The sequence below is a fragment of the Skermanella aerolata KACC 11604 genome (assembly GCF_000936425.1).
GTDB lineage: Bacteria > Pseudomonadota > Alphaproteobacteria > Azospirillales > Azospirillaceae > Skermanella > Skermanella aerolata.
Genome location: NZ_AVFK01000030.1, coordinates 1 through 55,941, shown reverse-complemented (window position 1 = coordinate 55,941; position 55,941 = coordinate 1). Strand labels below are relative to the sequence as shown.

The window sequence follows — 55,941 nt, the reverse complement described above, 5'->3', positions numbered from 1 at the left end:
CAGTCCTCGGGTGTCACCCGCTGGGTGATGATCCGTCCGCGCAGGATATCCTGTCCGACCAGCGTCACCATGATCGTGTGGTGGACGTCATGATAGAGCGCATCGCTGTTGGCGATCCGCTCCACCGCCAGCCGGGCGGAGGCCGCCAGGAAGTCGGCGCGCTGCGGTTCCCTGCCGCCGAATGTGTTGTAATAAGCGGCGGAGATCTCCTGCCCGAAAGCCTCCGCCGTCAGAGTGGTCAGGTCGAACATTGGCCAAATTCCCACGCGGTGAGATGCTTCAGGTTGTCATTCCAGGGAATGATATACCTTGAAACACTGGTCCGGGGATGGGAAGTCCGGCTGTCGTCCTTAAAATACCAGCGTCAAGCGGCTACCCAATTCTTATGGACTCGCGCGGTCTCATCCTTGACGAAGCTTTCCTCGTCGTCGTAGGGCGCCAGCAGGCCCATGTCGTCGACCAGCGCGAAGAACGCGGGGGGAGGGCGCTTGCCCGCTTTCCGCAGCACTAACGTCGTCAGTATCGGTGTCGCTTCCTCGAAATCGTATGTCGTCAGCGCCGCCAGGATCGTCGCGACCGCCTTGGCGTTGGCGGCCTGGGCGGTGCCCGACAGCGGCAGCTTCACGGCAGCCGCCACGTCGGCGACGGTCACCGACCCGCCCTCTCGCGCCACGCCGGAAAGATAGTCGTAGGCGTCGATCGTCCTGCGGATGGTCTTGTCTTCCCGAAGCTCCGCCAGCAGGCTCGCATTGTCGGGAAAGCGCCGGGCGAGACGCAGGGCCAGTGTCAGCTTTGGGACCATGATTGCTCCTCTGGGTAGGGATCCGGCTCGATCGAGCCAGGATTCGGGACGATCCCCGCAGGGGAGCAAGAGGCATGCCGGTATCGAACCGGCGCTTTTCGGATCAGCGTCCGTACGGATAGCAGCGGGTGTTGAACGAAACCTTCAGGTGCCGGGCCAGGATCTCGAAGTCCTCGGTGAACTCGGGAAACGGCGAACGGTTGCCGCGCGCGACACCGATGTCGATCCGTCTGGGCTGGGTCATGGCGGTGGATACCGGCTCGGCATTCCGGTCCCTGAGCGAGAAGAAGCGAGCTTCGGCAAAGTCCCCTTTCGGCACCGACCGCCGGTCGGTGATGTGCTTGGCAAAGTACTTGGACACGGCGTGGTCCATGCGGAAGCTTTCCCAATCCGCGGTCGGCTGGTCGATCAACTCGACCCAATATCGACCGCCTACGGTCGAAAGAAACATCCCTCACCTTCCTGGTTCTGACATTCCCGCTTTAGTCGCCTGCGGCAATCGCCCGCAGTATACGGGTTCACTGCGACATATCCCCCTCCTGAACGTTATTGGATCACAACGAGTTCAGGAACAGGAAATGCAGGAAATACGGCTCATTCGAGCGGCCAAGGCGCTTGGCGACATGCAACTTGGCACTAAGCACGAGATCGGTGAAATGGACCAGTTCACCTTGCGGACATACCTCGAGGAGATGCTCGTGGACGAAGCCAGTTCCGACGTCGATATCGATCAGGTGCTCCGGAAAATGGTCGAGATCGCAGTGACCACCTATAACAGCGACGATTGAGTTGTTTGGATTTCGACGATCATACCAGTCGAATTTAGTATTGGCCGGTCAGGAGCGTTAATGTCGGGCTGAAGAGGTCCGACACTAACGCTCCTGACATGGCGGAACTTTCCAGATCCTATATCATACCAGGAGCCGAAGAATTTGACCGGCGCTCCGGCAGTGTTGGGCCACGGCCCAACCTACGAAGCAGGAGTTTGTAGGTTGGGCCGTGGCCCAACAAAAACCGTCCGCACAGGTCAATGTCTTCAGCCCTCGGAATCACAGGCTGAGATAGGCGCTGCGGATTTCCTCGTCCTCCCGAAGGGCCGCCATCGCACCCTCGTAGCGGATGCGGCCCTTCTCGATGACATAGGCCCGGTCGCTTACCAGCGCCGCGAAGTGCAGGTTCTGTTCCGACAGCACCACTGTCTGGCCCTCGGCCTTCAGGCCGACGATGGCATGGGCCATCATCTCGGTGATCCGGGGGGCCAGACCTTCCGAAGGTTCGTCCAGCAGGATCGCCGAAGGATTGCCCATCAGGGTTCGGGCGATCGTCAGCATCTGCTGCTCGCCGCCGCTCATCCGGCCACCCGGGCGGTCCCGCATGTCGCCCAGGTTGGGGAACAGCGTGAACAGCCGCTCTGGCGTCCAATGCGGCGCTCCGGTCCGTGCAGGCTGGCGGCCGACCTCCAGGTTCTCCATGACGGTCAGGTCGGTGAAGATCCTCCTGTCCTCCGGGACGTAGCCGAGGCCCAGGCGGGCGATCTCGTGCGGCTGCCTGCGCGAGATGTCATGGCCCGCGAAGCGGACACTCCCGCTCCGGTTCGCGATCAGCCCCATGATCGACCGCATTGTAGTCGATTTGCCGGCGCCGTTGCGGCCCAGCAGGGCCACCACCTCGCCGCGCCGCGCCTCTAGCGTGACGTCGAACAGGATGTGAGCCCGACCGTAGAAGCTGTTCAACGCCTCGACGCTGAGGATGACGTCGCTCATCAGGGTGACCCTTCCGGTCCGTGTCCGAACATGGCGCCGCTGCCCAGATAGACCTCCTGGACTTGGGCGTCCGCGCGTACCTCGGCGGGCGTGCCGGATGCGATCAGCTCACCCCGGTTTAGCACGATGATCCGGTCCGCATGGGCGAAGACGACATCCATGTCGTGCTCGGTGAACAGGACGGCGATGTTCTTTTCCCGCACCAGTTCCGCCGTCAGGGCCATCAGCTCGATCCGTTCGCGCGGCGCCATCCCGGCGGTCGGTTCGTCCATCAGCAGCAGGCGCGGATCGCTCGCCAGCGCCATCGCCAGTTCGACCCGCTTCAAGTCGCCGTAAGCCAGCACGGCGCAGGGCCGGTCGGCCTGGGACGCCATGCCGACGCGTTCCAGCAGCGCCATGCCCTCGGCGATATGCCGCCGCGCCGCCCGTCCCCAGAAATCGAACAGCCGGCGGTGATGCGACAGCAGCACGGTCTGGATGTTCTCCAGCACCGTCATCGAGCCGAAGGTCGCCGTGATCTGGAAGGTCCGCCCGACGCCAAGGCGCCAGACATGGCGCGGCGATTTCCCGCGCAGGCTGGCCCCGTTCAAAGTGATGTCTCCCGCATCGGGCGGGATCTGGCCGTTCAGCATGTTGAAGCAGGTGGTCTTGCCGGCGCCGTTCGGGCCGACCAGCGCCAGCAACTCACCCGCCGCGACCGAGAAGCTGACGCCGTTGACGGCGTGGACGCCGCCGAAGGCCTTCGTCAGGCCCTTCACCTCGAGCACGGTCATGCGGCGCGCTCCCGCCGCCGGAAAGCCCCGGCGATGCCCATCGGGAATACCAGGACCAGCACGATGATCGAGACGCCGAGCAGCAGTCTCCAGTACTCCGTATGCCGGACCATTTCGGTGTTGAGCGTGTGGAAAACAGCAGCGCCCACGACCGGCCCGGTCAAGGTCTGCACACCTCCCAGCAGCACCATCACCAGCGCATCGACCGAGCGCGGTATCGCCATCAGGTTGGGGAACACGCTGCCCTTGGCATAGGCGTAGAGCCCGCCGCCCAGCCCCGCGAAGGTCCCCGCCAGGGTGAAGGCGAGCCACTGGATTCGGCGGACGTCGATGCCCACCGCATCGGCCCGCAAGGGCGAGTCCCGCCCCGCCCGCAGCGCGTAGCCGAACGGTGAAAAGATGATCCGGCGGAGCATCAGGACGCCGCCGGCGCAGCAGGCAAGCGTCAGGTAGTAGAAGACCCAGCGGGGCGATGCCCAGCCGTCGGGCCAGACGCCCAGAATACCGTTGTCGCCCCCCGTCACGGCCTGCCACTGGAACGCCACCGACCAGGTAATCTGCGCGAAGGCCAGCGTCAGCATGGCAAGGTAGACGCCGGACAGGCGCACGCAGAACCAGCCGAACAGCAATGCGCCGCCGGCGGCCAGCAGCGGCGCCGCCACAAGCCCCGGCAGCATGCCGGCCGCGAAGTGCTTCACCAGCAGCCCCGCGCCATAGGCTCCCAGCCCGAAATACGCGGCATGGCCGAACGAGATCATGCCGCCAGGACCCATGATGAAATGAAGGCTGGCGGCGAACAGCGTCAGGATCAGGATTTCGGTCAGGACCGTCAGCGCATAGTCGCCGGCCAATGCGGGAAGCAGCGCCAGGACCGCCAGCAGGGCCGCACCGACCAGCCGTCCCGCCGGAGTGGCCGGCCTCAGCAGCGGCTCTTGCTGGTTCCCCGCCGCGCGCGCCAGCGCCTGCGGGCGGCCCAGCAGCCCATGGGGCCGTACCACCAGGACCACGGCCATGAACAGGAACACGATCACCAGCGTGATCTGCGGGAAGATCAGGATGCCGAAGGCCTGAAGCTGCCCGATCAGCACCGCCGCCAGGAACGCGCCACCGACGCTGCCCATGCCGCCAACCACGACGACGACGAAGGCCTCCACGACGATGTTGATGTCCATGTGCAGGTTGACCGCCTCGCGCGGGATCTGCAAGGCGCCGCCCAGCCCCGCCAGCAGGGAGCCCAGGAACAGGACCGAGGTGAACAGCCAGGTCTGGTTGATGCCCAGGGCGGCCGTCATCTCCCTGTCCTGCGTCGCGGCCCGCACCAGCGTCCCCCAGCGAGTCCGGTTGAACAGCAGCCAGAGCAGTCCGAGCACCAGCGGCCCAAGCGCTATCAGCAGCAGTTCGTATTTGGGAAAGGGACGTCCCAGGATGCGGACGACGCCTTCAAGGCCGGGCGCCCGTGGTCCTAGCAGGTCTTCCGGTCCCCAGATCGCAAGCGCCGCGTCCTGCACGATCAGCACGACGCCGAAGGTGGCGAGCAACTGGAACAACTCCGGGCTTCGGTACAGCCGGCGCAGCACCAGCATTTCCAAAACAACGCCGAGCAACCCTGTCCCGAAGGCGGCGATCGCGACGGCTCCCCAGAAGCCGAAACCTCCGGCCCAGCGCTCTGCCAGCGTCACCGCGATATAGGCCCCGACCATGTAGAACGAGCCATGGGCGAAGTTGACGATACGGGTGACGCCGAAGATGATCGACAGGCCGGCGGCGACCAGGAACAGGGAAGATGCCTGGGCCAGACCGCTCAGGCACTGCACGACATAGAAGCCCATCAGCCAGATGACCCGCTGGAAAGCCGCCGCACGGAAATGGTCACTGCGGACGGCGCTTCAGGACGACTTCGTCGGACGGCAGGTAGTCGGCGCCGTCGGAATAGGCCCAGTCGGTCATGGCGCCCTTGCCGTCCTTCACCGCGATGCTGCCGACATAGGCGCCCATCGTCGCCTGATGGTCGATGGCGCGGAACTCGATCCCGCCGAACGGGCTCTCGACCTTCAGCCCCTTGAACGCATCGGCGACCTTCTCGGAGTCTGTCGAACCGGCCTTGTCCACGGCGGCGGCGATGGCCTTGAAGGTGGTATAGCCGACGATGGAACCCAGCCGGGGATAGTCTTTGAAACGCGCCTGATAGGCATCCAGGAAAGCCTTGTGCGCGGGGGTGTCGATCTGGTCCCACGGATAGCCCGTCACGATCCAGCCGTCCGGCGCCTCGCCCTTGAGCGGGTCCAAGTATTCCGGCTCGCCCGTCAGCAGGCTGACGACCGACACGCCGTCGAAGACCCCGCGCGTCGTGCCCTCGCGGACGAACTTGGCGAGATCGGGGCCGAAGGTCACGTTGAAGATGGCTTCCGGCTGGGATGCCGCCAGCGCCTGGACGGTCGATCCGGCGTCGATCTTGCCCTGGGCGGGCCACTGCTCGCCGACGAACTCGACATCGGGCCGCTTCGCCTTCAGCAACTGCTTGAACACCGCGACCGCCGACTGGCCGTATTCGTAGTTCGGCGCCACCGTAGCCCAGCGCTTGGCGGGCAGGGCCGCCGCCCGGTCCACCAGCATGGCGGCCTGCATATAGGTCGAGGGGCGCAGGCGGAAGGTGTAACGGTTGCCCTTGTCCCAGGTGATGGCGTCGGTCAGCGGTTCGGCCGCGACGAAAACCTTCTTGCTGCGCAGCGCATAGTCGCTGACCGCGAGCCCGATATGGCTGAAATAAGTCCCGGCCAGGATATCGACCTTCTCGTTCGACACCAGTTCGTTGGCGACGCGGACGGCATCGTCCGGTTTGCCGGCGTCGTCGCGCGAGATCACCTCGAGCATTCGCCCGCCCAGCACGCCGCCCTTGTCGTTGATTTCCTCGACCGCCAGTTCCCACCCCTGACGATAGGGGATTGTGAAGGCGGGCAGGCCGGTATAGCTGTTGATCTCGCCGATCCGGACCGGTTCGGCGGCACCCGCGGACAGGGCGGTCAGGGACAGTGCCGCCGAGGCGACGGCGGCGCGGAAGGTGCGTTTCAAACCCTGCATTATCAAGTCCCTGTTCGTGTTGCCCGCAGGCGCTTCTCAGGTGGATCCCATGCCGTTGTTTATCGTCGCTCGTACCGGCGTAATCCACCCCATTCTTGTTCGAAGCGGCGATGAACGATGCTGTCAGCGTGCCTTCGGACGGCCGCCCGCCCGCCGTCGGCATTCAAACAAGTACAGACTATGCATCTTCAAAAACTGTATTGCCGATGTAAGAATATGCCAATCAGCGATGGTATATTACCGAAATTTAATTTCATCTTTCATTCCACAGACAATAAATGAATCGTCATACTCTTTGCTCTTCTGCACCAACGGCATAGGGACCGAAGGGTGGACGAGATATGACGTACGTTTTATCGTGAACCATAAGCATGATTGCCATGTAAGCTCATGACAGTCGCATTCGAAACCGCCATATTAGCTGTCGTGGTCTAAAGAACCATCCAATTTCAGCTATTTTCATTCGAGGCCGGCAAAGACATTCATTTGATCCGGAAGTCTGGAAGCGAACCCGCAGAGGTATAACCGTGTTGAACAAAGAGCAGGTCGATGCATTCGAATCCGATGGGTTTTTGGTGCTTCCTGACTTCGTGCCACGGGCGGAATGTGCGGCGCTCCTGAACTATTCAAGAGGATTGGCAGCTCAGCTCTCGTGGGAGGTTCAGCGCATGGACTTCCTGCCTACCCTCGATTCTCCGAAGCACGAGGACTACTTCCTGACATCGGGCGATAAGATCCGGGTGTTCTTCGAAAAGGCGGGCATCGCGGCGATGGGGCCGGCGGAGCCGGGATGGCAGGGCGTCGATAAGATCGGCCATGCGCTGCATGACCTCGATCCCATGTTCGACGAGTTTTCCCGCGATTCCAGGCTCGATGCGATCTGCCGGCAGACTGGGATGGTCGACCCCCTGCTGCTTCAATCGATGGTGATCTTCAAACAGGCCCATCGGGGCGGAGAAATCGATATCCATCAGGACGCGGCTTGGCTCTATACCGAACCCGGCAGCGTCCTCGGTTTCTGGTTCGCGCTGGAAGACGCAACGATCGAGAACAACTGCATGTGGGCACAGCCCGGAGGCCACCGCACGGGTCTTCGGTCACGTTTCCGCCGCCGGCCGGACGGCAGTGCCGGCATGGATTGGTCCGATGCCGATGGATGCCAGGTACGAGAAGAACATTTCGTCCCGTTGGAAGCATCGGCCGGCACCCTGATTGTTCTTCATGGCTTCTGCCCGCACCGCAGCGGCCCCAACAGGTCCCGTCACGCGCGCGGTTCCTACAGCCTGCACGTGATCGACGGCGCCTGCCGGTATCCGGAAGATAACTGGCTTCAACGGTCCCCGGCTATGCCGCTGCGCGGCTTCGACCTCAAGCTCAAGACGATCGAAGAACTTCCGGCGCCGATCCCCGCCTTTCAGTTCTGACGGGCGATCCGGCGCGCCGTCGCCTGATGGCTGCGGCTCAACTCCGCGATATCCAGGCCGGGAATGTCGCCGTCGACCACGGTCCATCGGCCGCCGATCATGACCCAGTCGGCCTTGTGCGCGCCGCACAGGACCAGGGCCGCCAAGGGATCACCGTGCCCGGCGAAGCGTAGCTCGTCCAGGCTGAACAGCGCCAGATCGGCCTGATATCCCGGTGCGATCACTCCCAGGTCCGCCGAGCGCCCGATGCACCCCGCCGAACCAGTGGTGGCCCAGCGAAGCGCGTCGCGATGGCTGACCGCCGATACCCCGTACTGGAGCCGTTGCAGCAGGAAGGCGGCGCGCACTTCCTGCATCAGGTTGCTGCTGTCGGCCGAGGCCGAACCATCCACGCCCAGCCCGACCTTCACCCCGGCGCTTTCCATCCCGTGGACCGGACACATGCCCGAAGCCAGCACCTGGTTGCTGCACGCGCAATGGGTCACGGACGCACCGGCGGCGGCCAGCCTGCCGATCTCGGCCTCGTTGAAGTGGACGCCGTGGGCTAGCCAGACGCGGTCGTTCAGCCAGCCGCATTCCTCCAGGTAGTCCAGCGGACGGCAGCCCATCGTCTCCAGGCAGAAGGCGTTCTCGTCCTCCGTCTCAGCCAGATGGGTATGCAGGCGGACATCATGACGGGCGGCCAGCTCCGCCGTCCGGGTCATCAGCGAGCGGGTGACGGAAAAGGGCGAGCAGGGGGCCAGCGCCATCTGGATCATCGCGCCGTCGTGGCACTGGTGATACTTGCCGATCAGCCGCTCGCTGTCCTCCAGGATAGTGTCCTCGTCCTGGACGACGCTGTCCGGCGGCAGACCGCCGTCGCGTTCCGACAGGTTCATCGACCCGCGCGTCAGCACGGCTCGCATGCCAAGCCGCTTCGCCACCTCGACCTCGACGTCGATCGCGTCTTCCAGCCCCTTGGGGAAGACGTAGTGGTGGTCGGTCGTCGTCGCGCAGCCCGACAGCATCAGCTCCGCCATAGCGACGGTGACGGCCGATTCAAGCGCTTGGCGGTCGAGCCGTGCCCATACCGGATACAGCGCCTTCAGCCAGGGAAACAGCTCCTTGTCCAAGGCTCCGGGAAGGGCACGCGTAAGCGTCTGGTAAAAATGATGATGGGTGTTGATCAGGCCGGGAACGACGGCAAGACCGCCCGCTTCGAAGACCTCCGCCACAGGGGCCGCCGGTTTACCTCCGGCGGGAACCAGTTCGGCGATTTGTCCGCCCTCGACGACGATCCCGCGTTCGGCTCCCTCGGCGAGGATGGCCAGCGGGTCCTTGATCCAAAGCCTCATGGGCGGAGTTCCTTCGAGTAGGCGCTATCGATCCAATACTACCGTAATCAACCTTCCGCCAAGCCTTCAATCCGGCCCAGGTCTCCTACCAGGAGCCGAAGAGTTTGACCTGCGGTCGGCAAGTGTTGGGCCACGGCCCAACCTACCCAGCAGGAACCTGTAGGTTGGGCCGTGGCCCAACAAACGCTTTCCACACAGCATTGGTTGTCGAGCCTCTTCAGCCCGACATCTTTGCCGGAACTCACCGGCCAATCTTCAATGCCGTTGGCATCAATCCGGCAGGACGGTGATGGTCGCGGTGAGCCCGGCCCTCGGCTGCCAATCCTCCGGCGGATGGTCCAGCGAGATCCGGACCGGAATCCGCTGGGCCAGCCGGACCCAGGTGAAGGTCGGGTTGATGTTCGCCAGCAGGTCCGGGCTCTGGCTGCGTTCCCGGTCCACGATGCCGCTGGCGATGCTGTGGACATGGCCTTCGAACCGCTCGCCCGATCCCATCAGCGCCACCGACACCGGCGCCCCGACCTTGATGCGCGGCAGCTTGGTCTCCTCGAAATACCCGACGACGTGGAACGACGTGATATCCACCAGCGCCAGGGCGGGAGAGCCCGCCTGGACATAGTCGCCGGCATGAAGCTCCAGGTTGGTGACATAGCCGTCGGTGACGGCGCGGACCTCCGTCCGCTCGAGGTTGAGGTTGGCGACCTCCATATCGGCCACCGCCTGCCGGTAGCCGGCCTGTGCTATGGCATAGGCAGACTCCGCCTGCTCTCGGTCCGATGCCGAGATCACGCCGTTGGCGAGCCTGTGCTGCCGGTCCATGTCGCGTTCCCGCTGCATCATCTCGGCGCGGCGGCTTTCGACCATCGCCTTGCTCTGATCGACCGCCAGCTGGTAGCGGTCCTGATCGATGGTGAACAGCAGTTCGCCGCGATGGACGCGCTGGTTGTCCGCAACGTTGACGCGGGACACGACGCCCGATACGTCGGGCGCCACCTGGATGACGTCGGCTCGGACCCGGCCGTCGCGGGTCCAGGGCCGTTCCATGTAGTAGTCCCACAGGTACCAGCCGACGACGACGGCAAGGGCGACCGTGACCAGGGTGACCGCAATACGGCCGAGCGAAAAGGAGAGTTTCATGATCCTATAATTCCGTAAGCCGGCCGGCCACCGCGACGACGCCGCCCAGGACGATGATGAACAGCGCCGCGTCGAAAAGTCCGCGATGCCAGATCCAGCGCGCCAGGCCCGCCTTGTCGATCAGGCGCCGCAGCACCGTCCAAACGACCAGGGCTACGATCGCCCAGCCGAGGATCGGCGTGATGTAAACGCCGGCTATGTCGAGTTCCTTCATCTCAGGACGTCCGTTGGATATGGAACAGCGCGTGGCGTATGCCGAACAACGACAGGAGTACTTCGGTCCCGGCAGGGCCGGTCTCGGGCGCTGAAAGCCGTGCGGTCGCGTCGTCCAGCACTCGCCGCAACTCGTCGATATCGCTGCCTCCGCCCGCACCGCCGAAATAGCGCCGGAGTGCCGCCAGCACCGTGTCTACCGTTTCGCGCTCCGATGCCGGCAGCATGTCGCGGTCGCGCCGGATCGCCAGGAGGTTCAGCCCGATCCGCAGTCCCGCCAACGCGTCGCGCAGCAGGTTCCGGCGTTCCGGCCGGTCCGAAGTCAGCGCAAGGCGGGGCACCAGACCGCCCAGGCGGTCGTACATCCGCCCTTCGAAGCGCCGGCGGTCCAGCCGGGAGTCCCCGGCGGCCAGTCTCGCCAGATCGCTCCGGATCGCGTCCATCAGCCGCTGGACCGTCCAGTCCGCTCCCAGCGACCGCATGAGCGTCAGAACCACCACGGCGGTTCCCAGCCCGATCACCTGGGCGATCCCGCCGTTGAGGAAGTCGGCGAAGTCGATCTGGTAGCTGTTCTGGAGCGCCAGCGTCGCGGCGGTTGTGATCAGGACGGGCAGGGCCACGGGGAAGTGAAGCGGCGACGCCATCGCGGCGGCCAGCGGAATGAAGACCGGCACCAGGGCCGCCACCAGCAGCGGAAAGCTGTTGACGCCCGGCAGCACGAACAGCAGGTAGCCGCTCGCGATCATCATGGCGACGATCGACAGGTTCAGGAACTTGGCCGTCGCTCGCGCCGGTTCGTCCAGGGTCGCGAACAGGCTGCATCCCACGGCGGCCATCATCGCGGCGAGATAGCCGTGCGACCACCCGCTGGCGATCCAGAACCCGGTGCACAGCAGGACCGCGACCGTGGCGGATGCACCCGACAATGCGGCCATGAAGTGGTCGCGGTGGAGCGACGGCGGCTCCTCCCGCACGCTGATCCGCTCGCCGCGTCCGATCGCGGCGTGAAGCCCGACGATCTCGTCCCAATACAGGACAAGGTCGCGCAGGCGGGCGCAGAGCGAACGCATCAGCAGGGCGTCGGGGTCGTTCCGGATGGCTTCGTCGGATGGCTCGGCCGCTGCCAGCCGTTCCAGCAGCGCCGCCTTGCCGTCCGCCGGCTCGTCGAACCAATCTGCGATGGCCGTCAGCAAGGGGTTTATCGCGTCATGAAGATCCGGCCGGTCGCGCCGCAGGGTCCCCAGCCTGTCCTGTACCGAAACGACGTTCGACAGCAGCATTTGCAGCAGCCGCTGAAGCCGGCGCACGCCCGCCTCCGCCGCGCGCAGTTCCGGCGTGTCGTAGCTGGCATGGACCCGCAAGCCGTCCAGTGCCGCGGCGTTGACGATCAGGCGGTGGCGGTCCGCTTCCCGTTCTGGCCCGGCGGTCCGTTCCGTCACCACGTCCCTGGTCCAGCGGCGCGCGTCTTCCAGCCATGCCGTCAGCCGCCCCATCAGCATGCCGCCGACCCGCTGTGGGAACACCACCTGACTGACCACCACCATGACCAGGATGCCCAGGATGATTTCCTGGCACCGCGCCACCGCCGTATCGAAGATGATGCCGGGAGTATCCACGACCGGAAACGCGATGATCCCCGCCGTGTAGCCCGCCAGCATGAAGGAATAGCTGCGCGGCGTCCGGTCCAGCACGGTCGCGTAGACGCAGACCCCGGCCCAGACCGCCAGGGCCAGCGTCAGGAGTTCCGGCGATCCGGCGAAAGTGGTCGTCGCGAACACCGCGAAGACCGAGCCGGCGATGGTGCCCATGACGCGGTAGGCCGCCTTCGACTGCACCATGCCCGCCAGCGGCTGCGCCACGATGAACACGGTCAGCATCGACCATGACGGGTGCGGCAGGTCGAGCGCGAAGGCGATGTACAGCGCGATCATCGATGCGCCGAACGCCTTGACCGCGAAGGTCAGGTTGCGGATATCGAACAGGAACATCAAGGCCGGCCGTTAGGCTTCGATCCGCTCTTCGGCGGGCTCGTCAATCTGGAAGCTCTGCTCGATGCGGTCGAAGGTGCGCAACGCCGACACCACCTCGTCGTCGAGCACGCCGAGCAGCAGGCGCCGCCGGATGGCGCTCGCCACCCCGTTGACGCCGTCCAGCACGTCCAGTCCCCGTTCCGTCAGCCGCACCACCTTCGAACGCCGGTCGGTCTCGTGGTCGAACCGCTCGACCAGACCGGAAGCTTCAAGGGCGTCGAGCAGCCGGACCAGCGACGATCCCTCGATGTCGAGCGATCGCGCCAGATCCTTTTGCCGCGCCTGTTTTCCCATATGCGACAGGTGGAGCAGGGGCATCCAGGTGGCCTCGGTAAGGCCGTAGGGCTTTAAGCCCTCGTCGATCTCGCGGCGCCAGCGGCGCGCGATCCGCGCCAGCCGGAAACCGAAAGCCGCCCTGAGGGCGGCGGAATTCGTGTCCATGACAGTGTACCAAGCAAGCTTATTATTAGGATGCTAATATGTCGCTGCCATCCCTGCGCGTTCAAGGTACAGTTAACGTTTCATGAACGCGCTTGTCGTAACACTGCCCTGCAAATTACGAATGAAACTAATGGCCGAGTGCCGCCGGGTCGAAGTGCCGGATAAAGTCCAGCAGCACCCGCATCGACAAGTCGGCATCCTCCACCGTGATCGATTCCGCCGGATTGTGGCTGATGCCTTCGCCGCAGCGGGTGAACAGCATGCCGACAGAGCACAGGGCCGCCACCGCCATGGCGTCGTGCCCAGCGCCGCTCGGCAGCTTCCGAGGCTGCACGCCGCAGCGGCCGACCGCCTCCGACAGTTGTGCTATCAAGCCGGGCGCGCACAGCGTCGCCGGAGCATCGTGGGACTGCTCGACCTCTATCGCCAGCCCGCGCCGCCCGGCGATGGCCTCGATATCGCCCAGTACAGCCGCCGAAGCGGCACGCCGCACGGTGTCGTCCGGTGAGCGAAGGTCTATTGTGAACACGGCGCCGCCAGGGATCACGTTGACAGCTCCGGGCAGCGCTTCGATCCTGCCGACGGTGGCGACCAAGTCGGTCCCCTCCAGCCCCCGGCGCTCGACCGCCAGCACCATTTCCGCAGCGCCCGCCAGCGCGTCGCGCCGGAGCTTCATCGGGACCGTGCCCGCATGGTTCGCGGTGCCGCCGACCCGCACGATGAAGCGCGACGCCCCGTTGATGCCGGTGACGACGCCGACACCCAGATCCTCCGCCTCCAGCACCGGCCCCTGCTCGATATGGACCTCGACATAGGCCAGCACCTCGTCGGGCCGCCGCGCGGCGGAGGCGATGGCGTCGGGGTCGCCGCCGAACGCACGCAAAGCCTCCACGTACCCGATCCCGTCGGCATCCGCCACGCCTAGCGCCGCGCCGTCGAAGGTGCCGGCGATGGCGCGGCTGCCGGTCAGCGTCACCGGAAAGCGCACGCCCTCCTCGTCGCCAAAGCCGATCACTTCGATGGCGAACGGCAGCCGCTCGGCGCGCCGGTTCAACTCGGCCACCGCCGCAACACCAGCCAGCACGCCGAAGTTGCCGTCGTATTTGCCCGCATTGCGGACAGTATCGATGTGGGAGCCGATCAGCAGGGCAGGCAGCCCCGGCTGGTCTCCCTCGTAGCGCCCGACCACGTTTCCGGCGGCGTCGATCCTGCCGGTCATGCCGGCCTCACCCATCCAGGCGATCAGCCGCTCCGCCGCCGCCTTGTGTTCCTTCGTCAGGAACAGCCGCGTCAGCATGCCGGGTTCGGCCGTGAAGGTGGCGAACTCCTCCAGCCGGTCCATCAGCGCTTGGCCCAGATCGTGCTGAGGCTGCCCTGTTATCTGATAAAGCCGAAGCAGCGCTATCCGCTCGACCTGCCCCAAGGCCGTCTGGAACTCCTGCTCCGGCGTATTGCCGACCCGCTTCTCGAAAGCGCGCAGGATGTCGTGCCGGTCCAGTCCGCGCACCGCGATGATGAAGGGGAAGCCGAACTTCGACTGGTAATGGTCGTTCAGTTCCTGGAAGCGGGCGAACTCCTCTGCCGTGCAGCGGTCGAGGCCCGCTCCCGCCTGCTCCGCCGAACTATCGGCGGTCAGCTCGCCCGCCAGCGCCAGCTTTCCGGCCAAGTCCGGATGGGCTCGCAGGACGACCAACTGTCGCTCCGGCCCAGCAGCCCTGAGCACTGATGCCATGGCGGCATGAAGTCTGCCGACGTCGGCATGCAGCAGACCGGGATCGGCGGCAAGTGCAGCCTCCGCGATCCAGGGCGAATGTTCGAAAACGCCTCCGAAACGGGCAATGAAGCCATCGGCGTTAAGATCGCGGGCCAGATTTTTCGAATTATCCGGAGACATTTGCACCCTTCCACCAATAGCATCCATGGGTAAAGCTACCGTCCCGGACGGAGTTTGGACCTTTGCGAAAGTTTTGAAAGTCTTTCCGGCCGTGCCGTATCGACGGCCTGGGCAGATTAGTGAAACATTTACTAAGAAAACTCCGCAAAGCGATAACAAGCGGAAACGAAGACAGGCAAGGAGAGACAGATGGGGACGACGGCCAATAGCACGGAATCCACGGGGCGGCTCACCACCCACGTCCTCGATACCATGCACGGCAAGCCTGCGGCAGGTCTTTCCGTAGCCCTGTTCCGAATCACCGGCGACGACCGAGAACTCGTCCTGACCACCAGGACCAACTCAGACGGCCGATGCGACGCGCCGCTGCTGTCCGGCGCCGCGATGGTCCCCGGTGTCTATGAACTGGTGTTCGACGTGGCCGCCTATTTCCGCGAAGCCGGCGTCTCCCTGGAAGAGCCGCCGTTCCTCGACCGCATCCCGCTCCGCTTTGGCCTGTCCAATGCAAGCCAGCACTACCATGTGCCGCTGCTGGTAAGCCCCTTCGCCTATTCGACTTATCGCGGTAGCTGAACGCTGAGGAGAACCGCACCCATGCGCGATTGCGTGAGATTCCTGCTGGGCGACGAGCTGAAGGAAATCCGGAACGTCGATCCGACGATGACGGTGCTCGACTGGCTGCGCCTGTCCGAACGCAAGACCGGCACCAAGGAAGGCTGCGCCGAGGGCGACTGCGGCGCCTGCACCGTCGTCGTCGGACGGCTGGACGGCGACGCCATACGGTACGAGGCCGTAAATGCCTGCATCCGCTTCGTGGCCACCCTGGACGGCTGCCAAGTCCTCACGGTCGAACACCTGAAGACGGCGGATGGCGAGTTGCATCCGGTACAGCAGGCGATGGTCGATTGCCACGGCTCCCAGTGCGGCTTCTGTACGCCGGGCTTCGTAATGTCGATGTTCGCCCTCTACCACAACGACCCCAGCCCCACGCCGGCCGGCATCGACGATGCCCTTGCCGGCAACCTGTGCCGCTGTACCGGCTACACCCCGATCGCGGCGGCCAGCCAGCGCATGTACGAGTTGGCCGATCCGGCAAGCGACCGTTTCGCCCACGCCCGCACCGCCATCGCCGAAGGGCTGAAGGCGCTTCGGGACGACGAAACCCTCCGCGTCGGCGAAGGCAACCGCGTCTTCTACGCACCCGCCACCCTGGAAGCCTTCGCCACTCTTCTGGTCGAGAACCCTGAAGCCCGCATCGTTTCCGGCGCCACCGATGTCGGCCTCTGGGTGACCAAGTTCCAGCGCGTCCTCGACACCGTCATCTACACCGGCCGCGTCCAGGGCTACCGCGACATCACCGACACCGGCGACACGCTGGAGATCGGGGCAGGCGCCACCTACACCGACATCCAGGCACCCATATCAGCCCTCTACCCCGACTTCGGCGAGCTGATCCGGCGCATCGGCGGCCTCCAGGTCCGCAACGTCGGGACCATCGGTGGAAACATCGCCAACGGCTCCCCGATCGGCGACTCGCCTCCCGCACTGATCGCGATTGGCGCCACGCTGGTCCTTCGTTCCGCATCCGGCCGGCGCAGCATGCCGATCGAGGAATTCTTCATCGACTACGGCAAGCAGGACCGCCGCCCGGACGAGTTCGTCGAGAAGGTCATCCTGCCTAAACCGGCACCCGATGCCCGTTTCCGTGCCTACAAGATCACCAAACGCTTCGACCAGGACATCTCCGCCGTCTGCGCCGCCTTCTCGATCCGGCTGGATAACGGCACCGTGACGGAAGCCCGCATCGCCTTCGGCGGCATGGCCGCAACCCCGAAACGGGCTCCCCTCGCCGAGCAGGCCCTGACCGGCCGCCCATGGACCGAAGCGACCGTTCGCGACGCCATGGCCGCTCTCCGCAGCGATTTCACGCCCCTGACGGACTGGCGCGCCAGTTCCGGCTACCGCATGACCGTGGCCGCGAATTTGCTGATGAAGATGTATGTCGAAACGACCGATCCCGACGCGGACACGCGTCTGGTCGGCGACCGGAGGCTGGTCCATGCCTGATTCGACCCCCATCGCGACGGCGGAGCGCATCACCGGCGGCGTCCATGTCGACCGGCGGCACGACAGCGCCCACAAGCATGTCACCGGCGAAGCCGTCTATATCGACGACATCCGCGAACCCGCGGGACTGCTCCACGTCTATCTCGGACTGAGCGACCGTCCGCACGCCAAGCTGCTGTCGCTCGACCTCTCCAAGGTCAAGTCGGCCCCCGGCGTCGTCCGTGTGCTGACATCGGCCGACATTCCCGGCACCAACGACGTGAGCTGCATGGGCCGCCACGACGAACCGCTGTTCGCGGACGACCTGATCGAATACGCCGGCCAGCCCTTGTTCGCCGTCGCCGCCGAGACCCGCGAGCAGGCTCGCCGGGCCGCCCGCCTCGCCGTTGCCGAATACGAAGATCTCGACCCCGTCCTGACCACGGCCAAGGCGCGGGAAACCGGCACGGTCGTCTTCCCGCCGATGACGCTTAAGCGCGGCGACGCCGCCGAAGCGATAGCCTCGGCACCCCGCCGCCTCGAAGGCCGTATTGCCATCGGCGGCCAGGACCACTTCTATCTCGAAGGCCAGATCGCCATGGCGGTCCCCGGCGAGGACGACGAAGTGCTCGTCCATTCCTCGACCCAGCATCCCAGCGAAGTCCAGCACATCGTAGCCCACGTGCTGAGCATCCCCGCCAACGCCGTCTCCATCGAAGTCCGGCGCATGGGCGGAGCCTTCGGCGGCAAGGAAACCCAGGCGAACCTGTTCGCCGCAACGGCGGCCTTGGTCGCCAAGAAGACAGGTCGCGCCGCCAAGCTGCGCCCCGACCGCGACGACGACATGGTCATCACCGGCAAGCGCCACGACTTCGAGGTCGATTACAGCGTCGGCTTCGATGACGAGGGCCGTATCAAGGGCGTCGATTTCCTGTTCGCCGCCCGCTGCGGCTTCGCCGCCGACCTTTCCGGCCCGGTCACCGACCGCGCTCTGTTCCACTGCGACAACACCTACTTCTACGAGGCGGTCCACGCGCAATCCCTGCCGTTGAAGACCAACACCGTATCCAACACCGCCTTCCGGGGCTTCGGCGGCCCGCAGGGCATGGTCGCGGCCGAACGCATCATCGAGGAAATCGCCTACGCCGTCGGCAAAGACCCGCTGGAGATCCGCAAGCTGAACTTCTACGGCGAAGCCGGCCGCGACGTGACGCCGTACCACCAGACGGTCGAGGACAACATCGCCCCCGAACTGGTGGCCGACCTTGAAGCCCGCAGCGACTACCAGGCCCGCCGCGCCGCGATCCGCGAGCACAACGCAAAAGGCGGCTACCTGCGGAAGGGCATCGCCCTGACGCCAGTCAAGTTCGGCATCTCCTTCACCGCCACCCAGTACAATCAGGCCGGCGCTCTCGTCCACGTCTACACCGACGGCAGCGTCCACCTGAACCACGGCGGGACGGAGATGGGGCAGGGGCTCTACGTCAAGGTCGCCCAGGTCGTCGCCGAGGAATTCCAGATCGACATCGACAAGGTCCGGATCACCGCGACCACGACCGGCAAGGTGCCCAACACCTCCGCCACGGCGGCATCCTCCGGCGCCGACCTCAACGGCAAGGCCGCCCAGGTCGCGGCCCACACCATCAAGGAACGCCTGATCGGCTTCGCGGTGGAGAACTGGGGAGTGCCGCGCGAGCAAGTCGTCTTCCTGCCCAACCGGGTCCGCATCGGCAATCAGGAGATCCCCTTCGCCGATCTGGTCCGCACCGCCTACATGGCCCGCATCCAGCTCTCCTCCACCGGCTTCTACAAGACGCCGGAGATTCATTGGGACCGGACTGCCGGCAGCGGCAAGCCGTTCTATTACTTCTCCTACGGTGCGGCGGCGGCGGAAGTCACCGTCGATACATTAACCGGCGAGTACCGCGTCGATCGTGTCGATATCCTCCACGACGTCGGCAAGTCGCTGAACCCAGCACTCGACCGGGGGCAGGTCGAAGGCGGCTTCGTCCAGGGGATGGGCTGGCTGACCATGGAAGAACTGTGGTGGGACCAGCGCGGCCACCTCCGCACCCATGCGCCCAGCACCTACAAGATCCCGGCATGCAGCGACCGCCCAAAGATCTTCAACGTCCATCTGCTGGAGAACTCGCCGAACCGCAAGGACACGATCTATCGCTCCAAGGCGGTCGGCGAGCCTCCCCTGATGCTCGGCATGTCGGTGCTCCATGCGATCTCCGACGCGGTCGCCAGCGTCGCCGGATACCAGCGGTGCCCCCGCATCGATCCCCCGGCCACGCCCGAAAAGGTGCTGGCCGCGATCGAGGCGATGCTGGAGCAGGTTTCGCCACCATGACCGATCTGGCGTCCGTACTCAAAGGCATGCTCCAGCGCGGCGAACCGGCCGCCCTGGTGACGGTGGCCGAAGCCCGCGGCTCGACGCCGCGCGAGCCGGGCGCCCGCATGCTCGTAGGGGCGGACGCTACGGTCGGCACTATCGGCGGCGGCCGGCTGGAATGGGACGCGATTTCCCGTGCCCGCATGCTGGCGTCCGATCCGGCACAGCCCACTGAAGCAACCATCGAAGTTCCGCTCGGTCCCGCCATCGGCCAATGCTGCGGCGGTCACGTCACCCTCAGGCTGGAGCGGGCCGACCCCGCCGTCCTCACCCGCATCGAAGCGGAGGAGCAAGCAGCCTCCTCCCGCCTGACCCGCGTCCTGCTGTTCGGCGCCGGACATGTCGGCAAGGCCATCGCCACGGCGCTGGCGCCCCTGCCGTTCGACATCCAGTGGATCGATGAACGGCCCGAAGAGTTCCCAACCCGGCCTCCCGGCGACAACGTCCACCCCATCGTCACCAGCGCACCACTGGACCTGATCGCCGAAGCCCCGACAGGCTCCTGCTACCTGATCCTGACCCACCTGCACGCGCTGGACTTCCAGATCGCCGAAGCCGTCCTCCGCCGGGCCGACTTCGCCTATGCCGGCCTGATCGGCTCGGCCACCAAGCGTCGCCGCTTCGAGCGCACCTTCACCGCCCATGGCGGCGACCCGCAAATCCTCAGCCGGTTGACCTGCCCGATCGGCTCGGCTTTACACCGCGACAAAAGACCCACCGTGATCGCGGCTCTGGTCGCGGCGGAACTGCTCATTACCGTTGCCATAGCATCGAAAGAGGCCGAAGAACCTGCCGATGCGAGGCTTGAAGTAAAACTCTGAGGGAACTGGGAGAGTGAAACATGACCAACGATGCCGCCGGGGCGCCTCCCCGGCTTGAGCTTCGCAGAATAACCAAACGCTTCCCTGGGGTAGTCGCCAACGATGGCGTCAGCTTCTCAGTCCAACCGGGTGAAATCCACGCATTGCTGGGAGAAAACGGCGCCGGCAAATCCACCCTGGTCAAGATCATCTACGGCGTTCTCCACGCCGACGAAGGCGAGGTCCTGTGGAACGGCCAAGCCGTCACCCTCGCCAATCCCCACGCGGCCCGCCGCATCGGGGTCGGCATGGTGTTCCAGCACTTCTCGCTGTTCGACGGCATGTCGGTGTTGGAGAACATAGCGCTCGGCCTCGAAGGCAAGTCCGACATGCGGAAGCTCAACGACCGCATCATCGAAGTCTCCAAAGCCTACGGCCTGCCGCTCGACCCCCGGCGTGAGATCCATACCCTGTCCGTCGGCGAGCGCCAGCGCGTCGAGATCGTCCGCTGCCTGCTCCAGGACCCCAAGCTGCTGATCATGGACGAGCCAACCTCCGTCCTTACCCCGCAGGAGGTCGAGCGCCTGTTCGGCACTCTCCGCCAGCTTTCGGCCGAGGGCTGCTCGATCCTCTACATCAGCCACAAGCTCCAGGAGATCAAGGACCTGTGCCACCACGCCACGATCCTGCGGGGAGGCAAGGTCGTCGGCGAATGCGATCCCGCGACGGAATCCACCCGTGGCATGGCGCAGATGATGATCGGGGCCGAACTGAAGACTCTGGCTCGCCGGGGCGCCCGCCCACGCACCGCCACCCGCTTCAACGTCGATAACCTCAGCCTTGCCACCGACCAGCCCTTCGGCATCAACCTGAAGAGCATCGGCTTCGAAGTGGCCGCCGGCGAGATCTTCGGCATCGCCGGCGTCGCCGGCAACGGCCAAAACGAATTGATGCGGGCGCTGTCCGGCGAGCTGACCGTAGCCCAGCCATCCTCGATCCGGCTCGACGGCAAGCCCGTCGGCAATCTCGGCGTCGAACCGCGCCGTGCGCTTGGATTGTGTTGCGTTCCGGAGGAGCGCAACGGCCACGCCGCGGTCCCCGACATGAGCCTCGCGTCCAACGCCCTGATCAGCGCCCGCAACCGGATGAAGCTGGCGGTAGGCGGTTGGATCAAGCACGACGCCACCCGCGAGTTCGCCGAGCGGATCATCCAGGAATTCGGCGTCAAGGCGCGCGGCCCGGAAAGCGCCGCCCGCAGCCTGTCCGGCGGCAATCTCCAGAAATACATCGTCGGCCGCGAGATCCTCCAGACTCCCGAAGTTCTCGTCATCGCCCAGCCGACCTGGGGCGTCGATGCCGGAGCGGCGGCTGCCATCCACCAAGCCCTGTTCAACCTTGCCCAGAACGGGGCGGGCATCGTCGTGGTTTCCCAGGACCTGGACGAGTTGCTGACCCTGTGCGACCGCCTCGCGGTCCTTAACGTGGGATCGCTGTCCAGGGCCATCGATACCGCCGATGCCTCGATGGAGGAAATCGGATTGCTGATGGGCGGCCTGCACGGCATGTCCGCCGAAGTCCCGGCTGTCCATGGGAGTGCCCAGAATGTCGCTTAAGTTCGAAGCAAGGCGGGAAATCCCCCGCTGGCTGGTCTACGGCACGCCCCTGCTGGCAATCGCCTTGACCATCCTGTCCGGCTACCTGCTGTTCATGATCCTCGGCCTCAATCCCGGATCGACGCTCTACATCTTCCTGGTCTCGCCGCTGGAAACCCAGTTCGGCCTCGCCGAACTGGCTGTCAAGGGCGGACCGCTGATCCTGATCGCCACCGGCCTCGCCATCGGCTTCCGCGCCAATGTCTGGAATATCGGAGCGGAAGGCCAGTTGACGATGGGCGCCATCTTCGGCGCCGGCGTGGCGCTGGCCTTTTGGGGCGACGAGGGCGTCTGGATCCTCCCGCTGATGTTCGTGGCCGGCGCCCTTGGCGGTATGCTGTGGGCGGCCATCCCCGCCTTCCTCAAGACGAAGTTCGAAGTCAGCGAGATCCTGACCAGCCTGATGCTGACCTACGTTGCGGCGCTGGTGCTGAGCATCCTGGTCCACGGTCCCTGGCGCGATCCGGATGGCTTCAACTTCCCGCAGAGCCGCCTGTTCACCGAGGCCGCCATCCTGCCGGTCATCCTTGAAGGGACCCGCCTTCACGTCGGAGCCCTGGTGGCGCTGTTCGCGGCCGCCGCCGCCTGGGTGCTGCTGACCTACACCGTCACCGGCTTCCAGATCAAAGTCGTCGGCCAAGCCCCCATGGCAGCCCGTTTCGCCGGCTTCAGCCAGAAGGGCACCGTCTGGTTCTCGCTGCTCCTGGCCGGAGCGCTCGCCGGCATCGCCGGCATGGTCGAAGTCGCTGGCCCAATCGGCCAGCTGACGCCCCAACTCACGCCTGGCTACGGCTTCACCGCCATCATCGTGGCCTTCCTCGGCCGCCTCAACCCGATCGGTATCGTCCTGGCCGGGATCGTCATGGCGATCTCCTATATCGGCGGCGAGAACGCCCAGGTCTATGCCCAGTTGCCGCAGGCGGCGACAGGCGTGTTCCAGGGAATGCTGCTGTTCTACCTGCTCGCGTCGGACTTCCTCGTCCGCTACCGCATCCGTATCCAGTCCGCCAAACCCCGCCGGGAGGTCGCCACGGCATGACCGATTTTCTGGTCCTGATAACGGTTTCCATCGTCATCGCCGCCACCCCGATGCTGTTCGCCGCCGTCGGCGAACTGGTGGCCGAACGCTCCGGCGTCCTGAACCTCGGTGTCGAGGGCATGATGCTGATCGGCGCCGTCGTCGGATTCGGCGTTACGATGTCCACCGGCAGCGCGATCCTCGGCATCGGCTCGGCGGCCCTGGCCGGTGCGGCACTGGCCCTGGTCTTCGCCGTGCTCGTCCTGACCCTAATGGCCAATCAGGTGGCGACCGGCCTTGCCCTGACCATCTTCGGCATCGGCCTCAGCGCCCTGATCGGCGCCGGCTTCGTCGGCATGCCCATCGCAGGCTTGCCCAAGCTCGACATCCCCGTCCTCAGCACCTTGCCGATCATCGGCCCGTTGCTGTTCCAGTACGACGCAATGGTCTACCTGTCGATCGCCCTGACTGTCGCGGTTGGCTGGTTCCTGAAATACACCCATGCCGGCATGGTCCTGCGCGCCGTCGGCGAGTCAGCCGAATCCGCCCACTCGATCGGCCATCCCGTGATCGGCGTCCGCTATCTGGCGACGATGTTCGGCGGCGCCATGGCCGGCCTGGGCGGCGCGTTCCTGTCGCTGTCAGTGACTCCGATGTGGGCGGAGAACATGACCTCGGGCCGTGGCTGGATCGCCCTTGCCCTGGTGGTTTTCGGTTCCTGGCGGCCGGGCAGGGTGCTTCTCGGCGCCTATATCTTCGGCGGAGTGACCATCCTCCAGCTTCATGCCCAAGGCAGCGGCAGCACCGTCGGCCTGCCGTCCCAGGTCTTCACGATGCTGCCCTATCTGGCAACCATCGCCGTTCTGACGATCATCTCCGCCGGTCCCTGGCGTGGCCGCTTCCAGGCCCCGGCCTGCCTCGGGCAGTCGTTCCGGCCATCGGTTTGAACCAAAAGCATGATTTCCTCCGACAGATTCGAAGTGAGTGGGTCGGAGGAAGTCTTGGAGAAACCGAATGTCCCTACGTATAGAACGGGCCAGTAGTTAGAACCCGTCTTCATATCGCTTCAGCTCTGGAGCAATGATGTGCGTGATCGTGGCGTAGTTGGGTGATCCGTCGATGAAAGGTTTGAACCGCCGCAGCTCTATCATTTCTATAGTGTTCGGACCTTGAAGGTTTGAGCCCATGAACAACACTAAGATCCCAACTACCTCATTTTTGTCAACATTGACAACTGCATAGCGTCCAAAGACCATCCTTGAGAACGGGGATTTTCTTAACTGAAAAACTCCATGTCCTTTGAATAATATATCGGAATTAGCTTCAATTATACCGGAAGAAATCCTGATTCCATGCCTCCGAATATCGGTAATGATTGCATCATAAGCACGTAGTTCGATTTCTCTGAGGTTCGCTCTTTGCTGTTTAAACGGTGCCTCTTCATGGAAGTCACGGCCAGCTTCGCTGATAACACTCTTTGAAAGCAATCAAAGTAAATTTTTCTGTCATTACAAAATCAGTTCAAAGAGTAAATTTTATGATTTTGGATCATTACAACTTAAAAAGGAAATTAAATTTGTTCCCATTGATCGGCGTGCTCTGGGCGTCGCCGCTCTTCAACGAGAGCCATTATTTCATTGTAGTGTTGTTCCAGATAAGTAGTCAGCTTAGCGTCGTAAACCATTATAGTTGATAAGCCTTTTTCTTCCGAAAGATTCTTATTCTTAGATGTTCCTGTTGCTGGAGAGTTGAAGGACGCATCGTCCCGTGCCAATTCAGACATCTGAAGCTCCATGCATATGATAGAAGGTATTCTACCACTTTTTAGGCATTGCGAGCAAGGTTGCTTCAAAGGCGCATATCACGTGTTTTGATCACCAGGGAGAGCCGGTGCGTTCAGCCTTTGCAAGCGATAGCGCCCCAGCAAAAATCCGTCCAATCCCTCAGCCCTGCGTTTGCCGCAGGGCAACACAGACTTCACACCGCGCGTTTCCTGTGTATAGTGCCGCAAATTTTACGCCAGGAGACGGTAAATGGCCCAGATCGTGCAGTTTCGCGAAGCCTTAACCTTCGACGACGTCCTGCTGGTGCCGGCCGAATCCTCGGTCCTGCCGGCGCAGACCGACACGCGCACCCGGCTGACCAAGACGATCGAACTTGGAATTCCGCTGATGTCCGCCGCGATGGACACGGTGACCGAGAGCGCCCTCGCCATTGCGATGGCCCAGGCCGGCGGTATCGGCGTGCTTCACCGCAACATGGATATCGAGCGGCAGGCCGATGAAGTCCGCCGCGTCAAGCGGTTCGAGTCGGGCATGGTGGTCAATCCCATCACCATCGAACCGACCGCCAGCCTCGCCGATGCGCTGAGCCTGATGGCAAGCTACCGCATCTCCGGCATCCCGGTGGTCGAGCAGCCTTCCGGAAAGCTGGTCGGCATCTTGACCAACCGCGACGTGCGGTTCGCTTCCAACCCGCAGCAGCGGGTTTCGGAACTGATGACCCACGAGCGTCTGGTCACGGTGCGGGAAGGTGTCGATCAGTCGGAAGCCAAGCGCCTGCTCCACCAGTTCCGCATCGAGAAGCTCCTCGTGGTCGATGACGCCTACCGTTGCATCGGTCTGATCACCGTCAAGGACATCGAAAAAGCCCAGCTCCATCCCAACGCCTGCAAGGACGACCAGGGCCGTCTGCGCGCCGCCGCCGCGACCGGTACCGGCGACGACGGTCTCGCCCGCGCCGAGGCGCTGTTCGACGCCGAGGTCGACGTGCTGGTGGTCGATACCGCCCACGGCCATTCGTCCAAGGTGATGGAGCAGATCGAGCGGGTGCGCCGCCTGTCCAACTATACCCAGGTCGTGGCCGGCAACGTCGCGACCGCCGAGGCCGCCAAGGCTCTGATCGGCGTCGGCGTCGATGCCGTCAAGGTCGGCATCGGTCCCGGATCGATCTGCACGACCCGCATGGTCGCCGGCGTCGGCGTCCCGCAGCTGACGGCCGTCATGGACGTGGTCGAGGAATGCCATCGCCAGGGCATTCCGGTCGTCAGCGACGGCGGCATCAAGTATTCGGGCGACCTCGCCAAGGCGATTGCAGCCGGTGCCGATTGCGCGATGCTCGGCAGCCTGTTCGCCGGCACGGACGAGAGCCCCGGTGAGGTCATCCTGTACCAGGGCCGCAGCTACAAGAGCTATCGCGGCATGGGGTCGGTCGGCGCCATGGCACGCGGTTCGGCCGACCGCTACTTCCAGCAGGAAGTGCGCGACACGATGAAGCTGGTTCCCGAAGGCGTCGAAGGCCGCGTGCCCTATAAGGGGCCGGTCGGCGGCGTGATCCATCAACTCGTCGGCGGTCTGAAGGCGGCGATGGGCTACACCGGCAACCGGACGGTTCCCGAGATGCAGAAGAACTGCAATTTCGTCAAGATCACCAATGCCGGGCTGCGCGAAAGCCACGTCCACGACATCATGATCACCAACGAGGCGCCGAACTACCGCCGCGACCTGTGACCTCGGGCACCTGATAGCAGGGACCGCAGACATCGCCGGGGACTGCCGGTCGATGTCTGCGGCCTTTGCGGTACAGCGTTCCTGGTGCTAGGCCGCCTGCGAAGGACCGTTCCGGCCCTTCTCTTCCAGCACTTCCAACTTGAAGCCGCGCGACGCCGGATAGCGGGTCGCCGCCTTGTGTACCGCGCGCTTTTCGGTCGCCGCCCAGACCAGGAACCGCATGGTGCCGGTCCAGTTCTCGTGGCCTTCGTCGCCTTTCGCTTCGGGAAGCAGGCCCCCCGGTCCGGAAATACTCAGGATCCATGGATGATCCTCCGGCAGGCGGCGCTCGTCGAGAACGACCAGCCTGTTATCCGCGCGCTTGACCGATCCGACTCGCTCCTCGAGCGTTCGGACCTCGGTTTCCAGCCGTCCGACAAGCAGTTCGCTTTCCTTGAGCTTGTGCTTGCTGACCTTGGCCGCCTTGGCAAGCTCACGTATCGACGCGACCTGAAGGATCTTGTCCTTGTGCAGGTTGGCGATACGGCGCCGGGCGATCTGCACCCGGTCCAAGGCAAAGCGAAATCCCAGCAGAATGCCGAGATAGCCGGTGAAGAACGACAGGATATAGGTCGTGATCATGCGGCATCTCCCTGCGCGTCCTGTGGGGCGTCTTCGGGTTCGATCATCTCGATCACGACGAATCCAAGGCTCATGGGAAAGCGGGCATTGAGGCTGCCTTTGGCGTCCGCCAGACTGCTGGCCCAGATCTCGACGTTTTGCGGACGAGCCCAGCTGTTATCCAGAAGCCCATGGGTCCGCCCCTCACGAATGGCGGTCTGAACGTGCCGATTGATCATCACGGCCTTGAAATGATGATGTCCGGGCCGGGGATGCCCCACGAACCGGATATACTCCTCGTCCCGGTTCTCCAGGGCGTCGAGCTGCCTGTGCAGATCGTCGATCCTCCGCTCCACGTTCCGCCGTCGCGCTTCGCTCTGTCCAAGGGCTAGCCTGAGGCGTCCGCATCTTTGCGAGAATGCCGGGATCAACGGAGCTCGACGCTTCAGCTTGGCCTGAAGGTCCTTGGCTTCCTTGCTGTCGAGGATGATGCGCGCCCAGAGCTCTCCGCCCAGGCGGGCACCGAAATATCCCAGCGTTCCGGCAATGCCCGCAATCAGTAAGTCAGTGATTATGTCAACCGGCGACATGCCCTAAGCACCACTACGGATCATTGAAAATCATTATCGGCAGGGTACGGCAATATACCATGCGCACCTATGCCCTTCTACCACTATGGAGGTAGTTTGATGGCCGGGCAATACACTATCGAAGCTTCCTGACGCCGCACCCCCTGGGGCAGTCGGCAGGATGCCGCGCGTCCTGACCGGCGAGGTGGTGTTTTCGCCGCCGCAGCGCTGTCCTGCCGATGAAAGCTGTTGCGCGGCGGCGATTAATCGCCCATGTCACACCTTCATGTAAGTTTGGACGCAAGTTCGCCCCCGTGCATTCAGCAGAGACCAGATGACCCCCGGCGCCCGTCTTCAAGCCGCCATCGAACTCCTCGACGAGGTGGAGGTGACGCCGCGTCCGGCAGATGCCGTGATCAGCGCCTTCTTCCGTGCCCGTCGCTTCATCGGTGCCAAGGACCGCGCCGCCGTGGCGGAAACCGTCTACGGCGTTCTGCGCCGCCACGCGCGCCTGCGCTGGTGGTTCACCCATGCCGGCGGCTTCCCCATAACCGCCCGGACCTTGCTGATCGCCGACCAGATCCTTGCCCAGGGCCGGCCCGCCGACCACCTCGACAAGCTGTTCAGCGGCGGCCGCTTCGCGCCGGCGGAGTTTTCGGCCGGCGAGATCAAGCTGGCGAACAAGCTGGAAGGCCATACGCTCGACCATCCGGACATGCCGGAGCAGATCAGGGTCGAATGCCCGGACTGGGCGGCGGACCTCCTCCGGGAATTCCTCGGCGACCGCTTCGTACCCGAACTCGCGGCCCTGCTCGACGCGGCCCCCCTCGACCTCCGCGTCAATACCGTCAAGGGCGACCGGGATGCGGCCATCGCGGCTCTCGCGTCGGCCGGGATCGAGGGGGAGGCGACGCGCTGGTCGCCCTTCGGCGTCCGGATTTACGGTCGCCCACCGCTGGCTTCGACCGACGCCTTCAAGGCCGGCCTGGTCGAGATACAGGACGAAGGATCGCAGCTCATCGGGCTGCTGACCGACGCCAAGCCAGGTCATCAGGTCGTGGATTTCTGCTCCGGCGCCGGCGGCAAGGCGCTCGCCATCGCTGCGGGAATGCAGAACAAGGGCCGGCTGGTCGCCTGCGACGTGCTGGAAAAGCGCCTGAAGCGGGCCGCCGAGCGGTTCCGCCGGGCTGGCCTGCACAACATCGAGACCCGCCCGCTCGCCAGCGAGCGCGACCCCTGGGTCAAGCGACACAAGGGCAAGTTCGACCGGGTCCTTGTCGATGCTCCCTGTACCGGCACGGGCACATGGCGGCGCAATCCGGACAGCCGGTGGCGTCTGCTGGGACCGGGACTGGAAGAACTGCTGAAGCTCCAGCACAGCATCCTGGACAGTGCTGCCCGTCTGGTCAAACCGGGCGGACGGCTGATCTATGCGACCTGCTCGATGCTGCCGCAGGAGAACGAGCGTCAAATCGACGCATTCCTTGCCTCCCATCCTGACTTCACGGTCAAGCCGGTAGACGATCTATGGGAACAGGCGGTCGGTACCGCCAGCCCGGGCACCGGTCCCTATATGCGGCTGTCCCCGGCGCGGCACGGCACCGACGGCTTTTTCGCAGGCGTAATGGAGCGCGGGAGCGCTGTGGAATGATCGGGCGGATCCGGCGTGCGCGGCTCGACGATGCCGCTGCGGTGGCATATGTGCATGTTGCAGGCTGGCGTGAAACCTATCCCGGCATCGTTCCCGCCCGCACGCTGGCATCGATGGACGTGTTCAGCCGGACGCGCTACTGGGCGCAGGTTCTGGACAACAAACGGAACCGCACCGATATCTTCTTAGCCGAGATGCCGATAGACGGCGAGGATCGGGTCATCGGGTTCGGCGTCAATGGACCGGAGCAGGTCGGACTGACGGATTATTCCGGCGAGTTCCACGCCCTGTACGTCCTCAAGGTCGGGCAGGGGCAGGGACTTGGCACAAGGCTGATGACGACGATGGCCGCGGCGATGACCTTGCGCGGTATGACGGCCGCCTCCGTGTGGGCCTTGCGGGATAATTGGAAGGCGCGGCGTTTCTATGAGAAAATGGGCGGCAAGCTGGTCAGCGACCGGCCCCTCATGTTCGATGGAACGCAGGTCATGGAAGTAGCCTATGGCTGGGGCGATATCACGCCGCTGGCGCGGCGGAGCGAGGAGGTATGGCGCTGATAAGGCGCGCCCGCGCGGATGACGCCGCGGGTATAGCGCAGGTCCATGTGGCCAGCTGGCGCAGTACTTATCCGGGGATGGTACCGGACGCCTATCTGCTCGGCCTCTCGACCGACGCCTATACCGAGCGCTGGCGCGCCATCCTCAGCGACCATGGCCGCATCCATGCCAGCTTCGTCGCGGTCGAGCCGCCCTACGGAGTCGTCGGTTTCGCCTCCTGCGGGACCCAGCGCACTCGCATCGAAGGTTTCGGCGGCGAGTTCTACGCGCTTTACCTCTACGATTACGCCCAAGGGCGCGGAATCGGCCGACTGCTGATGGCGTCCATGGCGGCCGAGCTGGTCAATTACGGCATGAACTCCGCCGTCGTCTGGGTCCTTCACAACAATCCGTCGCGCTGGTTCTACGAACGTCTCGGCGGCGTCCGGCTCGCCGAGAAGCCGGTCGGATTCGCCGGTGCTACCCTGACGGAAGTCGCCTATGGCTGGCGCGACCTTGCTCCGCTGGCGCGATTGTCGGCGGACCCGCCGGTGCGCTAGAAGACCCCATTCCCAGATCGCCCCATTCAATGCTTGAAGCGAGTTGACATGACTGCCCCTCTCTCCCCCGCCCTGACAGCCGATCGCGTTCTCATCCTGGATTTCGGGTCCCAGGTGACCCAGTTGATCGCCCGGCGCCTGCGCGAGAGCGGTGTCTACTGCGAACTCCATCCCTTCACCATCACGGACGAGAAGGTCAGGGAGTTCGATCCCAAGGCAATCATCCTGTCCGGCAGCCCGGCGTTCATCTCCCAGGAGAACTCGCCCCGCGCTCCCCAGCAGGTCTTCGACCAGGGCGTTCCCGTCCTCGGCATCTGCTACGGCCAGCACATCATGTGCGCCCAGCTGGGGGGCGAGGTCACCGGCTCCGACCACCGCGAGTACGGACGCGCCTTCATCGACGTCAAGGAGCCCTGCGCGCTGTTCGACGGGCTGTGGGAGCAGGGCGCCCGCGAGCAGGTCTGGATGAGCCACGGCGACCGCGTCACCAAACTGCCGGACGGCTTCCGCGTCGTGGCGCAGAGCGAAGGCGCTCCCTTCGCCATCATCGCCGACGATACCCGCCATTTCTACGGCGTGCAGTTCCACCCGGAAGTCGTCCACACGCCCCACGGCGCCCAGCTGCTGGAGAACTTCACCCATCGCGTCGCCGGCTGCTCCGGCGAATGGACCATGGCCGCCTTCCGCGACGAGGAAATCGCGCGGATCAGGGCCAAGGTCGGCAAGGGCAAGGTGATCTGCGGGTTGTCCGGCGGCGTCGACAGCTCCGTCGCCGCCGTGCTGCTGCACGAGGCGATCGGGGATCAGCTCACCTGCATCTTCGTCGATACCGGCCTTATGCGCACGGGAGAGGCCGATCAGGTCGTCACCCTGTTCCGCGATCACTACAACATCCCGCTGGTCCATCGCGACGCATCCGACCTGTTCCTCGGCAAGCTGGCCGGCGTCAGCGATCCGGAACAGAAGCGCAAGATCATCGGCGGCCTCTTCATCGACGTGTTCGACGAGGAAGCGCACAAGATCGGCGGCGCCGAGTTCCTGGCTCAGGGGACACTCTATCCCGACGTGATCGAAAGCGTTTCCGTATCCGGCGGCGGTATGACCATCAAGTCGCACCACAACGTCGGCGGCCTGCCGGAGCGCATGAACCTGAAGCTGGTCGAACCGCTGCGCGAGTTGTTCAAGGACGAGGTGCGCCGGCTGGGACATGAACTGGGATTGCCGGACAGCTTCATCGGCCGCCATCCGTTCCCAGGTCCCGGCCTCGCGATCCGCATCCCCGGCGACATCACGCCGGAAAAGCTGACGATCCTGCGGAAGGCCGATCAGATCTATCTGGAGGAAATCCGCAACGCCGGTCTCTACGACGCCATCTGGCAGGCCTTCGCCGTGCTGCTTCCGGTCCGCACCGTCGGCGTGATGGGCGACGAGCGGACCTACGACTACGCCTGCGCGCTTCGCGCGGTGACGTCGGTGGACGGCATGACCGCCGATTACTTCCCCTTCGACCACGAGTTCCTGGGGCGAGTCGCCACCCGGATCATCAACGAAGTCCGCGGCATCAACCGCGTCACCTACGACATCACCAGCAAGCCGCCGGGCACGATCGAGTGGGAGTGAGGGGAGCGTAGTCCCGGCTACTGCGGGATATTGCAGCGTAGAAACGGCGACGAAAATATTCAAATTTATCTCGAATGATATCGAGAGCATCAGAGTGGAGTTTCAGGTCGACGAGAGAGCTTCAGAGAGCGGTTCTGCGGGGGTGATCGCACGTGCGGCGCTCTGGCTCGCCGCCCCCTTGATCTTTCCGGCCATTGGCCGTACATTCAACTAACCTCTAAAGGAGCCCAGTGATGGTCGGACCTGCGACCCATAGCCCTCGCAGTCGGGTTCGTGGCGAGCGTCTTGAGACGCGGGTCACGGCCGACCAGAAGAACCTTATTGAGCGCGCGGCCGCCCTGCAGGGCCGGACGGTGACCGACTTCGTGCTGACCAGCGTCCAGGATGCGGCGCGGCGGGCGATCGAGGAGCATCAGCGGCTTGATCTGTCGGTGCGTGACAGCGAGGCCTTCGTGGATGCGCTGCTCAAGCCGCAGCCGGCGAATGACCGGCTGCGCGAAACCGTGCGCCGCTATCGCCAGGCGACCGGCGTCTGAGGCGTGACCGCGACTGCTTGGGAAGACCTGCGCGTCGAGGCGCTTTCGGCGCAGCATGATCGCTCCGTCTTTGACAGCGGAGTCGAAGCGCTAGACCGGTACATTCGTGTTCAGGCTGGTCAGGACGCCCGCAAGAAGATGGCGGCTCCGTTCGGCCTCATCCTGCCGGATGGTGCGCTCACGGGTTACTATACTCTGTCATCGACCGCCCTGCAGCTTGGTGAGTTGCCCGATAAGACGATCAAGAAATTGCCGCGCTACCCACTCGTGCCGGCGACGTTGCTCGGCCGGCTCGCCGTCGATCGTCGCCATCAGGGGAAAGGTTACGGCCGCTTTCTGTTGGCGGACGCACTTCATCGGGCGGTCCGCAGCGAGGTTGCTTCGTTCGCTGTGATTGTCGCTGCGAAGGACGATGGCGCCCGTGCCTTTTACGAGCGTGAGAGTTTTCTGCCGTTTCCAGATCAGCCGTTGAAGCTGTTTCGACCGATGGCCGACATAGAACAGCTCTTCAGATGAGCAGATAAGACGCGGGGGCGGCCAAAAAGATGTCTACCTATTTTGCCGACCGAGAATACGGAACGCGGCCGCCGACGATCGATGTCATCGACGGGCGTTTGTGGGCCGGGCTCTACAGCCTGATCCAGACCCGGATCGGAGACGGCTCATTCGGATTGCGCTTTCCCGAGCAATGCACGGATGGGCACGGCCCGTGCGGGTGTGACGAACAATCCTTCCGCCGGGTACTGGCAGCGGAAGTGCCCTGGGTGGAATGGCCGCTTTCGCCGAGCGAAGTCCCGGCCACCCCTGTCATTCTCGACCTTTTGAAGTTTTGCGCCGGCGCCGTGGGGCAGCCAGTACAAGAGTCCTTTCACGAGTTCTTTCGGCACCACCACCTCAGTTGGGACCGCGCGGCGGGCCTTGAGCGGTTCGTTGCCGATGTGAACATGCTGTTCCGCCGCAATGCGCTCGCGTTTGAGCTTACGCCCGAGGGGCAGGCTCGGCGTCTCCTCCCGGCGCAGCTGACCGAAGCGATCGGATGGACGCTTTTCCAAACTGGGGATGGCGAGACGGATCGCCTGCTCGAGGCCGCACGGCGACGCTTCGTGTCGCCAAAGATGGAAGATCGGCAGGACTCGCTTGAGAAACTCTGGGACGCATTCGAGCGGCTGAAAACGCTTGAGCCGGGGGCGAACAAACGCGTCCAGGCAGATGCGCTATTAGACCGTGTTGCCGCACCGAACTCGGCGTTCCGTCAATTGCTTGCGCGCGAAGCGGTCGAACTGACAAACATTGGCAATAGCTTTCGCATCCGCCATTCGGAGATCACGCAAGAGGCGCTGACCTCGCCAGACCAGATCGACTACCTCTTCATGCGAATGTTTGCGTTCGTGCGGATGGTTCTGAAAGGGACCGGCCGTGGCGGATAAGAAGACGGCCAGACGATCAAGTCCCGAGGCGTGGTATAAGAGCGCCTCGGGACTTGATCATAGCTCCTGCTGCTTCGGTCGACTGCGCTACCGTCAAAATCGACCTCACGTCGTGGCTGCAAGGCTCCAGCGGCTGGCTGGAGCCCGCCGCAAGCGGCTCAATCCCTGGTCAGAATAGCGCCGGCAATTACGTCGAAGAGGTGGTCGGCGCGGGGCGCGAGCGCAGGCTGATCCCGAAGCCACGCGAGTGCTCCCAGCAGTCCGAACAGGTCGGTGCCGTCCAGGTCGGCTCGTGCCACGCCCTGTTCCTGAGCCCGGACTAGAAGGCGGGTGCCCGCCGCGCGCATCGTCTGGCAGGAGGCGTGGAGCGCCGACTCCGTGTCGGCGATGGCCGCCACCATCGAATCGATGGCGCCTCTATATCTGTGCGCGACTGTGACGGCTTCGCGTAGCCACGACGTGAGCGCTTGCGCCGGCGACGCCGATCCTTCCAGTTCGCCGGCTCTCGCCGTGAGTTCGTCGAAACTGACGCGAAGCAGGGCCTCGAGCAGCACCTCACGCTTCGGAAAGTGACGGTACAGCGTACCCATTCCCACGCCGGCCTTCCGCGCGATATCGCGCAGCGACGCGTCGGCGCCCTGCTCGGTGACCACTTCGCGGGCGACCGTCAGCAGGTGGTCGTAGTTCTTCCTGGCGTCGGCTCGCATGGCCCCCCTCTTGACAAACGGAACAGTGCTCCGGATAATCGGGGCACTGTTCCGGATAGAGATAGTCGATTTGGTGTGAAGGTGGAAGCGATGTCGGCAGAAACGATGAAGGCGGTGAGGTTCTATGCGTTCGGTGGTCCCGAGGTCCTTGTCTACGAGGATGCTCCGAAGCCAGAACCGAGGCCGGGCGAAATCCTCGTCCGCGTCCACGCGGTCGGGCTCAATCCGCCTGACTGGTACCTGCGTGAAGGTTATCGAACGCTTCCTCCCGAATGGCAGCCGAAGGGCGCTTTCCCCATCATTCCGGGAACGGACATTTCGGGCGTCGTCGAGGCAGCCGCGGGCGACGTCGAGGATTTCGCCGTCGGAGATGAAGTGTATTCAATGGTGCGCTTTCCCAGCGGCGTTTTCGGGGACAGCAAGGCTTATGCCGAGTACGTCAGTGTCCCGGCATCGGAAGTAGCACTCAAGCCGGCCGGAATCGACCATTCGCATGCAGCAGGAGCACCGATGTCATTGCTCACCGCGTGGCAGTTCATGGTCGAACTCGGGCACGATGAACCGAATCCGCTTCAGCCAAACAGGCATCGGCCCGTGCCGCTCGACGGCAAGACCGTCCTCATAAATGGGGCCGCCGGCGGCGTCGGGCACTTCGCGGTGCAAATCGCCAAGTGGAAGGGCGCGCGCGTCATCGCGGTGGCGTCGGGCAAGCACGAATCGTTTCTGCGCGACTTGGGCGCCGACGAGTTCATCGACTACCGGAAGACCGCTCCCGAGGATGTCGTCCGCGACGTCGATCTCGTCATCGATTCGGTCGGCGGCCCGACGACCGGTCGTTTCTTGCACACGCTCAAGCGGGGCGGCGCTCTATTTCCAGTCTTCCCCTTGGGATTCTCCGGAGCCGGGGCGGCTGCGGCTCTGGGCGTCACGGTTTCCGCAACGCAGGTCCGATCGAGTGGAGCGCAGTTGCAGGAACTCGGGCGCTTGCTTGACGACGGGACGATCCGCGTTGCGATCGACAGCACCTTTCCGCTTGCGGAAGCTCGTAGGTCCCACGAGCGAGCCGATCACGGACACATTCAGGGAAAAATCGTGCTCACCATCGAGTGAGGCGGAAGTTCCGGCAGTGATCGCTCAGTCGAACGCACAGACTCAAAAAGGCGAAGGGTACCCGGCGATTCCAAAATCCGCCGGGTACCCTTCGCCTTTTTGGTATCCGATACCCTGGCTGCGCCGAAGCGCATAACTCCTCGCCGTTCTTAGCGAAGACCGACCAGCGACAGCACGGCAATTACGACGACAACGACGCCGATGATGTAAAAAATATTCCGCCCCACTTTGTTCTCCTACGTCGTTTGGTTTACACGCGGGAGAACGCTTGCAACCGATCAAAGGTTCCAGAGCGGCTGCGCTATCCATCGGATGCCCGTAGCAGGGGGAACGGTGGCAATTCGGCATTATGAGAACGTAAAGAGAACATCATGCTTGATGTTCCCAGTATGTTCTCATATGATCCTCTTGTCACCACCCCAGCAACCTGCTGGATCACCTGCAAGGGAGGATACGATGTCGGCTTCGAAGTTCCTGACCGAGTTCCTGGGTTTCGCTGGATTGGTCGCCTCGCTTTACGGCTGGACCATGATCGGCCAACTGCTCGGCTCCTGAGCAGGCTCGTCCGACGACGCTTTTGCTGAAACGGCAGTTGGGAAGACTTCTTTGTGAAATTGCACTGCACAGTTTGGCGCGCCGATGGCAAATCGTAGAAGCGAACTACAAAATGATGGTCTTACTGTGAATTTATCGCCCTGAACTTGGCAAAACCTAGACGACATAACGAATTAAAAAGGCCGATGCCAAGGAAACAACCCTCGACATCGGCCTTTTAAAAAGCCGCTTTTCCGATCGAAGCAACAGGTAACTAAATCGGCGCCTTCAATTCAGCGCGGACGCCGTGCGGCGCGGTGAGCAGGGATCGGAATTGGCCGATTTACCTGCTCGTCACGCCGGCTGGCCGACATGTCGATCTCGATTCGCGCCAGCGCCTTGCGCAGTTCGTGGACCGCATCGTGAAGCGTCTGGATGCTGTTCTCGCCAGGAGCCGATTTCCAGCCCCGGTAAGCGACCAGACAAGACCGTGCGGTGTCGCGCAGCCGTCCCTCGACCGCATCGACCGGCGGTGCCGGCTCTTGCCGTCCCGCAGGTGCTGCCGGACGACCTGCTTCCGAAACCGCGGTCGTCGCCTGGGCAACCGGGGCAGGAGCGGAAGCGGGAACGGGACGAGCTTCCACCGGGGCGGGCTGCGGCGGAACCGGAGCGGCCTCGCGCGCGGCGCCGCGTCCCAGATCGGAAGCGCGCAGCTGCGAACGTCCTTCGGTCGGCGAGACACGCTTTACCACCGGACGCGGCTCAGGAGCCGGTTCCGCGGCTGCCGGAGGCTCCGCAACCGGCTGAGGCTGTGCAACGGGAGCCGGTTCTGCTGTTTGGGCAACCGTTTCCGGCTGTTCCTGCGGCGCCGGGACTTCCGCCTCGGCCGCAGCCGGCTCGCTCACGGCTGCGACCGTTTCGGTTTCCGCGTCTCCGCTTACCGTCGGTTCAGTGGCCGGTTCGTTGGCCGATTCGGCGGCCGGGGCCGCGGCGGGCTCGATACCCGAGGCTTCCGCTTTGCGCACGATGTAGGAGATCGCGCTTGGAGTGCAGTCGAACTCTCGTGCTATGGCAGACAATGTCGCGCCAGCACGGTGCCGCTCAAGTATGTGCGGCCATGCTGACTGCGGGATGCGGCCGCGCCGCTTAGGCGCCTCCGGCTCGGTGCCGGCTTCAGCGCTCATGATATCGCTCGGTTGCCAGAGTGAGGATTGCGTCATTGGTGTGGTGACTTCGCTCGGAAAAATGTGCGCAAACAGCGCGGCGTCCTCCCAGAGGGCAGCAACGTTTACGCATGACGGCGGTGGTGATGTTGTCTAACGAGAACAATATTGGGTATTCGCGATCAAATTACCAGCACCGTTTTCACAGGTACCGAAGATTTCTCACCCCATTTCGTACTCATTCTCAAGCGAGGGGCGAATTTCGTGGCTCGCCGACGGCCAAAGCTGCATGTTTGCGGTTTCGCGACCGCCGGATTTGAAAAATCGTCAGTCGCTGGGCGTTCTTCGCTTCCGACTTTTAAAGAATCGAGTATCCGAGTCGGAATTCGCCGGCTATGGTTTTCAAGGCGCGGGGTAGCTGGGTAGCGAAATCGCATCAATTACGGGCGACCCGTAAATGGTTGGGCATTGGTCTGAAGAACGGCTTATTCATTTATTGAAAAAGTCATTTCATTGCAGCCTTAAGTAATAAACACCGTAAATGAACGTTGCAAAGTTCGTTTCTCAAGATCGCAGGGCCGGCAGGCCGGGTTCACGACGGCATCCGGACCTGTGACGCTTCGCGGACCAAGGCAACGGGCATCGGTGTTCCCGTGTTGATGAGATGCGTCGAAAATGCCCGCGGGCGTCACGCATCGCATATTGTCGGAGGACCGTTAATGATCTCGTCTCAACACCGCCAGCGCCGCTCGATGGTCGCGCGACGGCTGGTGGCATTGCCGCTTGCCGCCTTCCTCGGCGCCGCCGGCGTTGTCCTGCCAGCCCCCGTTTCGGCGCAAAGCGGCCCGCCCGGCTTCGCCGACCTCGCGGAGCGGCAGATCAAGACGGTCGTCAATATCTCGACCACCCAGACCAGGGGAACCGGCGGTCCCCGGTTACCCGGCGGACCGGGAGGGCCTGGGCAAGGACCCGGCGGCCCTGGACCGGGACCTGGAGGGCCGGGCGGACCCGGCGGACCGGGGCAGGGACCCGGCGGCCAGGACCTCCCGGAGTTTCCGCCGGGATCGCCGTTCGAGGAGTTCTTCCGCCAGTTCCGCGAACAGCAGCCGACTCCGCGTCCCGTCACGGCGCTCGGCTCCGGTTTCATCATCGATCCCAGCGGACTGGTCGCCACCAACAACCACGTCGTGGCCGATGCGGACGAGATCCAGGTCACGCTTCACGACGACACCGTGCTTCAGGCGGAGCTGGTCGGTTCCGACCCGCTGACCGATCTGGCGCTGCTGCGCGTCAAGACCGACAAGCCGCTGCCCGCCACCCGCTTCGGCGACTCGAACGCTCTCAGGATCGGCGATTGGGTGATGGCGATCGGCAACCCCTTCGGCCTTGGCGGAACCGTCACCACCGGTATCCTGTCGGCGCGGGCGCGCGACATCAACCAGGGACCCTATGACGAGTTCCTGCAGACCGACGCCTCGATCAACCGGGGCAATTCCGGCGGCCCGCTGTTCAACATGGCCGGCGAGGTCGTCGGCATCAACACGGCGATCTTCTCGCCGACCGGCGGCAGCATCGGCATCGGCTTCGCCGTCCCGGCCTCGCTGGCGCGTCCGGTCCTGGAACAGATCCGCGACCACGGCAAGCCCCGCCGCGGCTGGCTCGGCGTCCAGATCCAGGCGGTCACGCCCGAGATCGCGGAAAGCCTGCAACTGCGTGAGCCCAAGGGCGCGCTGGTCACGACCGTCACGCCGGAAGGCCCGGCCCAGCAGGCCGGCATCCGCCAGGGCGACGTGATCCTCCGCTTCAACGGGCAGGACGTCGACGCCATGCGGCAGTTGCCGCGTCTGGTCGCCGACACCCCCATCGGGCAGAAGGCCGAGGTCGTGATCCAGCGTGGCGGGGAGACCCGCACGCTGTCGGTCAGCGTCGGCGACATGGAGCAGGCTCAGCAGGCGGCCGGTGCCATGACCGAATCGCCGACGCCCAGCATGGAACCCCAGACGCCGACGACCGAAACGCTCGGCATGACGCTGGCGCCGCTCGATGCCACCACGCGTGAAACCTTCAGCATCCCCGAGACCGTCGAAGGCGTCGTCGTGACGGAGTCGGCCGACGACAGTCCCGCCGCGGGGCAGGGCATCACCGCCGGCGACGTCATCGTCGAGGTCGGCCAGGAGCCGGTGGACAGCCCGGACGACGTGACCAGCCGGATCGATCAGGCGAGGCAGGCCGGCCGCAAGAACGTGCTGATGCTGCTGAGCCGGCAGGGCGAACTCCGCTTCGTTCCCCTGCCGCTCGAAGGCTGACGCCTGAGAAAGGCTGACGCCGGAAAAGCGCTGCCTGGGCCGATCGCTGCCGGACTATTTGCGACGTGTCAGCAATTGGCCCAGCAGCATCCCGATGCCGACTGCCAGGGCGATCGTCGCGGCGGGGTGCGCCCGCACCTGCTCGCGCGTCCGGTCGATCGCCAGTTCGCCTCTGGCGCCGGCTTGGTCGCGGAGATCGGCCAGACGCCGGCGGCCTTCTGCGACCCGGGCGGAGGTGGCGCCCGCCGCCGACCGGAACTCGGCGGCGGCTTGGCTGCGGGAGCGGGCGAACCGCTCCGCCAGCGCGTCCCCGACGCGTCGCGCCTCTTCCGACCACCTGTTCACGTCGCGCTCGGCCTGCTCTAACGACAAGTCATAGGCGCGCTCGACCGCCGCGACCAGACGTTCCCGCTTGCCGGCGATGTCTTCAAGGACAACGTCCGGGATCTTGTGCCATTTGTCCTGCGCCAGTTTCCTGTACCGTTCCCAGTTCAGTTCGATGGTATCCCAGTCCATGGTGATCCCCTCTCTGCGCTGCTCGCTGGATTGAAGAAATTTGGATCGAAGAATGCCGAAGGAATTGACCCATATCCTGTTTGCCGACGAGCTGACCGGTCGGCTCGCCCGAGGCGGCCGTGCGGATCTCGGACAACTCCTTCGGTACAACCGGCCGACGCTTCATTTCGGCTCCATCGCGACCGACACATTATACTACGAAGTGACGTTTCCGATCGTTGACCGCGATTACGCCCATTGGGGAGAGATCGTTCACGGCGGACAGGGCGAGGATACCGGAACGCCGATCCGTGAAATGCTGCGCCGCCTCCAAAATCAGCCGGCGGACGCGGAAAGCGATGCCCGCTTCGCCTTTGTCTGCGGCTTCCTGTCCCACATGGCCCTCGACATCGTCTTTCACCCCTGGATCTACGCGGTGACCGGACCTTATTACGATGCCGATCCGGTCCGGCAGGCGGACTCCCAGATGTGCCACAGGCTGGTCGAATCCTGGCTCGACCTTGCTATGCTCGGCGATCAGCGAACGACGCTCCGGGATTTTGATCCGATGACGGCGATCCGCCGCAACCGCCGCACCAACCTCGACTGCCTGGATTTCTTCGCCGATAGTTTTGCCGAAGCTTGGCGCATCCACGCCGATGTCGGCCGCTATTTCAGGCGCTTCTATGCCGTGCAGATGCTTCTGACCCGGCTGTTTCCGGTGCCCGCCGCGGCGATCGCAGTCGCCGCCGTCAACCGCCTGCTCAAGGGCAGGCTGCGGGCCTTCACGGCCCTGTTCTATCCCGCCCTGCCCGAATACATGCCGAAGGAGCTCTTCGACTTCGACAGCTTCCGCCATCCCGTCACCGGCGAGCGGATCGCATCGTCGCTCCACGGATTGTGGGACGAAGCCGGCGAGTTCGGCGCCCTGCTGCTGGCGACCGCATCCGACATCCGCGCCGGTGGCGATCCGGCGTCGCTCGATACCGTCCTTCAAGGCCGGAGCCTCAATATCGGCTTGTCGGGAACGCCGTCCGACCGCGCCGTCCATTTCGACCTGTACGCGGTCGACCGGATGTGGGGCTATCCCGGACCCGCCGCCGGGATAGCCCGCTAACCGGAAGTCCGCCTAAGGCGACGTTACTTCGCCGCGATGATGGCGATCTCGACCTGATACTTGGGGGCGGCCAGCTTGGCTTCCACCGTTGCCCGGACCGGCGGGTTGGCGGGATCGATCCAGGCTTCCCAGGAAGCGTTCATCGCGCCGAAATGCGCCATGTCGCTCAGATAGACCGTGGCCGATAGCAGCTTGCTCTTGTCTGAGCCGACCAGGGCCAGCAACTCGTCGATCTGGTTGAGGATCTGGCTGGTCTGGCCCTTGACGTCGGCGGTCGTGTCTTCGGCGACCTGACCGGCCAGATAGATCGTCTCGTTGTGGACGACCGCTTGGCTCATGCGGGGGCCGATCTTGAAGCGCTGGATGGACATCGTGATGGTTCCTCCGGGAACATTCTGACGAGAAATTTTCGGGGCGCAGGTTTGGCATTCCAAGCGTCCCGACGCAACCGCTTACGCGCTGCCCCGTCCCGCTGCCCCGTCCCGCTGCCCCGTCCCGCTGCCCCGTCCCGCTGCCCTGTACCACCCGCCTCGGATCCGGCTATTCAGTCCGGCGCTCCATCGACACCCCAAAGCCAGGCCGCTCCCCGGACCCCGCTCGAGTCGCCGTGGCGGGCCTTCACGACCGGCGTATCGATCCCGTCGGAAAAGCACCAGCGGTTCAGCAGCGCCGGCAGCGTGCGGTACAGCCGCTCGACATTGGACATGCCGCCGCCCAGCACGATCACGTCGGGGTCGAGCACGTCGATCACCATGGTCAGCCCGCGCGCCAGCCTGTCCTCGTACCGTTCCAGCGCCGCCACCGCGTCGGCGTCGCCGGTCTCCGCCAAGGCGGCGATCTCGGGCGCCGGCAGCTTCCGTCCCGTCGCCCGCTCATGGTCGGCGGCGAAGCCCGGTCCCGACACCCAGGTCTCGATGCAGCCCGGACGTCCGCAGTAGCACTCCGGCCCCGGATGTTCCGAGGCGGCGGGCCAGGGCAGGGAGGTGTGGCCCCACTCCCCCGCGATCGCGTTGCGCCCGGTCAGCACCTTGCCGCCCACGACGATCCCAGCTCCGGTGCCCGTCCCGACGATCACGCCGAAGACCGTGTGGTACCCGGCCCCGGCGCCATCAGCGGCTTCCGATACCGCGAAGCAGTTGGCGTCGTTCTGGATTCGCACCTTCCGGCCCAGCTGCTCCGCCACGTCCCGGTCGAGCGGATGCCCGATCAGCCACGTGGAATTGGCGTTCTTGACCAACCCGGTCCGGGGAGAAACGACGCCTGGAATGCCGATGCCGATCGTGGCGGGACCGCCGCCCGCCTCCCCCTCCAGCCATGTCACCAGCCCGGCTATCGCATCCAAGGTTGCTGCATAATTGCCACGGGGAGTACCGATTCGCCGTCGCGCCAGTTCCAGGCCGTTGCGATCTAGGGCGATTCCCTCGATTTTGGTGCCACCGAGATCGATGCCGATGCGAATCATGAATGAAAACCGGTTGGTTGAATCTGTTGTCGGGCCGCGTGGACAAGCTTATCCGAAACGGCTTCAGTCCTCATCGCCAAAAGATTCGTCAGGTTGGACATTGTGTCTTTACCTTCGATAAGGCAAATTGCCCTAAACGAAGTAACACGTACACGCCACAACCCGTCCGGATCCGCCCATCCGGATTAGCACAGGGCCGCTCCCCATGAAGTCTGCCACCAGCGACAAAGCCTCTCTCCCGACCGTCCGCAAGCTGCGCCGGATCGCCGCCGCCGTCACCACGGCCTGCGTCCTGGCGACTTCGACATCGGCCTGGGCGAAGCCGGCCTGCTACTCGGCGGCGGAATACGATGCGGAACAGGCGGTCCGCCTGCATACCGAGCTGATGGTCATCGGCCTGACCTGCAACGCGATCGAGGCCGACCGCAAGCTCTTCTCCAAGTATCAGCAGTTCACCACCAAGAACCGCACTTCCCTGATGAACTGGGAGAAGGTGCTGATCGGCCACTTCCGGGAAACCGACAAGAGCAACCCGACCCGCAGGTTCGACGATTTCCGGACTGTGGTCGCCAACGAGATCGCCCAGCGCTCCGCCCTGCTGACCCCCCCGGTCTTCTGCCAGACGCACAGCGACATCGTCGACCGGGCGCTGGCCCTGTCGGAAAGCGACCTGAAGCGCTATCTGGCCGACAGCAGGACCGACGAGATTGGCAAGGCTCCGCCTTGCGGCGTGACCGTAGCGGAACTGCTCGACAGCGATCTGCCGCTGACCGCGACCAAGGCGTCAACGAAGCCGTCGGTCCAGGGCAAGGGCAACGACGCCAAGAAGGCGAAACCTGCAAAGGATGCGGCGGCGGCCAAGGGCGGTTCGGCCAAGCCTGCGAAGACCATCGTCACCGCGGCCAAAGTCGACTGACCGGAAGCCAGCCGGATGGAAGCCGCCTGCAAGTTGACTGGCGGCCATAGCTGAGTATTTTCGACTCCCGTAGGCGGCCCCCACGATCCCGTAAAGCGGCCGCCCTCCGGGAAACGGATGACAGAGACAGCACTGCCGGGCGACCAGAGCGCCCGGCGCCGGATGTTTTTCAGCGCGGCGAAGGAAGCGGCCGGCATGCCGTCCCTCGTTCTCGGCGCCAGTTATGTCGGCTTCGGTTCGCTGGTCCGGGAAAGCGGCATCGGTCTGGGCTTGGGCCTCTTCTCCACCTTGTCGGCCTGGGCGCTGCCGGGGCAGGTGGTCCTCGTCGAACTCTACGGGGTCGGCGCCTCGCTCCTGGTGATCTGTCTGGCGGTCGCGCTGACGAATGCGCGGCTCATGCCCATGGTCATCACCCTGATGCCGCTGGTCCACGACCCCGCCGTTCCGCGCTGGCGCTATTACCTCTATTCCCACTTGGTCGCGGTGACGGCCTGGGCTTTTTCCATGCGCCGCTGCCCGGACATGCCGCGTCCCTTGCGGTTGCCGTATTTCCTCGGTTTCGCCGCCAGCCTGTGGATCGCCAGCCTGCTCGGGACCGCCCTGGGTTTCCTGCTGGCCGACAGCGTTCCCCGCTCGATCACGCTCGGTCTCGTCTTCCTGAACCCGATCTATTTCATGCTGATCTTCGCGACCGACCTGCGTCACCGCGCCCGCGCGATGGCCCTGGCGTTCGGTGCCGTACTCGGGCCTTTCTTCCACACGATATCCCACGACTGGGGCCTGATGTTCGCCGGTCTGATCGCGGGGACCGTCGCCTTCGGCGGAGAACGGCTGCTGAGGCGCCGGCATGTCTGAGCTGTCCGGTCCCGCGCTGTCGATGCCCAGCCTCTGGCTTGTCGTCGTCCTGATCGCCGGAGCGGCGGCGACCTATGTATGGCGGGCGCTGGGCGTCGCCCTGTCCGGCCGGATCGATCCGGCCGGTCCCGTCTTCGAATGGGTCGGCTGCATCGCCTACGGGCTGCTAGCCGCCCTGATAGCCCGCATGATCGTCATGCCGGTCGGGCCGCTCGAGGCAACCGACCTCGGCGTCCGCCTCGTCTCGGCAGCGGTTGCGGTGGCCGCCTTCTATCTGGCGCGTAAAAGCATCTTCCTCGGCGTGACCGCAGGCACCCTGTCGCTGATCGGTCTCACCATGGCAGGCGTTACGTTGTTTTAAAAAGCTCCCGTTTGCATTGCAAATCTTCTACCAATCCTTGTGACCAGGATAAGCACTGTGCTGTGTTCGCTCTAGCGCGACCGCTCCGGGCGTCGCCGATTCCAAGTTTCCAAAGCCTCTTTCATTTTGGGCAGCCTGCTTGTTTCTTGGCTCCACTTTGCCCAGGGTTCAAGCAAGCGCGTTCAGTCGCCATTGTAACCGTATTTTCAATGCTTGCCGGCCCGCAGGCCGTAATATAACGTCCAGGCAACAACAAGGCCGGTGGTCCCGCCACCCGGCCGAAAGCTTGAACCGGGAGAATTCCGACTGTCTGCAATCTCGTCGGCGCCACGGCTTGCCGTCGCGCCGGATCTCCGGGTTGTTCGAACGGGCACCGCCCCAACGGTCGAACCGCCGCCTGTCGCGGCGGTCAACAGCAAGCTGCGCCGACGCTCCGCCGCAATCCACGTCTGGGTATCGAGGATATGGAATACTTCCTTCAACAATTGATCAACGGGCTGACGCTCGGCGCCATCTACGGCCTGATCGCGATCGGCTACACGATGGTCTACGGCATCATCGGCATGATCAATTTCGCCCATGGCGAGATTTACATGATCGGCGCCTTCATCGCGGTGATCAGCTTCATCGTGCTGGGAGCCGCCGGCATCACCTGGGTCCCGATCATGCTGCTGCTGGTGCTGATCATCTCCATGGTCTTCACCAGCATCTACGGCTGGACGATCGAGCGGCTGGCCTATCGGCCGCTGCGCGGTTCCTTCCGGCTGGCGCCGCTGATCTCCGCCATCGGCATGTCGATCTTCCTCCAGAATTACGTCCAGCTGGTCCAGGGCGCCCGCGTCAAGCCGATGCCCCCGATGATCCAGGGTGGCTTCACCGTGATGGAGCGGGCGGACGGCTTCGCCGTCAGCATCAGCTACCTACAGATCATCATCATCCTGCTGACCACCGCCCTGATGGCTGGCTTCACGCTGCTGATCACCCGGACCGAGCTTGGCCGCGCTCAGCGCGCCTGCGAGCAGGACAAGACGATGGCGGGATTGCTCGGCGTCAACGTCGACCGGACGATCTCGCTGACCTTCGTGCTGGGTGCGGCGCTCGCCGCCGTGGCCGGCGTCATGGTCACGCTGTACTACGGCGTGATCGACTTCTTCATCGGCTTCCTGGCGGGCGTCAAGGCCTTCACCGCCGCGGTCCTCGGCGGCATCGGCTCGCTGCCCGGCGCCATGCTCGGCGGGCTGCTGATCGGTTTGATCGAAGCGTTCTGGTCGGCCTATTTTTCGATCGAGTACAAGGACGTGGCGACCTTCACCATCCTGGTGCTGGTCCTGATCTTCCGCCCGACCGGCCTGCTCGGCAAACCGGAAATCGAGAAGGTCTGACCCGATGACGGCACTCGCATCCCAACAATCCGGCCGCCCGGGTCTGGACCTGCCCGCCATGCTGAAGGAAGCGGGAGTGACCGCGCTGATAGCGCTTGCGCTCACCTTCCCGCTGGTCGGTCTCCGGACCGTCGACGTCGGCTCCCGCCTGACGGTCAGCCCCCGCTTCACCGAGGTCGCCATCGCCGTGGCGCTGGTCTTCATCGGCCGCATCGGCCTGATCCTGACCCGCGAAAAACAGGCGCTGCCCGTCCTGGTCGTCAGCCTGGGCGTGGCGGCCGCGGCATGGTTCCTGCCGTTCCCGTCGGCAGCTCTCAAGGTAATCGCGATAGCCGGCGCCCTGATCATCGCGATCCGCGCCGCCATCACGGCGCGCAGCGACCGCAGCACCCTGTCCCAGCAGGAACGGGACCGGGCGATGGACCGGCTCGGCGCCCGCGTCCAGGACGCCGCCGTCTGGATTGGCCCCATCGCCATCCTGTTCGCGATCGTCCTGCCTTTCATGCCCTTCGCCAACCGCTCGGTGGTCGATATCGGCATCCTGATCCTGACCTACATCATGCTGGGCTGGGGTCTCAACATCGTCGTCGGGCTGGCAGGGCTGCTCGACCTGGGATATGTCGCGTTCTACGCGGTCGGGGCCTATTCCTACGCCTTGCTGGCCCATTATTTCGACTTCAGCTTCTGGCTCTGCCTGCCGCTGGCAGGATTGCTGGCGGCAACGTCGGGCGTGATCCTGGGCTTCCCGGTCCTGCGGCTGCGCGGCGACTACTTCGCCATCGTGACGCTGGGCTTCGGCGAGATCATCCGGATCGTCCTGCTCAACTGGGGCGTCTTCACCGGCGGTCCCAATGGCATCTCCGGCATTCCGCGCCCCAGCTTCTTCGGCATCGCCGACTTCGAGCGCCGTCCGCCGGAGGGCGAGATCGCGTTCCACCAGCTTTTCGGGATCGCGTTCGATCCGATGCACCGGATCATCTTCCTCTACTACCTGATCCTGGCCCTGGCGCTCTGCGTCAATCTCTTTACGATGCGCATCCGCAAGCTGCCGGTCGGCCGGGCCTGGGAAGCGCTGAGGGAAGACGACATCGCCTGCACGTCGCTCGGCATCAACCGGACCAACATCAAGCTGGCGGCCTTCGCCATCGCCGCCATGTTCGGCGGCTTCGCAGGCTCGTTCTTCGCGACCCGGCAGGGCTTCATCAGCCCGGAAAGCTTCACCTTCATCGAGTCGGCGATCATCCTAGCCATCGTCGTGCTCGGCGGCATGGGCAGCCAGATCGGCGTCGTCGTCGCGGCCCTGATCATCATCGGGTTGCCGGAAGCCTTCCGTGAACTGGCGGAATACCGGATGCTGGCCTTCGGCATGGGCATGGTCCTCATCATGGTCTGGCGGCCCAGGGGCCTGCTGGCCCACCGCGATCCGACCATCCTGCTGCACCCTAAGCGCAGCGCCAGACAGCAACAGGCCGATTCGGAGGCAGGGGAATGACCGCGATCACCGGAACCCCGCTGCTCGAGGTCGAGCATTTGACCATGCGGTTCGGCGGTCTCGTCGCCGTCAACGACGTGTCGTTCACGGCGATGAAGCAGCAGATCACGGCGGTCATCGGCCCCAACGGCGCCGGCAAGACCACGATGTTCAACTGCCTGACCGGCTTCTATTCTCCCACGGTCGGCCGGCTGGCGCTGCACCGGGACGAAGGGATCTTTCTGCTCGAGCGGCTGGAAGCCTTCCGTATCTCGCAGCAGGCCGCCGTCGCGCGCACCTTCCAGAACATCCGCCTGTTCGCCCATATGAGCGTGCTGGAAAACCTGATCGTCGCCCAGCACAACAAGCTGATGAAGGCTTCGGGCTTCTCGGTCGCGGGACTGCTCGGCCTTCCCGTCTACCGCAAGGCGGAGAAGGAGGCGGTCGAGCTGGCCCGGCACTGGCTGGACAAGGTCAAGCTGACGAAGTTCGCGGACTGGGAAGCGGGCAATCTCCCCTACGGCGCCCAGCGCCGTCTGGAGATCGCCCGCGCCATGTGTACCGAACCCGTCCTGCTCTGCCTGGACGAGCCGGCTGCCGGCCTCAACCCGCGCGAGTCAGGCGATCTCGCCGAGTTGCTGATCTATATCCGCGACGAGGAAAAGATCGGCGTGCTGCTGATCGAGCATGACATGAGCGTCGTCATGAGGATTTCGGATCACGTCGTCGTGCTCGACTACGGCCGCAAGATCTCCGACGGCACTCCGGCCTATGTGAAAAGCGATCCGACCGTCATCCGCGCCTATCTCGGCGAGGAGGAACACGAGGAACTGCCGCCGGAAATCATACGCGACCTGCCCGAGGTCGCCGAGCGGGAGGAAGGCGCATGAGCGGACAGATGCGTGAGCCGATGCTGAAGATTTCGGGCGTCCATACCTTCTACGGCTCGATCGAGGCGCTGAAGGGCGTCGACATGGAAGTATCGGCCGGAGAGATCGTCACCCTGATCGGCGCCAACGGCGCCGGCAAATCGACGCTGCTGATGACCATCTGCGGCAACCCGCGCGCCAAGTCGGGGTCGGTCCATTTCGAGGGGGAGGACATCACCCGCGTCCCGACCTTCGAGATCGTCCGGCGCGGCATCGCCCAGTCACCGGAGGGGCGCCGCATCTTCGGCCGCATGACGGTGCTGGAGAACCTCCAGATGGGCTCGATCACGGCCCAGCCCGGCAGCTTCAGCCGGGAACTGGAGCGGGTCTACACCCTGTTCCCCCGCCTCAAGGAGCGTCAGGCCCAGCGGGGCGGCACCCTGTCGGGCGGCGAGCAGCAGATGCTCGCCATCGGGCGCGCGCTGATGAGCCAGCCGCGCCTGCTCCTGCTGGACGAGCCGTCGCTCGGGCTGGCGCCGCTGATCGTCAAGCAGATCTTCAAGGTGATCGAGGACATCAACCGGGAGCAGAAGATGACCGTGTTCCTGGTCGAGCAGAACGCCTTCCACGCCCTCAAGCTGGCCCATCGCGGCTATGTCATGGTCAATGGCAACATCACGCTCCAGGGCACCGGACGCGAATTGCTGGCGAACGAGGAAGTGCGGACCGCCTATCTCGAAGGCGGGCATTAGGAGACCCATGATGGAACAGCTTCTCGGAGTTTCCCTGCCTGTCTTCCTCGGTCTCACCGTCGTCCTGTTCGGCGGGGCCGCCTTCATGACGGGGCAGGGAATGGCGTCCAAATGGCGTCCCATGCGGACCGCCTTCCTCTACACGGCGCTGCTCGGCCTGGGTGACCGATTCCTGATCTACGCGCTGTTCGGCGGCCAGCTGCTCAGCCTGACCGGCTATATCATCCACACCGCGATCCTGACGGTGATATGTCTCGCGGCGTACCGGATGACCCAGGCGCGCAAGATGGTGAAACAGTACCCGTGGCTTTATGAACGAAGCGGTCTGTTCAGTTGGCGGGAAAGAAGTTCCGCTGCCTGATAAGCGAAAGATACTCCGGTTTCTGTCGCACTCCGCTACAGGTCAGATATATTATAAATACAACGCGGAACACCGCCCGCTACCCGGCACCGGTAGCGGGCGATAATCCGCGCGGACTTTTCGATACGGCATGTTTCGATAGGTTATGTAACGACCAGCTCATGAACAGGGAGCATCGTGGTTATGAAGTTCAAGAAGACTCTCCTCGCGGCGACGGCGGCTCTCACTCTCGCCTCGACTGCGGCCTATGCCGATATCGTCGTCGCGGTTGCCGGTCCCATGACGGGACAGTACGCGGCATTCGGTGAGCAGATGAACAAGGGCGCCCAGCTCGCGGTTGCCGATCTGAATGCGGCCGGCGGCATCCTGGGCGAGAAGATCAAGCTGGAAGTGGGCGACGACGCCTGCGATCCGAAGCAGGCGGTGGCCGTGGCCAACCAGCTCGCCGGTGCCGGCGCCATCTTCGTGGCGGGCCATTTCTGCTCCAGCTCCTCGATTCCTGCCAGCCAGGTCTACAGCGAAGAGGGAATGCTCCAGATCTCTCCGGCCTCGACCAATCCCAAGCTGACGGACGAGGCCAAGGGCAACAACGTCTTCCGCGTTTGCGGCCGTGACGACCAGCAGGGTCTGGTCGCCGGCGAGTACATCGCCAAGACCTACAAGGGCAAGAACGTCGCGGTCATCCACGACAAGACAGCCTATGGCAAGGGTCTCGCCGACGAAACCCAGAAGTCCCTGAACGCCGCCGGCCTCAAGGAAAAGCTTTACGAAGCCTATACCCCCGGCGAACGCGACTACTCGGCCCTGGTCAGCAAGCTGAAGCAGTCCGCCATCGATGTCCTTTATGTCGGCGGCTATCACACCGAAGCCGGCCTGATCGCCCGCCAGATGAAGGATCAGGGCATGTCCGTCCAGATCATCTCGGGCGACGCGCTGGTCACCGAGGAGTTCTGGACCATCACCGGTCCGGCCGGTCAGGGCACCCTGATGACCTTCGGTCCCGACCCCCGCAACAAGCCGAACGCCAAGCCGGTGGTCGAGAAGTTTCGCGCGCAGGGCTATGAGCCGGAAGGCTACACGCTCTACACCTATGCGGCGCTACAGATCTTCAAGCAGGCGGCCGAAAAGGCCGGCTCCACCGATCTGGACAAGGTCACGGCGGCTCTGCGCAGCACCGAGTTCGACACCGTGATCGGCAAGATCGCCTTCGACCAGAAGGGCGACGTGACGACCCCGGCTTACGTCTTCTACAAGTGGAACGACGGCAAGTACGCCGAAGTCACCACGAACTGATCCGAAGGGCGGCCGCTGTGCCGAACAGCGGCCGCTTCCGGCAAAGATATCGGGCTGAAGAGGCCCCACCTACAAAAAGCACGCTGGCGTAGGTCGGGCCTCTTCAGCCCGACATCTAACGCTCCGGACCGGTCAAACTATCCGGCCCCTGGTATTACGATGACGGTTGAAATACCGGGAGCTTAAACATGCCACCCGGACGGCAGAAGGCCCGGCGCTCGGCACCGGGCCTTTTCTCTATCCGCACAGGCGCGTCGAAGCGCCCGGCTAATGCGCCGCGAACTTCGCCGTATCGGCGGCGTCGGCCCTCGGCGGAGCTATACTCGTGGGCGACGGAGCCGCGGCACCGGTATGCTCCTCGCAAAGCCGCATGACCTCGCGCCAGAACGCGGCGGCGCGCAGGTTGTTGGCGGCAATCAGCTCGACCAGCTTAACCTTGGCCAAGCGCACGGCGTCGTCGCCTAGTTCTTCCACCAGACGGGTCGCCACCATTACGATATCGAGATCGGTTTTCATGACCCACTAACATTCCGGAACAGGCATCTGTTCCTTTGGCGGTGCAGCATCTTCCGGCATACGACGTTAGGCATGAACCCTCTCCTGTTGCCTTTCAGCCACGCCTTTCGCATGCTCGCGGGAGGACTGACGGAAACGCTCGCAAGGGTACTGCCGATTGTTTCATCATGATGCGATGCCGGCTTGGTAGAAAATGGTTACTGGTTCTGGAGAACGCCAATGCGGCGAAGAAAGCGTGAGATTGCGGAAGGACAGCGTTACCGGAGACTGGGACCCGGTGGCAGCGTGTGGGAAATCGTGGCGATCCGCAAGGACGGGATGGGCGCGATGCACGCCCAGATGAAGCGGGCGGACGACCCTAAGACATTGAAGACGCTGGCTGTGGCGGCGCTGCTGGACCCGACTCAGTTCGAACCGCTAGGCGAGGATATCTGAACTGGATTGGAATAGACAAAGATCCGTTCCATAAAGACTCCGATCAGGCCCGACTCGTTCCATGTAAGTGAACGCGCCCGCGAGGGCGCGTCCTTTGTCTATCGAGCCTTTGCCGAAACAGCGGCAAGTTCCGTCGGATCGGAGGCCTGGATCGTCGCCAATACATCACGCAGGCGCACAAGCTTGTTTCCCAGGATGTGAATACGATCCTCTGGCACGCCGGCGCTTTGAAGTGCCGGAGTCTTCTCCGCCGAAGCCACCCAGACGTCCAGGTGCGGGTGACGGTCGATCACCTCGGCCACCATCGACAGGCCGGTCGCGTCCATCGCCGAGACCCTGGTAAGATCGAGCGCCTGGACCGGCTTCGCCTCATTGTCGAGCGCCGCGTCGATCTGCGGCCGGATACGCGGACTTGTCAGGAACGTGAGTTGGGTGCCGGGATCGGCGACCTGGACGCCGTGGCGTTCGCGCACCGCGATCGAGCCATGGGCCAGCATCCGGCGAAGCACCAGCAGCAGGGTCAGGGCCAGCCCGACCGGAACGGATACCGTCAGATCGACCAGGACGGTCAGGACCGCCGTCAGGATGGCAAGGCGGCCTTCCGTCGCCCCCATCAGGTGGATCTTCCGGATCTCGCCCACTTCGATCAGGCGCATCGCGGTCATGAACAGCACTGCCGCCAGCGCCGCCATAGGCAGACGGGCGACCACCGAAGCCAGGGCGGCGACGAAGATGCCGAGGAAGATGGCATGCATCAGCGCAGCCGACTTGTTCGTGGCGCCGCTCATGACATTAGTGCTGCCGCGCACGATCACGCCCGATACCGGCAAGCCGCCCAGGAACGGGACGGCCGTGTTGGCCAGTCCGAGGCCGAACAACTCGCGATTCGGGTCATGGCTGCTGTCGGTCAGGGAGTCCAGCGCCTTGGCCGCCAGCAGCGATTCGACCGCGATCAGCAGTCCAAGCGTCAAGGCCGAAAGGAGGACCGCGCTGGGGTTCGACAGGATAGTCTGAAGGAAATTCGCGGAAAAACCCAGTCCGTCGATCGAGACGTTGTAGGCGGCCCCTACCGTTGCGACCGGCAATCCCTGCCAGACCGCCAGTTCCGCCGTGCCCAGGCCGACGCCCAGGGCCACCAGGGGGGCGGGGACCCACTTGTTGAAGCGAGTGCGGCTCCAAGCCAGCGCCGACGCGAAGCTCAAGCCGACGATGACGACTTCCTGGATGCTGACGGTGTGGATGTCGCGAACCGTATCGATCAGCTTCGCGATGGCGTCGTCGCCCTCTGCGGCGACGCCCAGCGCCACCGGAATCTGGCCGATCAGGATCAGCAGGCCGATGCCGGTGGTGAAGCCGACGATGATCGGATGGGGCATGAACTCCATCAGCCGACCGAGCTTCAGCACGCTGATGCCGATGACGATGAACCCGGCGCAGAACGTGGCTGCCATCAGCACGGGCAGGCCATGGCTGGCGATGATGCCGGCGATCACGGTGATGAAGGCGGCGGCCGGACCGGAAACCTGGAACCGCGAACTGCCGAAGATCGCCGCGATGGCGCCGCCAACGACGCCGGACACGAGGCCGGCCATCGGGCTGGCGCCGGAGGCGATCGCGAAGGCGATGCAGAGCGGCAGCGCCACGACGGCGACGATCAGGCCGGCCAGCACGTTGTTCATGCCGATCCTGGAAAGCGAACCTGTCACGCTTTGACTGGTCAAAAGGGAAGCTCCTCGTACTGAATGAAGGATAATCGGGAGCAGGCCTTACCAGGCCAGGGACGACAGCGAACCGAACGTGCGGCTGAGGAGTTTCGGCGCCTCCGCCTTGACCGGATGGAACGCGAGCTGATCGCGGTCATATTGTTCGACGATGCCGCTATCGATGCTGTAGTGCCATCCCAGAAGCGTCAGGCGGCCGTCCGCCGTACGTTCCTGGACCTCGGGATAAGTCATCAGGTTGCGAAGCTGGTGGACGACCATCGCCCGCTCAAGGGCGCCCTCGAGCTGGCTGCGGGTCTCCTGATCCTCGAGCGCCTCCTGAAGGTCCAGTTCGCCGCCCTCGACCGAGGACAGGACCAGTTCCCTGACATCGCGGCCCTGCTCGATCCAGCTTTTCGTCTGCTCCAGGGCATCGGGTGCCTTGCCGGACAGCAGTGCGGCACAGGCGCCGCAATGAGAGTGGCCGCACACGATGATCCGGCTGACGTTCAGCACATGAAGCGAGTATTCCAGCGCCGAACCTGTGGCGTCGCAGTTGCTGCCATGGGCCGGAACCATGTTGCCGACATTGCGAAGCTCGAACAAATCGCCCGGCATCGACGACGTGATGACATGGGGAAGCACGCGGCTGTCAGCGCAGGCGATGAACAGCGTATCCGGCCGTTGGCCATGGCGTGCCAGGGTCCTGTACGTCTGGCGGTGGCGACGATAGTAGCCCCGCTGAAAACGCGAAACGCCGGTGGTCAGGTCGGAATCCATGGTTTCTCCAAACTTTCATGTCTCGGTGCGCGCAACGAATGTTCAGCCCAATAGAACCGATCGATCATCAAGCGCGAGGTTGAGGGATTACCTTTAAAAAGGCTGGATAGTTTTTAGTATTCGGCAATTTGAAAATAAATAACTTGTACCTAGTCAACTCGTTGAAGCATTTGTATTAGAAACGTTGAAAATAGCATCACGTCATCATTTCGCCGTTTTCTCAATATGGAGGCGTGGTAGCATAAAATTGGTTTGATCTTGGATGCATTGACGTCCACCGGCGCTATGTTGGTCGGTTGGCTTCGATGTTACTTCTGGTCCTGCTGTGATGGAGGAGTTCATTTTGATGTTGCACCGCAGTATGTCAACCGATGAGTTGTGAAAAAAGTGTGACGTAATAATTTGGTAGTATTTTCCTCAATCGCCTTTATGAAATCGCTGTTTGTCTTCGATAGAGACAATACGACAGGTTGAGAGCCTGGTTTCGTTACAGGCAGATGCTGGACGCACAATCTGCGACATGCCGGCAATAGGATTGAAATCCAAGAAGATGGCGTGCTATTGTTCTGGCTTATAGCAATGCCCTCCAAGCCCAGGACGGTCGGCCTAAAAGCGCAACCGATGGTTTTCCGTCATGACAAATGATGACATTCAGCTACGGATAGGGGTTGTCATCACGGATCGGCCGGGACAAACAGGGGTCGGAGATCCGGGGATATCCGGAAATATAAAGGGAGGAAAAAAACATTGAGAGAGAATAGCCTGCGTACCCTATGGCGGGATGGCGGCAGCGCCTTGAACGGCTGGCTGTCCATACCCGATGCCTTCTCCGCCGAGACGATGGCCCATCAGGGGTGGGACACGCTGACGGTGGACATGCAGCACGGCGTCACGGATTACGCCTCGGCGGTCGCCATGCTGACGGCGATCTCCACCACTTCGGTCGTCCCGATGGTTCGCGTGCCCTGGCTCGAGCCGGGGATCGTCATGAAGGTCCTGGATGCCGGAGCCCAGGGGGTCATCTGCCCGATGATCAACGACCGGGCGGAAGCGGAGCGTCTGGTCGGCGCCTGCCGGTATCCGCCGTCCGGCTACCGCAGCTTCGGGCCCAACCGCGCCTTGCTGCACTACGGCGCCGATTATCCCGAGCGCGCCAACGAAAGCGTGATCGTGATGGCGATGATCGAAACGGCCCAGGCGCTCGACAATCTCGACGATATCCTGAGCGTCGAGGGACTGGACGGCATCTATATCGGGCCGGCCGATCTCTGCTATTCGATGACCGGCAAGTTCGGCTTCGACCATACCGAACCGCCGCTGTACGATGCGATTACCCACATCCTGGCGCGTGCCAAGGCCCACGGCGTGATACCGGGCATCCATTGCGGAGCGGCCTCATACGCCAAGCGCATGATCGATCTCGGCTATCGGTTCGTCACCGGCGGCTCCGACTATCACCTGATGGCGGCGGGCGCCCGGGCAGTCGTCCTGGAGGCGAAGGGGCAGGGCGCGGCCTCGGCGTCCGACGGATCGAAGCCGGTCGGT

General features: G+C 64.0%; 56 protein-coding genes (1 of these 56 only partly in view). 31 read left to right on the top strand and 25 right to left on the bottom strand.

The window, feature by feature from the left end; all coding sequences use genetic code 11:
- From N826_RS27700 to N826_RS27690, 3 genes are all read right to left on the bottom strand, one after another.
- Window positions 1–251, bottom strand: the 5' portion of a protein-coding gene (locus N826_RS27700; protein ID WP_044434143.1) for a hypothetical protein. 634 nt of this gene lie to the left of the window's left edge; the window shows 251 of its 885 coding nt (coding positions 1–251); its start codon is at window positions 249–251; the stop codon falls past the left edge of the window.
- A gap of 113 nt (window positions 252–364) precedes the next feature.
- Window positions 365–802 (bottom strand): hypothetical protein, encoded by a 438-nt coding sequence (locus tag N826_RS27695; RefSeq protein WP_044434141.1) that lies wholly within the window; start codon window positions 800–802, stop codon window positions 365–367.
- A gap of 103 nt (window positions 803–905) precedes the next feature.
- A complete protein-coding gene (locus N826_RS27690; RefSeq protein WP_044434139.1) occupies window positions 906–1,253 on the bottom strand; it encodes a hypothetical protein in 348 nt (115 codons plus the stop codon).
- 127 nt (window positions 1,254–1,380) lie between these two features.
- Between N826_RS27690 and N826_RS27685 the strand changes: the two genes are divergently transcribed.
- Window positions 1,381–1,590, top strand: a complete 210-nt coding sequence (locus tag N826_RS27685; RefSeq protein WP_044434137.1) for a hypothetical protein — start codon at window positions 1,381–1,383, stop codon at window positions 1,588–1,590.
- Between the two features lie 261 nt (window positions 1,591–1,851).
- On the opposite strand, the gene N826_RS27680 is transcribed toward N826_RS27685, so the two are convergent.
- Genes N826_RS27680 through N826_RS27665 form a run of 4 tightly spaced genes read right to left on the bottom strand, consistent with a single transcriptional unit; the run spans window position 1,852 to window position 6,416 of the window.
- Window positions 1,852–2,565, bottom strand: a complete 714-nt coding sequence (locus N826_RS27680; protein ID WP_044434135.1) for an ABC transporter ATP-binding protein — start codon at window positions 2,563–2,565, stop codon at window positions 1,852–1,854.
- Window positions 2,565–3,338, bottom strand: coding sequence for an ABC transporter ATP-binding protein (locus tag N826_RS27675; protein ID WP_044434134.1), 774 nt, complete (start codon window positions 3,336–3,338; stop codon window positions 2,565–2,567). The genes N826_RS27680 and N826_RS27675 overlap by 1 nt, the downstream gene beginning before the upstream one ends.
- Window positions 3,335–5,167 (bottom strand): ABC transporter permease, encoded by a 1,833-nt coding sequence (locus N826_RS27670; protein WP_044434132.1) that lies wholly within the window; start codon window positions 5,165–5,167, stop codon window positions 3,335–3,337. The genes N826_RS27675 and N826_RS27670 overlap by 4 nt, the downstream gene beginning before the upstream one ends.
- A gap of 40 nt (window positions 5,168–5,207) precedes the next feature.
- Window positions 5,208–6,416, bottom strand: coding sequence for an ABC transporter substrate-binding protein (locus N826_RS27665; RefSeq protein ID WP_044434130.1), 1,209 nt, complete (start codon window positions 6,414–6,416; stop codon window positions 5,208–5,210).
- Between the two features lie 527 nt (window positions 6,417–6,943).
- Here N826_RS27665 and N826_RS27660 point away from each other — a divergent pair.
- Window positions 6,944–7,840 (top strand): phytanoyl-CoA dioxygenase family protein, encoded by an 897-nt coding sequence (locus N826_RS27660; protein WP_044434128.1) that lies wholly within the window; start codon window positions 6,944–6,946, stop codon window positions 7,838–7,840.
- Here N826_RS27660 and N826_RS27655 read toward each other — a convergent pair.
- From N826_RS27655 to N826_RS27630, 6 genes are all read right to left on the bottom strand, one after another.
- Window positions 7,831–9,174 (bottom strand): 8-oxoguanine deaminase, encoded by a 1,344-nt coding sequence (locus tag N826_RS27655; protein ID WP_044434126.1) that lies wholly within the window; start codon window positions 9,172–9,174, stop codon window positions 7,831–7,833. The two genes, N826_RS27660 and N826_RS27655, sit on opposite strands and share 10 nt — an antisense overlap.
- Before the next feature lie 270 nt (window positions 9,175–9,444).
- Entirely contained in the window at window positions 9,445–10,311 is an 867-nt protein-coding gene (locus N826_RS27650; RefSeq protein WP_044434124.1) for an efflux RND transporter periplasmic adaptor subunit, read from the bottom strand.
- Window positions 10,312–10,315: 4 nt separating this feature from the next.
- Window positions 10,316–10,525 carry a DUF1656 domain-containing protein gene (locus tag N826_RS27645; RefSeq protein WP_044434122.1) on the bottom strand — a complete coding sequence of 70 codons (210 nt, stop codon included), beginning with the start codon at window positions 10,523–10,525 and terminating at the stop codon, window positions 10,316–10,318.
- A 1-nt stretch (window position 10,526) separates the two neighbouring features.
- Window positions 10,527–12,512: an FUSC family protein gene (locus N826_RS27640; RefSeq protein WP_044434120.1), complete on the bottom strand. Its 1,986-nt coding sequence runs from the start codon at window positions 12,510–12,512 to the stop codon at window positions 10,527–10,529.
- A gap of 12 nt (window positions 12,513–12,524) precedes the next feature.
- Window positions 12,525–12,995, bottom strand: coding sequence for a MarR family transcriptional regulator (locus N826_RS27635; RefSeq protein ID WP_044434118.1), 471 nt, complete (start codon window positions 12,993–12,995; stop codon window positions 12,525–12,527).
- Window positions 12,996–13,122: 127 nt separating this feature from the next.
- The gene (locus N826_RS27630) at window positions 13,123–14,889 is read right to left on the bottom strand and encodes an allantoate amidohydrolase (protein WP_044434117.1); all 1,767 of its coding nucleotides are present in this window, start codon (window positions 14,887–14,889) and stop codon (window positions 13,123–13,125) included.
- 189 nt (window positions 14,890–15,078) lie between these two features.
- On the opposite strand from N826_RS27630, the gene uraH reads away from it, so the two are divergent.
- From uraH to N826_RS27595, 7 genes are read left to right on the top strand one after another with little or no spacing between them, the layout of a single operon-like run.
- Window positions 15,079–15,462: a hydroxyisourate hydrolase gene (uraH, locus tag N826_RS27625; RefSeq protein WP_044434115.1), complete on the top strand. Its 384-nt coding sequence runs from the start codon at window positions 15,079–15,081 to the stop codon at window positions 15,460–15,462.
- 21 nt (window positions 15,463–15,483) lie between these two features.
- Entirely contained in the window at window positions 15,484–16,956 is a 1,473-nt protein-coding gene (gene xdhA / locus N826_RS27620; RefSeq protein WP_044434113.1) for a xanthine dehydrogenase small subunit, read from the top strand.
- Window positions 16,949–19,291, top strand: coding sequence for a xanthine dehydrogenase molybdopterin binding subunit (gene xdhB / locus N826_RS27615; protein WP_044434111.1), 2,343 nt, complete (start codon window positions 16,949–16,951; stop codon window positions 19,289–19,291). The genes xdhA and xdhB overlap by 8 nt, the downstream gene beginning before the upstream one ends.
- The gene (gene xdhC, locus N826_RS27610; protein ID WP_044434110.1) at window positions 19,288–20,154 is read left to right on the top strand and encodes a xanthine dehydrogenase accessory protein XdhC; all 867 of its coding nucleotides are present in this window, start codon (window positions 19,288–19,290) and stop codon (window positions 20,152–20,154) included. Before xdhB ends, xdhC begins: the two co-directional genes overlap by 4 nt.
- 20 nt (window positions 20,155–20,174) lie before the next feature.
- Complete coding sequence (locus N826_RS27605; protein WP_044434108.1) at window positions 20,175–21,746, top strand: ABC transporter ATP-binding protein; 1,572 nt, start codon at window positions 20,175–20,177, stop codon at window positions 21,744–21,746.
- Window positions 21,736–22,824, top strand: coding sequence for an ABC transporter permease (locus N826_RS27600; protein WP_044434107.1), 1,089 nt, complete (start codon window positions 21,736–21,738; stop codon window positions 22,822–22,824). Before N826_RS27605 ends, N826_RS27600 begins: the two co-directional genes overlap by 11 nt.
- A complete protein-coding gene (locus N826_RS27595) occupies window positions 22,821–23,750 on the top strand; it encodes an ABC transporter permease (protein WP_044434105.1) in 930 nt (309 codons plus the stop codon). Before N826_RS27600 ends, N826_RS27595 begins: the two co-directional genes overlap by 4 nt.
- 96 nt (window positions 23,751–23,846) lie before the next feature.
- Here the strand turns inward: N826_RS27595 and N826_RS43415 are convergent, their stop codons facing one another.
- Together N826_RS43415 and N826_RS43410 are read right to left on the bottom strand one after the other, a co-directional pair.
- Window positions 23,847–24,290 (bottom strand): hypothetical protein, encoded by a 444-nt coding sequence (locus N826_RS43415; RefSeq protein ID WP_147040881.1) that lies wholly within the window; start codon window positions 24,288–24,290, stop codon window positions 23,847–23,849.
- An 83-nt stretch (window positions 24,291–24,373) separates the two neighbouring features.
- Window positions 24,374–24,586, bottom strand: coding sequence for a hypothetical protein (locus tag N826_RS43410; protein WP_147040879.1), 213 nt, complete (start codon window positions 24,584–24,586; stop codon window positions 24,374–24,376).
- Window positions 24,587–24,836: 250 nt separating this feature from the next.
- Here N826_RS43410 and guaB point away from each other — a divergent pair, with 250 nt between their 5' ends.
- Window positions 24,837–26,312: an IMP dehydrogenase gene (gene guaB, locus N826_RS27585; protein ID WP_044434102.1), complete on the top strand. Its 1,476-nt coding sequence runs from the start codon at window positions 24,837–24,839 to the stop codon at window positions 26,310–26,312.
- Between the two features lie 87 nt (window positions 26,313–26,399).
- Here guaB and N826_RS27580 read toward each other — a convergent pair whose 3' ends face one another.
- Entirely contained in the window at window positions 26,400–26,933 is a 534-nt protein-coding gene (locus tag N826_RS27580) for a hypothetical protein (protein WP_044434100.1), read from the bottom strand.
- On the bottom strand, window positions 26,930–27,502 hold the full coding sequence (locus N826_RS27575; RefSeq protein WP_044434098.1) for a hypothetical protein: 573 nt from the start codon (window positions 27,500–27,502) through the stop codon (window positions 26,930–26,932). Before N826_RS27575 ends, N826_RS27580 begins: the two co-directional genes overlap by 4 nt.
- Window positions 27,503–27,815: 313 nt before the next feature.
- On the opposite strand from N826_RS27575, the gene N826_RS27570 reads away from it, so the two are divergent.
- The 7 genes from N826_RS27570 to N826_RS27540 all read left to right on the top strand — a co-directional run bounded on the left by N826_RS27570 (window position 27,816) and on the right by N826_RS27540 (window position 33,811).
- Window positions 27,816–29,132 (top strand): RsmB/NOP family class I SAM-dependent RNA methyltransferase, encoded by a 1,317-nt coding sequence (locus N826_RS27570; RefSeq protein ID WP_044434096.1) that lies wholly within the window; start codon window positions 27,816–27,818, stop codon window positions 29,130–29,132.
- Window positions 29,129–29,689 carry a GNAT family N-acetyltransferase gene (locus tag N826_RS27565; protein WP_044434095.1) on the top strand — a complete coding sequence of 187 codons (561 nt, stop codon included), beginning with the start codon at window positions 29,129–29,131 and terminating at the stop codon, window positions 29,687–29,689. The genes N826_RS27570 and N826_RS27565 overlap by 4 nt, the downstream gene beginning before the upstream one ends.
- Window positions 29,680–30,228, top strand: coding sequence for a GNAT family N-acetyltransferase (locus N826_RS27560; protein WP_052832162.1), 549 nt, complete (start codon window positions 29,680–29,682; stop codon window positions 30,226–30,228). The genes N826_RS27565 and N826_RS27560 overlap by 10 nt, the downstream gene beginning before the upstream one ends.
- Before the next feature lie 48 nt (window positions 30,229–30,276).
- Window positions 30,277–31,848 (top strand): glutamine-hydrolyzing GMP synthase, encoded by a 1,572-nt coding sequence (gene guaA, locus N826_RS27555; RefSeq protein ID WP_044434093.1) that lies wholly within the window; start codon window positions 30,277–30,279, stop codon window positions 31,846–31,848.
- A 233-nt stretch (window positions 31,849–32,081) separates the two neighbouring features.
- Entirely contained in the window at window positions 32,082–32,384 is a 303-nt protein-coding gene (locus tag N826_RS27550; RefSeq protein ID WP_044434091.1) for a type II toxin-antitoxin system TacA family antitoxin, read from the top strand.
- Between the two features lie 3 nt (window positions 32,385–32,387).
- Window positions 32,388–32,900 (top strand): GNAT family N-acetyltransferase, encoded by a 513-nt coding sequence (locus N826_RS27545; RefSeq protein WP_044434089.1) that lies wholly within the window; start codon window positions 32,388–32,390, stop codon window positions 32,898–32,900.
- A gap of 29 nt (window positions 32,901–32,929) precedes the next feature.
- A complete protein-coding gene (locus N826_RS27540; RefSeq protein ID WP_044434088.1) occupies window positions 32,930–33,811 on the top strand; it encodes a hypothetical protein in 882 nt (293 codons plus the stop codon).
- 158 nt (window positions 33,812–33,969) lie between these two features.
- Here the strand turns inward: N826_RS27540 and N826_RS27535 are convergent, their stop codons facing one another.
- Entirely contained in the window at window positions 33,970–34,518 is a 549-nt protein-coding gene (locus N826_RS27535) for a TetR/AcrR family transcriptional regulator (protein WP_044434086.1), read from the bottom strand.
- Between the two features lie 90 nt (window positions 34,519–34,608).
- Here N826_RS27535 and N826_RS27530 point away from each other — a divergent pair, with 90 nt between their 5' ends.
- A complete protein-coding gene (locus N826_RS27530) occupies window positions 34,609–35,628 on the top strand; it encodes an NADP-dependent oxidoreductase (protein ID WP_044434224.1) in 1,020 nt (339 codons plus the stop codon).
- A gap of 827 nt (window positions 35,629–36,455) precedes the next feature.
- Here the strand turns inward: N826_RS27530 and N826_RS40575 are convergent.
- Complete coding sequence (locus tag N826_RS40575; protein WP_084721234.1) at window positions 36,456–37,346, bottom strand: hypothetical protein; 891 nt, start codon at window positions 37,344–37,346, stop codon at window positions 36,456–36,458.
- Window positions 37,347–38,044: 698 nt separating this feature from the next.
- On the opposite strand from N826_RS40575, the gene N826_RS27520 reads away from it, so the two are divergent.
- The gene (locus N826_RS27520; protein WP_084721233.1) at window positions 38,045–39,631 is read left to right on the top strand and encodes a DegQ family serine endoprotease; all 1,587 of its coding nucleotides are present in this window, start codon (window positions 38,045–38,047) and stop codon (window positions 39,629–39,631) included.
- A 54-nt stretch (window positions 39,632–39,685) separates the two neighbouring features.
- On the opposite strand, the gene N826_RS40570 is transcribed toward N826_RS27520, so the two are convergent.
- Entirely contained in the window at window positions 39,686–40,147 is a 462-nt protein-coding gene (locus N826_RS40570; RefSeq protein ID WP_052832158.1) for a DUF883 family protein, read from the bottom strand.
- Between the two features lie 52 nt (window positions 40,148–40,199).
- Here N826_RS40570 and N826_RS27510 point away from each other — a divergent pair, with 52 nt between their 5' ends.
- The gene (locus N826_RS27510) at window positions 40,200–41,243 is read left to right on the top strand and encodes a zinc dependent phospholipase C family protein (protein WP_044434085.1); all 1,044 of its coding nucleotides are present in this window, start codon (window positions 40,200–40,202) and stop codon (window positions 41,241–41,243) included.
- Between the two features lie 23 nt (window positions 41,244–41,266).
- On the opposite strand, the gene N826_RS27505 is transcribed toward N826_RS27510, so the two are convergent.
- On the bottom strand, window positions 41,267–41,614 hold the full coding sequence (locus tag N826_RS27505; RefSeq protein ID WP_044434083.1) for a RidA family protein: 348 nt from the start codon (window positions 41,612–41,614) through the stop codon (window positions 41,267–41,269).
- 173 nt (window positions 41,615–41,787) lie between these two features.
- Window positions 41,788–42,705, bottom strand: a complete 918-nt coding sequence (locus N826_RS27500) for an ROK family protein (RefSeq protein WP_044434082.1) — start codon at window positions 42,703–42,705, stop codon at window positions 41,788–41,790.
- Window positions 42,706–42,910: 205 nt separating this feature from the next.
- Between N826_RS27500 and N826_RS40565 the strand changes: the two genes are divergently transcribed.
- The 9 genes from N826_RS40565 to N826_RS27455 all read left to right on the top strand — a co-directional run bounded on the left by N826_RS40565 (window position 42,911) and on the right by N826_RS27455 (window position 50,965).
- Window positions 42,911–43,621, top strand: a complete 711-nt coding sequence (locus tag N826_RS40565; protein ID WP_052832157.1) for a hypothetical protein — start codon at window positions 42,911–42,913, stop codon at window positions 43,619–43,621.
- 117 nt (window positions 43,622–43,738) lie between these two features.
- Complete coding sequence (locus tag N826_RS27490; RefSeq protein WP_044434081.1) at window positions 43,739–44,476, top strand: AzlC family ABC transporter permease; 738 nt, start codon at window positions 43,739–43,741, stop codon at window positions 44,474–44,476.
- Window positions 44,469–44,837 carry an AzlD domain-containing protein gene (locus N826_RS27485; RefSeq protein WP_044434080.1) on the top strand — a complete coding sequence of 123 codons (369 nt, stop codon included), beginning with the start codon at window positions 44,469–44,471 and terminating at the stop codon, window positions 44,835–44,837. The genes N826_RS27490 and N826_RS27485 overlap by 8 nt, the downstream gene beginning before the upstream one ends.
- Window positions 44,838–45,301: 464 nt before the next feature.
- Entirely contained in the window at window positions 45,302–46,219 is a 918-nt protein-coding gene (locus N826_RS27480; protein WP_044434079.1) for an ABC transporter permease subunit, read from the top strand.
- A 4-nt stretch (window positions 46,220–46,223) separates the two neighbouring features.
- Window positions 46,224–47,711, top strand: a complete 1,488-nt coding sequence (livM, locus tag N826_RS27475; protein WP_044434078.1) for a high-affinity branched-chain amino acid ABC transporter permease LivM — start codon at window positions 46,224–46,226, stop codon at window positions 47,709–47,711.
- Window positions 47,708–48,580, top strand: a complete 873-nt coding sequence (locus N826_RS27470) for an ABC transporter ATP-binding protein (protein WP_044434076.1) — start codon at window positions 47,708–47,710, stop codon at window positions 48,578–48,580. Before livM ends, N826_RS27470 begins: the two co-directional genes overlap by 4 nt.
- Window positions 48,581–48,600: 20 nt before the next feature.
- Complete coding sequence (locus tag N826_RS27465) at window positions 48,601–49,311, top strand: ABC transporter ATP-binding protein (RefSeq protein ID WP_044434214.1); 711 nt, start codon at window positions 48,601–48,603, stop codon at window positions 49,309–49,311.
- Window positions 49,312–49,318: 7 nt separating this feature from the next.
- Entirely contained in the window at window positions 49,319–49,672 is a 354-nt protein-coding gene (locus tag N826_RS27460; protein WP_308518285.1) for a DUF6867 family protein, read from the top strand.
- A 183-nt stretch (window positions 49,673–49,855) separates the two neighbouring features.
- A complete protein-coding gene (locus N826_RS27455) occupies window positions 49,856–50,965 on the top strand; it encodes a branched-chain amino acid ABC transporter substrate-binding protein (protein ID WP_044434072.1) in 1,110 nt (369 codons plus the stop codon).
- A gap of 267 nt (window positions 50,966–51,232) precedes the next feature.
- On the opposite strand, the gene N826_RS27450 is transcribed toward N826_RS27455, so the two are convergent.
- Window positions 51,233–51,481: a hypothetical protein gene (locus N826_RS27450; protein ID WP_044434070.1), complete on the bottom strand. Its 249-nt coding sequence runs from the start codon at window positions 51,479–51,481 to the stop codon at window positions 51,233–51,235.
- Between the two features lie 219 nt (window positions 51,482–51,700).
- On the opposite strand from N826_RS27450, the gene N826_RS27445 reads away from it, so the two are divergent.
- Complete coding sequence (locus N826_RS27445; RefSeq protein WP_044434068.1) at window positions 51,701–51,916, top strand: hypothetical protein; 216 nt, start codon at window positions 51,701–51,703, stop codon at window positions 51,914–51,916.
- Window positions 51,917–52,014: 98 nt separating this feature from the next.
- On the opposite strand, the gene N826_RS40560 is transcribed toward N826_RS27445, so the two are convergent.
- Together N826_RS40560 and N826_RS27430 are read right to left on the bottom strand one after the other, a co-directional pair.
- Window positions 52,015–53,637: a SulP family inorganic anion transporter gene (locus N826_RS40560; protein ID WP_147040875.1), complete on the bottom strand. Its 1,623-nt coding sequence runs from the start codon at window positions 53,635–53,637 to the stop codon at window positions 52,015–52,017.
- 45 nt (window positions 53,638–53,682) lie between these two features.
- Window positions 53,683–54,396, bottom strand: a complete 714-nt coding sequence (locus N826_RS27430) for a carbonic anhydrase (RefSeq protein WP_052832153.1) — start codon at window positions 54,394–54,396, stop codon at window positions 53,683–53,685.
- A 747-nt stretch (window positions 54,397–55,143) separates the two neighbouring features.
- Between N826_RS27430 and N826_RS27425 the strand changes: the two genes are divergently transcribed.
- Window positions 55,144–55,941, top strand: a 798-nt coding sequence (locus N826_RS27425; protein WP_157599372.1) for an HpcH/HpaI aldolase family protein, incomplete at its 3' end; no start/stop codon positions are given.

Bases quoted from the DNA above. Each gene is read 5' to 3' on its own strand.
- N826_RS27695 (WP_044434141.1), bottom strand. From the start codon at position 802: ATGGTCCCAAAGCTGACACTGGCCCTGCGTCTCGCCCGGCGCTTTCCC.
- N826_RS27690 (WP_044434139.1), bottom strand. From the start codon at position 1,253: ATGTTTCTTTCGACCGTAGGCGGTCGATATTGGGTCGAGTTGATCGAC.
- N826_RS27685 (WP_044434137.1), top strand. From the start codon at position 1,381: ATGCAGGAAATACGGCTCATTCGAGCGGCCAAGGCGCTTGGCGACATG.
- N826_RS27680 (WP_044434135.1), bottom strand. From the start codon at position 2,565: ATGAGCGACGTCATCCTCAGCGTCGAGGCGTTGAACAGCTTCTACGGT.
- N826_RS27675 (WP_044434134.1), bottom strand. From the start codon at position 3,338: ATGACCGTGCTCGAGGTGAAGGGCCTGACGAAGGCCTTCGGCGGCGTC.
- N826_RS27670 (WP_044434132.1), bottom strand. From the start codon at position 5,167: ATGGGCTTCTATGTCGTGCAGTGCCTGAGCGGTCTGGCCCAGGCATCT.
- N826_RS27665 (WP_044434130.1), bottom strand. From the start codon at position 6,416: ATGCAGGGTTTGAAACGCACCTTCCGCGCCGCCGTCGCCTCGGCGGCA.
- N826_RS27655 (WP_044434126.1), bottom strand. From the start codon at position 9,174: ATGAGGCTTTGGATCAAGGACCCGCTGGCCATCCTCGCCGAGGGAGCC.
- N826_RS27650 (WP_044434124.1), bottom strand. From the start codon at position 10,311: ATGAAACTCTCCTTTTCGCTCGGCCGTATTGCGGTCACCCTGGTCACG.
- N826_RS27645 (WP_044434122.1), bottom strand. From the start codon at position 10,525: ATGAAGGAACTCGACATAGCCGGCGTTTACATCACGCCGATCCTCGGC.
- N826_RS27640 (WP_044434120.1), bottom strand. From the start codon at position 12,512: ATGTTCCTGTTCGATATCCGCAACCTGACCTTCGCGGTCAAGGCGTTC.
- N826_RS27635 (WP_044434118.1), bottom strand. From the start codon at position 12,995: ATGGACACGAATTCCGCCGCCCTCAGGGCGGCTTTCGGTTTCCGGCTG.
- N826_RS27630 (WP_044434117.1), bottom strand. From the start codon at position 14,889: ATGTCTCCGGATAATTCGAAAAATCTGGCCCGCGATCTTAACGCCGAT.
- uraH (WP_044434115.1), top strand. From the start codon at position 15,079: ATGGGGACGACGGCCAATAGCACGGAATCCACGGGGCGGCTCACCACC.
- xdhA (WP_044434113.1), top strand. From the start codon at position 15,484: ATGCGCGATTGCGTGAGATTCCTGCTGGGCGACGAGCTGAAGGAAATC.
- xdhB (WP_044434111.1), top strand. From the start codon at position 16,949: ATGCCTGATTCGACCCCCATCGCGACGGCGGAGCGCATCACCGGCGGC.
- xdhC (WP_044434110.1), top strand. From the start codon at position 19,288: ATGACCGATCTGGCGTCCGTACTCAAAGGCATGCTCCAGCGCGGCGAA.
- N826_RS27605 (WP_044434108.1), top strand. From the start codon at position 20,175: ATGACCAACGATGCCGCCGGGGCGCCTCCCCGGCTTGAGCTTCGCAGA.
- N826_RS27600 (WP_044434107.1), top strand. From the start codon at position 21,736: ATGTCGCTTAAGTTCGAAGCAAGGCGGGAAATCCCCCGCTGGCTGGTC.
- N826_RS27595 (WP_044434105.1), top strand. From the start codon at position 22,821: ATGACCGATTTTCTGGTCCTGATAACGGTTTCCATCGTCATCGCCGCC.
- N826_RS43410 (WP_147040879.1), bottom strand. From the start codon at position 24,586: ATGTCTGAATTGGCACGGGACGATGCGTCCTTCAACTCTCCAGCAACA.
- guaB (WP_044434102.1), top strand. From the start codon at position 24,837: ATGGCCCAGATCGTGCAGTTTCGCGAAGCCTTAACCTTCGACGACGTC.
- N826_RS27580 (WP_044434100.1), bottom strand. From the start codon at position 26,933: ATGATCACGACCTATATCCTGTCGTTCTTCACCGGCTATCTCGGCATT.
- N826_RS27575 (WP_044434098.1), bottom strand. From the start codon at position 27,502: ATGTCGCCGGTTGACATAATCACTGACTTACTGATTGCGGGCATTGCC.
- N826_RS27570 (WP_044434096.1), top strand. From the start codon at position 27,816: ATGACCCCCGGCGCCCGTCTTCAAGCCGCCATCGAACTCCTCGACGAG.
- N826_RS27565 (WP_044434095.1), top strand. From the start codon at position 29,129: ATGATCGGGCGGATCCGGCGTGCGCGGCTCGACGATGCCGCTGCGGTG.
- N826_RS27560 (WP_052832162.1), top strand. From the start codon at position 29,680: ATGGCGCTGATAAGGCGCGCCCGCGCGGATGACGCCGCGGGTATAGCG.
- guaA (WP_044434093.1), top strand. From the start codon at position 30,277: ATGACTGCCCCTCTCTCCCCCGCCCTGACAGCCGATCGCGTTCTCATC.
- N826_RS27550 (WP_044434091.1), top strand. From the start codon at position 32,082: ATGGTCGGACCTGCGACCCATAGCCCTCGCAGTCGGGTTCGTGGCGAG.
- N826_RS27540 (WP_044434088.1), top strand. From the start codon at position 32,930: ATGTCTACCTATTTTGCCGACCGAGAATACGGAACGCGGCCGCCGACG.
- N826_RS27535 (WP_044434086.1), bottom strand. From the start codon at position 34,518: ATGCGAGCCGACGCCAGGAAGAACTACGACCACCTGCTGACGGTCGCC.
- N826_RS27530 (WP_044434224.1), top strand. From the start codon at position 34,609: ATGTCGGCAGAAACGATGAAGGCGGTGAGGTTCTATGCGTTCGGTGGT.
- N826_RS40575 (WP_084721234.1), bottom strand. From the start codon at position 37,346: ATGAGCGCTGAAGCCGGCACCGAGCCGGAGGCGCCTAAGCGGCGCGGC.
- N826_RS27520 (WP_084721233.1), top strand. From the start codon at position 38,045: ATGATCTCGTCTCAACACCGCCAGCGCCGCTCGATGGTCGCGCGACGG.
- N826_RS40570 (WP_052832158.1), bottom strand. From the start codon at position 40,147: ATGGACTGGGATACCATCGAACTGAACTGGGAACGGTACAGGAAACTG.
- N826_RS27510 (WP_044434085.1), top strand. From the start codon at position 40,200: ATGCCGAAGGAATTGACCCATATCCTGTTTGCCGACGAGCTGACCGGT.
- N826_RS27505 (WP_044434083.1), bottom strand. From the start codon at position 41,614: ATGTCCATCCAGCGCTTCAAGATCGGCCCCCGCATGAGCCAAGCGGTC.
- N826_RS27500 (WP_044434082.1), bottom strand. From the start codon at position 42,705: ATGATTCGCATCGGCATCGATCTCGGTGGCACCAAAATCGAGGGAATC.
- N826_RS40565 (WP_052832157.1), top strand. From the start codon at position 42,911: ATGAAGTCTGCCACCAGCGACAAAGCCTCTCTCCCGACCGTCCGCAAG.
- N826_RS27490 (WP_044434081.1), top strand. From the start codon at position 43,739: ATGACAGAGACAGCACTGCCGGGCGACCAGAGCGCCCGGCGCCGGATG.
- N826_RS27485 (WP_044434080.1), top strand. From the start codon at position 44,469: ATGTCTGAGCTGTCCGGTCCCGCGCTGTCGATGCCCAGCCTCTGGCTT.
- N826_RS27480 (WP_044434079.1), top strand. From the start codon at position 45,302: ATGGAATACTTCCTTCAACAATTGATCAACGGGCTGACGCTCGGCGCC.
- livM (WP_044434078.1), top strand. From the start codon at position 46,224: ATGACGGCACTCGCATCCCAACAATCCGGCCGCCCGGGTCTGGACCTG.
- N826_RS27470 (WP_044434076.1), top strand. From the start codon at position 47,708: ATGACCGCGATCACCGGAACCCCGCTGCTCGAGGTCGAGCATTTGACC.
- N826_RS27465 (WP_044434214.1), top strand. From the start codon at position 48,601: ATGCTGAAGATTTCGGGCGTCCATACCTTCTACGGCTCGATCGAGGCG.
- N826_RS27460 (WP_308518285.1), top strand. From the start codon at position 49,319: ATGATGGAACAGCTTCTCGGAGTTTCCCTGCCTGTCTTCCTCGGTCTC.
- N826_RS27455 (WP_044434072.1), top strand. From the start codon at position 49,856: ATGAAGTTCAAGAAGACTCTCCTCGCGGCGACGGCGGCTCTCACTCTC.
- N826_RS27450 (WP_044434070.1), bottom strand. From the start codon at position 51,481: ATGAAAACCGATCTCGATATCGTAATGGTGGCGACCCGTCTGGTGGAA.
- N826_RS27445 (WP_044434068.1), top strand. From the start codon at position 51,701: ATGCGGCGAAGAAAGCGTGAGATTGCGGAAGGACAGCGTTACCGGAGA.
- N826_RS27430 (WP_052832153.1), bottom strand. From the start codon at position 54,396: ATGGATTCCGACCTGACCACCGGCGTTTCGCGTTTTCAGCGGGGCTAC.